The following is a 57671-nucleotide window of genomic DNA, read 5'->3' on the forward strand; positions in this document are numbered from 1 at the left end:
GTCCGCGGTGATCTCCGGGCCGGCGCCGTCCGGGATGAAGTCCCGCAGCACCTCCTCGGCCAGCGACAGCTCGACCGAGGATCGGGTGAGGCTGGCGAAGGCGGTGACCCGGATCAGCGCCCCCTCCAGTTCGCGGATCGAGTTCGACACCCGGGACGCGATGAACTCCAGCACGTCCGGCGGGGCGAACAGCCGCTCCTGCGCCGCCTTCTTCTGCAGGATCGCGATCCGCGTCTCCAGGTCCGGCGGCTGGATGTCGGCGAGCAGACCCCACTCGAACCGCGTACGCAGCCGGTCCTCCAGCGTCGCCAGCTGCTTCGGCGAGCGGTCGGACGTGATCACGATCTGCTTGTTGGCGTTGTGCAGGGTGTTGAAGGTGTGGAAGAACTCCTCCTGCGTCCGCTCCCGGTTCTCCAGGAACTGGATGTCGTCGATCAGGAGGATGTCCACGTCCCGGTAGCGGCGCTGGAACGCGCTCGTCTTGTCGTCGCGCAGCGAGTTGATGAAGTCGTTCGTGAACTCCTCGGTCGAGACGTACCGGACCGAGCGCGCGTTGCCGAGCGTCGTGGCGTAGTGCCCGATGGCGTGCAGCAGGTGGGTCTTGCCCAGCCCGGAGCTGCCGTAGATGAACAGAGGGTTGTACGCCTTCGCCGGCGACTCGGCCACCGCCACGCTCGCGGCGTGCGCGAACCGGTTGGACGAGCCGATGACGAACGTCTCGAACATGTACTTCGGGTTGAGCCGGTTGCCGCCGCTCTCCGTACCGCCGGGGAGCCTGCGATCGGCCTGGCCGCCGCCGCCCGGACGGTGGTGGTCGGCGCCACCCCGGCCGGGGCCGTTGTCGGTGGCGCCGTCGCGCGGCAGGCCGCGCATCGGCGCGGGGTCGGCGGGCGGACTCTCCCGGTATCGGGGCTCGTATCCGCCGGCGTCGGGCACGGGCGGCTCGATGCGGGTGCGCTCGTCGAAGGCGCGGCGCTCGGGCGCGGTGCGTACCGGCTCGGCGAACGCGGCGCTGAAGAGCGTGTCCTGCGCGTCCCGGCCGGCCGGAATGAGGTGCGGGCGGCCGCCGCCGTCGGCGGTCCGCTGGCGCGGCGCCGGCTCGTCGAGCGGCTGCTCCGGGCGCGGTTCGGCGTACCCGGCCTCGGCGTATCCGGGTTCCGGGCGCGGCGACGGGAAGGCGGACGCGGGCGGGCCGGGCTGGTCGAAGCCGGGCAGCGGGGCGGCGGCGTCGTGCTCGGGCAGCGGCTCCGGGCCGCTGCGGTAGACAGTGCCGGCCGGGCGGGCGCCCGGGTCGTCGGAGACCCGCACGGTGACGGCCACCTGGATCGGCCGGCCGAGCCGGCGGCTCAACGCCTCGGTGATGGCCGGGCGGAGCCGGGACTCGATCACGTCCCGGGTGAAGGCGTCCGGCACCGAGAGCAGCGCCGTGTCCTCGACGATCGCGCGCAGCCGGGTGAGCCGGAGGTACGCCCGTTGCTGCGCGGAGATGATCTCGTCGGCGAGTTCGTCGGTGGTCGCCGTCCACACCGCGGCAAGGTCGGTCGCTCCGGTCACCGTCGTGCCACCCCCTCGCCTGCTCCTTCTCACGCCCGCCCGGACGGCTGACCGGTCGTCATCCACAAGTTATCCACAGCCTGTGTACCGACCGATTGTGGCCGCCCACCGGACGCGGGTCGGACCTGCCCCCCTCGATCCAGGGAGGCGTTGAAGCGGGTTCACCGTGCCGAACGATTCAACAGCGTGTCCGGTCTTGCCGATCGGCGACAAACCCCGGACCCCCGACGCCGACCGCAATCGCGCACGCTAACAGCGCGGACCCCACAGCATCAACCGGCGACACCCTGACGACCTTGGCAACATCAGTGAAAACCGCCCCTTCGGTCGCGCTTGCGCGCAGGTCGGACGCCCGAGTGTGACGTTTGACGGTCATTGCGCCCCTGCGTAGGCTGGAGCGGCTGCTCTCTCGCCCTCTGCTAGGGTGATTGATGCTTGCTGTCCGTGGCTGTCACCCCGCATCGCCGGGGAGCGTGTCGCGGCAGCGCCGATCGGAGGTCACCGACAGGTGATCTGGACCAGCACACGACCCCGGGCGATCCGCCGCGCGGGGCGTACGACAACGGAGAGCCTGACGTGAGCAAGCGCACCTACCAGCCGAACAACCGCCGGCGCGCGAAGACCCACGGCTTCCGGCTGCGCATGCGCACCCGTGCCGGCCGCGCCATCATCTCGACCCGTCGCTCCAAGGGCCGCGCCCGCCTGTCGGCCTGACGCCGACAGGTCCGGTCCGGGGACGTGGGCAGTCGTGCTGGCCGCCGCGCAACGACTGCGGCGCAGTAACGACTTCGCCGCAGCGGTTCGCGGTGGCCGACGCGTCGGCCGTGGCGCCGTCGTGGTCCACCTGACCCTCCCCGAGCCGATCGGCACCACCGCGACACTCTCGCCGGAGCCGGCGCGAAGCCTCGGTGCGGAGACCTCCGCACCGAGCCGCGCCGGCTTCGTCGTGTCCAAGGCCGTCGGCGGCGCTGTGGTCCGCAACAAGGTCCGCCGACGGCTCCGGCATCTGGTCCGCGAGCGGCTGGGCGAGCTGCCCGCCGGCACCACCCTCGTGGTACGCGCGCTGCCTGCGGCCGCCGACGCGACGTACGCCCGGCTCGGGGCCGACCTGGACGCCGCCATCGCCGCCGCACGGGCCCCCCGGGGACGGCGGTCGCGGTGACCGGCCCGACGACGACTCCGTCGCCCACAACCGGTGCCCGCATGCTGCTGGCACCCATCATCGCGTACCGTCGGTGGATAAGTCCGGCACTGCCGGCCCGCTGCCGGTTCTACCCGTCGTGCAGTGCCTACGCCGTCGAGGCGGTGTCCCGGCACGGTGCGCTGCGGGGAGCCTGGCTGACGGTCCGTCGGCTGTCGCGCTGCCACCCCTTCCACCCTGGTGGACACGACCCGGTTCCGGAGCCGGGCGACCGCCGCCGTTCCGACGTGACTGGAGCCTGAGTGTTTAGTCTCGACTGGATCTACTACGCGATCTCGTGGATCCTGCTGACCTGGCACTCGGCCTGGGACGCCATCGGAGTTCCGGTCGGGGCCGTGATCGGTACGAACTGGGCCTGGATCCTCGCCATCGTCTTCCTGGTGGTGACGGTCCGGGTGATCCTGTTCCCGGTCTTCGTCAAGCAGATCAAGTCGCAGCGTGCCATGCAGGCGCTCCAGCCGAAGGTCAAGGAGCTCCAGGAGAAGCACAAGGGTGACCGGGAGACGCTCCAGAAGGAGATGATGGAGCTCTATCGGAAGGAAAAGGCCAACCCGCTCATGGGCTGCCTTCCGATGTTCCTCCAGATCCCGGTCTTCCTGGGCCTGTTCCACACGCTGCGCCGCCTCAGCCCCGACAACCAGGGCAAGACCCTGTACGGCTGGACCGTCGACCAGTTCAACAGCGCCTCCAACGCGACGCTGTTCACCGCGCCGATCTCCGGCAAGTTCGGCTCCACCGCTGACGAGCTGAGCCGGCTCGGAGCGAGCACCGGCACGGTCAAGGTGGTCGCCGGCATCCTGGTGATCATCATGATCGCCACCACCTACCTGACCAGCCGTCAGATGATCCTCAAGACCGGGTGGGCCGAGGACCCGCAGCAGCGCATGGTGCAGCGGCTGATGCTCTACGGCATCCCGCTGTCGCTGCTGATCTCGGGTGCGATCTTCCCGATCGGTGTGATCATCTACTGGGTCACCAACAACCTCTTCACGCTCGGCCAGCAGCAGTGGGTGCTGCGGAAGTTCCCGCCGCCGCCGACCGCGAAGAGCACCAGCGCCGCCAAGAGCACCTCCGGCAAGGGCCCCGTGCAGCCGGCCAAGGCCGGTGGCCTGTTCGGCCGCAAGGCGGCCCAGCCGCCGGCGAAGGCTCCGGCCGTCGCGCCGAAGGTGGCCGGCCCGAAGCCTGGCGCCAAGCCGGTCAACCCGAAGAAGGGTGGCAGCAAGCCCGCCAAGCGACAGGGCTGAGCCCACAGGGCCACCGTCGCGACGTCGGCGGTGGCCCGTTCCGGCCGCGTGCTGCCATCCGAGGAGTCGGCGCCGGGCCGGAATCGCCGCGCGGAGCGCGGACACGGGCGAAACTGGCCCGTACAGACGTGCCCGAGGGCACCCGGCGAACCTCCCGCCGGCCCCGGGAGACCAGCGGACCCCCGACGGTCCGGCCGAGCGAGTACGGAGATGAGACCCGTGACCGAGACCAGCATCCCCAGCGCCGACCAGTCCCTGGACGAGGAGACCCCCGTTACCGCCGCCACCGAGACCGAGGACGCCGCTGGCGAGGCCCGGGAGAAGAAGGCCCCGGCCGACAGCGACCTGTTCCGGCAGAGCGAGATCGCCGCCGACTACGTCGAGGGACTGCTGGACATCCTCGACTACGACGGCGACATCGACGAGCTGGTCTCCGGCGGCCGCCCCGTCGTCGAGGTCGTCGGCGGCCGGCTCCAGAACCTGGTCGGCCAGCGCGGCGCGACCCTGGAGGCGCTCCAGGAGCTGACCCGGCTGGCCGTGTTCCGTCAGACCGGCACCCCGAGCCGGCTGCTGCTCGACGTCGGCGGCTACCGGGCCGCCCGGCGCAAGGAACTGGCCGCCGTGGCGAAGAACGCGGTCGAGAAGGTCAAGGAGCACGGCGAGCCGGTGCGCCTGGAGCCGATGTCCGCGTTCGAGCGCAAGTGCGTGCACGACGTGGTGAACGCGATGAGCGGGGTGGAGAGCGAGTCCGAGGGCGTCGAGCCCAACCGCCGCATCGTCGTCCGGCCGGTGGCGGACTGAGGTCTGTGATCTCCGACGAGACGACGGCAGGAGCCGTGACCGGCCCGGGCGGTACGCCGCCCGGGCCGTCGGCTGTGCGCCCCGACAACACAGTCGACCCGGTCTTCTCCGATGACGACGGGCCGGCCGACCCGGCGTACCCGGGAAGGGCCGTGACCGACCCCGGCGAGCCCGCCTTCTCCGGCGAGCCGGCGGTGGTGACCGGGATCGAGCCCGCCGACCCGGCGGTGGACGTGACACCCGCCTTCTCCGGCGAGCAGGCGGCGGACGTGACGCCGGCCGACCCGGCCGCGGTGGCCGACCCGGTCTTCGCGGAGCCGTCGGCGGATGCACCGTCCCTCGTGGACGGTGACGACGTCCCCGACCCGGCGACGGCGACGCTGCCGCCCGAGCTGGCGGAGGCCGCCCGCGCGTTGTTCGGTGACCGGCTCGACCTGGCCGCCGCGTACGCCGAACTACTCGCCACCGACGGCGTGGTCCGCGGCCTGATCGGCCCCCGCGAGACGCCGCGCCTCTGGGAGCGGCACCTGCTCAACTGTGCGGTGGTGGCGGAGCGGATCCCGGAGGGCGCCAGCGTGATCGACGTCGGCTCCGGTGCCGGGCTGCCCGGTCTGGTGCTGGCGATCGCGCGTCCCGACCTCACCGTGACGCTCGTCGAGCCGCTGGCCCGGCGGACCGCCTTCCTGATCGAGGCGGTACAGCGTCTCGGCCTGACCCGGGACGTCCGTGTGTTCCGTGGGCGGGCCGAGGAGGCGGCGGCCGGCTCGCGTGACCGGGAGCCGCTGAGCGCCGACATCGTGACCGCCCGCGCGGTGGCGCCGCTGGACCGGCTCGCCTCCTGGTGCCTGCCGCTCGTGGCCCCCGGCGGACGGCTGGTCGCGCTCAAGGGCGCCTCGGCGGCCGACGAGATCACCGAGCACACCGAGGCCGTGATCCGCCTCGGCGGCGCGACCCCGGAACTGCACCGCTGCGGCGAAGGGGTGATCGACCCCCCGGCGACTGTGGTCGAGGTGGTGCGGGAGCGCGTGGTCAACCCGCGCCGTCCGAAGAAGCCGAAGCGGTCGCGTGGCGGTCGCCGCCGCGGCGACCGCTGAGCCGGTACGCCATTCCGCACGCCCGATCCGGTCGTTGGACCGGTGGGCGTGACGCGATCGATCGCAACCCGACATGGACCCACCGCGCCCGTCGGCCGTAGGCTGACCGACGCGTCGATAGTGTGGAACGGCGGTGCCGGGCGGCACCCGAACCCGATGGTTCCCGCCGAACCGGCGGCGCCGTGCGAGGCGCGGACGCGATTCGACGGGTGCGGACCGACCATCCGGAGCGGGTAGGGATGACAGGTGCATGACGACGGCAGGTACGACGATCCACGGTTGACCGGACCAGGAGGCGAGCCCTCCGCCGACCCCGTTTCACGTGAAACCAACTACCAGGAGTGGACGGTGAACGAGTCCGGCGAACCGTCCTCCCCGTACCCGGCTCAGCCGTCCAAACGACGGGAGCCGTCGGCCGGCGGGCCCGTGCGGCCCGTGTCGTCCGTGCCGGCGAACGTACCGCCGTCCCGCGACCCGCTCGACCCGGCCGACGGTCCGGTGAACGCACCGACTCCTCGCCCGCCCGCGGTGCGGGCGAACGCCGCGGTACCCACCCGCTACGAACCCCAGCCGCCCGTCTCGGCCGTGCCGTTCCAGGCCGTCCCCGAGGTCACGGTGGCGCCGTCCGACACGCCACAAGCGGACGGGTACGGGGACGAGGTAGACGCCAGCACGTACGTTTCACGTGAAACCCCGACGCGCGAAGAGGATGATCCACCGTTGGCTATGGAGGCGATGCGCGCCGTGCAGATCCTGAATCCCAGTGGCGAGGTCACCATGCCGCGCCCCGACCGGACCCGGGTGATGTGCGTCGCCAACCAGAAGGGCGGCGTGGGTAAGACGACCACCACCGTGAACCTCGCAGTGGCGCTCGCGCTGCACGGCAACCGGGTGCTCGTGGTCGACCTTGATCCCCAGGGCAACGCCTCCACCGGTCTTAACGTGCCGCACCACACGGGCGTGCCCGACGTGTACGACTGTCTGATCGACAGTGTGCCGCTGGAGGAGGTGGCCCAGGCGGTCGAGGGCATCCCGAACCTGTGGTGCGTACCGGCCACGATCGACCTGGCCGGCGCCGAGATCGAGCTGGTCTCCGTGGTGGCCCGGGAGTCGCGCCTGGCGCGGGCCATCGCCGCGTACCCCGGCCACTTCGACTACGTCTTCATAGACTGTCCGCCGTCGCTCGGCCTGCTCACGGTTAACGCGCTCGTGGCCGCGCAAGAGGTGCTGATCCCGATCCAGTGCGAGTACTACGCGCTGGAGGGCCTCAACCAGCTGATCAACAACATCAACCTGGTTCGTCAGCACCTCAACCCGAAGCTCGAGGTCTCCACGATCCTGCTCACCATGTACGACAGGCGTACCCGGCTGGCCGACGCGGTGGAGCAGGACGTCCGGAACCACTTCGGCGACAAGGTGCTCCAGGCCGTCATCCCCCGCAACGTGCGCGTCTCCGAGGCACCGAGCTACGGCCAGTCGGTGATGACCTACGATCCCGGTTCGCGGGGGGCCACGAGTTACTTCGAGGCCGCCCAGGAGATCGCGGAGCGAGGCGTCAAGGAGCCGGTGAGCCGGAATGCGTAGTGCGGAGATGTCGCTGGGAGGCGTCGCATGAAGAACCGTCCCCGCGGCGGACTGGGCCGAGGGCTCGGCGCCCTCATCCCCACCGGACCGGTACCGGGCGCCGAACCGGCTGCCACCGAACCGGAATCGTCGGCCACTGCCGCGTCGCCGTCGACTCCGGTCGCCGGCGCGACCGCCGCCATCACCGGCGGCGTCGGGGGTACCCCGCCTCCGGCCGTCGAGCCCGAGCCCCAGCTGAGCCCGGTGCCCGGCGCCCGCTTCGCGGAGATCCCGGTCGACGCGATCGTGCCGAACCCGAAGCAGCCCCGGCACGTCTTCGACGAGGAGGCGCTGGAGGAACTGAAGACCTCGATCCAGGAGGTCGGCTTCCTCCAGCCGATCGTGGTCCGCCAGCTCGACCCCGAGAAGTTCGAACTCGTGATGGGTGAGCGGCGCTGGCGTGCCGCCCAGGCGGTCGGCCGGGAGACCATCCCCGCCATCGTCCGGGACACCAAGGACGACGCGATGCTCCGGGACGCGCTCCTGGAGAACATCCACCGCGCCAACCTCAACCCGCTCGAAGAGGCGGCGGCGTACCAGCAACTCCTTGAGGAGTTCGGTGCCACGCACGAGGAACTGGCCCGGCGGATCGGCCGCAGCCGCCCGCAGATCTCCAACACCATCAGGCTGATGAACCTGCCACCCGCCGTGCAGCGCCGGGTCGCCGCCGGTGTCCTCTCCGCCGGCCACGCCCGGGCACTGCTCAGCCTGGACAACGCCGAGGCGCAGGAGGCACTCGCCGAGCGGATCGTTCGCGAGGGCATCACGGTCCGCGGCGCCGAGGAACTGGTGCACCTGGCGCTCGCCGAGGAGCCGGCGAAGTCGGCCGCCGCCAAGCGCCGGCCGAAGCCGCATGCCCCGGCGCTCACCGATCTCGCAGACCGGCTCTCGGACCGGTTCGACACCCGGGTGAAGGTCGACATCGGCCGCAGCAAGGGCAAGATCACGATCGAGTTCGCCACCGTCGACGACCTGGAGCGGATCGTCGGCATCATCGGCGTGGGCGAGGACGGGCAGCCCGAGGCGTAGCCCTTTTCTCCGGTGTCGATCCGGCCGCATCCCGACGAGGGGATGCGGCCGGATCTGTGTCCGGGTCGGTTCGGTGCCGTTCGTCGGGCATGGCGGTTCGTTGGGTCACGGCTACTCGGTCGACGGGGACCGGCCCCTCCGAAGCCGATGCCGTCTCCGACGAGGGGCCGGGCCGCCTGGTGCCGGTGGTGCTCACCGATGCCCTAGCGTCCTTCCGCGCTGATGCGGTCGAAGCGGGAGCATCCTGGGTCGCATCGGCTGTTGGGCTGTCGTGCCTCGCCCGTCGTTTCACGTGAAACGGGGGCAGGCGACTGGGTGGTGGCGGTGAATCTGCTATCCGCGTTACTGATCGGCGGCAGGCCGCGCGCCCGAGCGCTGAAGGGCTGAGTACGCGAGGGCCGAGTGCGCAAAGGTTCCGAAAGAGCCGCCGTTCGGCGTTGACGAGTCGGTCCGCGCCCACTCCGCTGGTCTGGCAGAAGGGCTGGCGGTGACGGCTCAGACGGAATCCGTTGCTTGGTGATTCGCTCGTTCCGCGTGACGCACTCGTCTAGCCGCCAGCTGGTGCCGCCCACCGATCGCACGCACGCGAACCGGTTCTCCGCCGGAAAGCCATTCGAGCCGCCGGGCTGCCGGGCCGTCGGGCCGTCGGGCCGTCGGGCCGTCGGGCTGCCGAGCCGCCCTGCGCGGGCCAGCGTGCCGGCGTGCCCCGGGCTGGCGTGCCGACTGTCCCGGGCGGCAAGCCCTGAGCTAGGGCAAGGGCGATCGGAGGATGACCATGCTGACGGGTCAGAGGGTTGAGCACGCCCGGCCGTGACGACCGCGCAAGAGCCGTCCTGCCGACCCCTATCCGATCAGCGCCTGTGAGCGATCCAGGCGCATTGAGCCGCGCCCCGCCGAACCGGGGAGCACCTGAGCGAGGGTCGCTGAGCCGAACAGTGCCGACCCGAACACTGCCGAACCGGGGAGTGTCGAACCGGCAAACGGCCGAACCGGGAGCGCCGAACCGGAACTGTCGCGAGGAGCCCGGCCAGCGAGCCGGGCTGTGCGGCCCGGCTCAGCATCCCTGGGCCGGATGATGCTTGCTCGTTCGCGCCGCCGTCGATGACCCGGCATCGCTCTCCGGGGCGGCCGGGTGGTCGCACGACTCCAGGGCGGTGGCGAGCCCGATCAGCGATCGAGCGGCAAACCCGAGGCCCGGCAAACCCGAGGCCCGTGCGCCAGCTCGGGCTCGGCCTGTCGGCTCAGACGCGGCTGCTGTTTCACGTGAAACGCGGCGACGGACCCGACGCTCATCCGATCGAGTCCCGGCTGTGCCGGGTGCAAGCGATGAGGCGCGGTGCCGGTCATAAGTCGAGCGGTGGTCGGCGCGGCTCGGTATCCGCGCGGCCCGGCCCGCTCCCAACGAACAACCGCCGGATGGCTCGCCTCGCGACTCACCTGTCGCCGTCGCCCGGAGGCGCCTCGTTCGATCCGCCGCACCCGCCGAGGACGCAGTCACGGAACAGGGTCAGTCGACGCCAGCGAGCCGAGCGACCGCGCCGAGATGCGGGCCGACGCATCCGCCGTTTCACGTGAAACACGCACGAGAAGAAGCCGTCGGCACCCGGTGCGGATCGGTCACCGGATCGTTGGAAGAACGGGCCCAGACGCACCCCGAGTTATCCACAGCGGTTGTCCACAGGCACTCCCCGTTTCACGTGAAACAAAGCGAGGAAACCCTTGCTGAGCAGTGCATGACGCGCTGTGCTGGTGATCTCGGCAGCCTGTGGACAACGCGGTGGACAACCGGTGGGCGGCCAGTGGAACAGGTAGGGACAGGCGTCGCCAACTCGGTTAGGGTCAGCGTCGTGCCGGACACCCCTCCCTCAGTTCCCGACTTCACCCAGTGGCCGTCCTTCCCCTTCGAGGGCGATCTCCGCGTCAAGCAACTCGACGAGCCCGTACCGTTCGAACCTCCCCGCCGCGGCGAGGCGGACCGGGAGTGCACCGCCTGCAACGCGCCCGACGAGGCGTACATCTGGGTCGGTGAGCGGTGGCGCGTCCGCGCCATGGACCGGCCCACCGGCCTGCCGATGGTCCTGATCCTGGAGTCCCGTTCCCACCTGGATCTGGGCGACCTGCCGAACCTGCTCGCCGCCGAACTGGGCGTGATGACCGTCCGCCTGGAGCGGGCCGTCCGCTCGCTCGACGGAGTGGCCCGCGTCCACGTGAACCGGTGGGGCGACGGCTCGGCGCACCTGCACCTGTGGTTCCTGGCCCGGCCGTACGGGCGACTGCAGCTGCGGGGCACGTTCCTGTCGCTGTGGGACTCGATCCTGCCCCCGATCTCCGAGGAGAAGTGGCGGGAGAACCTCGCCATGGTGGCCGCGTGGCTCGCCGAGTTCGGCGGCCGTCCGTTGGCCGAGCCGCCGCGCATCCACTGGCAGGCGCCGTCGAGCCTCTCCCCGACCTCGCCCGCGAACGCCGCTGAGGAGCCCGAGGACGAGGCCGTGTCGGTGATCGAGGCAGCGGACGAGATCCCCGAGTCCGACGCGGCAGCGGGCCTCTCAGACCCCTCGGCGGGCCCGTCGGAGCCCGACCCGGCCCCGCAGGCCGGCCCTGCACCGGAACACGCAGGGGACAGCGCCCCGGACAGCGAAGACGAGGACGAGGCCGGGCCGGACGACGCCGGGCCGGACGACGCCGCGGACGACCGGCCGGACGCAGCGCGTACCCGGGAGAGCTGAGGTCAGCGGCGGGCGGCGGCCCGGGTCACGAGCGTGCCGAGGACCCGGCCGAAGTCCAGCCCGGCGGCCTGGATCGCCAGCGGGAGGAGCGACGTCTCGGTCATGCCCGGTGAGACGTTGACCTCCAGCACGTGCGGGTCGCCTCCGGCGTCGACGATCAGGTCGACCCGGGACACGTCGCGCAGCCCGAGCGCGGTGTGCGCGGCGAGCGCCACCTCGGTCACCCGGGCGGTCGTCGCGGCGTCGAGCCGGGCCGGCGCGTGCCAGGTGGTACGGCCGGCAGTGTAGCGGGCCGCGTAGTCGTAGACGCCGTTGCGCGGCACGATCTCGACCGGGGGCAGGGCCTGCGGGCCCTTGCCGAGGTCGAGCACGGAGACCGCCACGTCCATCCCGGGGACGTAGCGCTCCACGAGCGCGGTCTGGTCGTACGCGAAACAACCCACCATCGCGGCCGGCAGCGACGCCGCCTCCCGGACCACGGCGGCGCCCAGTCCGGAACCGCCCTGCGCGGGCTTGACCATCAGCGGCAGCCCGAGGCGGTCGACGATCCGGTCCAGGACGGCCACCGCGCCCAGCTCGGAGAAACGGTCGTGCGGCAGCGCCACCCAGTCGGGTGTGGGGATACCCGCCTCGCGCAGCACCGCCTTGGCGGACGGCTTGTCCCAGGCGAGGCGGGACGACCGGGCGTCGCAGCCGACGTAGGGCACGTCCCAGAGGTCGAGTACGCCGCGCAGCGAGCCGTCCTCGCCGGTGGCGCCGTGCAGGGCGATCACCACGGCGTCCGGCGGGTCGGCGGTGAGGGCGGGCAGCAACGCCACGTCGGCGTCGCGCAGTTCCGCGTCGACGCCGACGGCACGCAGCGCGTCGAGCACCCGGCGGCCCGACCGCAGCGAGACGTCCCGTTCGTAGGAGAGGCCGCCCGCGAGCACGAGCACGTGCAGCTCGTCGGCGGTGGATCCGGTCACGGGAGGCGGTGCGGCGGGGCTGTCGGACATGCGGGCATCATGCCAAGTCGGGACCGGGCGCGTCCGAGCCGCCCTGGCGACGGCGGGGTCCGGCGCCGCCGACCGCGCCGAAGACCTTGCGCATGGCGATCTCCTGCTCCATCACCCCGGCGAGCCGGCGGACGCCTTCGCGGATCCGCTCCGGCGTCGGGAAGGAGAAGTTGAGCCGCATGTTCCCGGTGCCGGTGCCGTCGGCGTAGAAGCCGGTCCCCGGCACGTACGCGACGCGGGCGGCCACGGCGCGCGGCATCATCGCCTTGGAGTCGAGCCCGTCGGGCAGCGTCGCCCAGACGAACAGGCCGCCGCGCGGTGTGGTCCAGGTGGTGCCCTCCGGCATCAGGTCGGCCATCGCGTCGAGCAACGCGTCCCGGCGCTCGCGGTAGACCTCGCGGTAGACCTTGAGCTGCTGCCGCCAGGGCATGGTGCCGAGGTACGTCGAGACGGCCGACTGCGCGTAGGCGCTCGGGCAGAGGATCTGCGCCTCGCTGGCGATGACCAGCTTGTCGCGGACCGCGTGCGGGGCCAGGATCCAGCCCACCCGCAGGCCCGGCGCGAACGTCTTGGAGAACGTGCTCAGGTAGAAGACCCCGTCGCGCCGCCGGGCCCGCAGGGGCCTGGGCGCCTCACCCTCGAAACCGAGCTGACCGTACGGGTCGTCCTCCACCACGAGCAGCCCGGCGCGCTCGCAGATGTCGAGCACCCGTTCGCGCCGCTCCTCGCTCAGCGTCACACCGGCGGGGTTCTGGTAGGTGGGGATGGTGTAGAGGAACTTCACCCGCCGGCCGGCTCGGGCCAGGTCGGCGATGGCCGTCTCCAGCGCCTCCGGGATGAGCCCCTCGTCGTCCATCGGCACGTGGGCCACCTGGGCCTGGGCGGCCTGGAACACCCCGAGCGCGCCGACGTACGTCGGGCCCTCGGCGAGCACCACGTCACCCGGATCCAGGAAGAGACGAGCGACCAGGTCGAGGGCCTGCTGGCCGCCGACCGTGACCACCACGTCCTCCGGTGAGGCGCCGCAGGAGGCGTCGATCCCGGACAGGGACATCACCTCGCAGATCCGCTCGCGCAGCTCCGGGGTGCCCTGGCCGATGCCGTACTGGAGGGTGGTGGCGCCGTGCTCGGAGCCGAGCCGGCCGAGCATCTCGCCGACCGCGTCGAGCGGCAGCGCCGCGATGTAGGGGGCCCCACCGGCGAGCGAGACGACCTCCGGCCGGCTGGCCACCGCGAAGAGTGCCCGGATCTCCGAGGCGGTCATTCCGCGGACGCGCCGGGCGTACCGGTCGGTGTAGTCGTCGAGCGTCGTGCCGGTCATGGACATCACCTCGATCGGGTGTCGGCGGGGCTGCCGCCCGGTGTGGTACCCGCGATGCCGACATCCATTGGCGGCGGGGGCCGGTTGGTCGATCGTAGTCCCCGGTGACGGTCGCGGCACCGGCCGTGTGGACACGTCCACATCCCGGACCCGCCGTCGGCCGTCCGGGCGAGGGCTCGCGCGTTCACTCCCGTACCGCCGGACGGGGGCGTACGATCGCTCGTCGGGAGCAGGAGGGCGCGGGACTCACCGGCGCTCCGAGCCTAGTGGTGGGGTGCGCTCATGTCGCGACGTCTGGTCAGCCTGACCCTGGACACGCTGGAGGACCTGCCTCGATCCTGCCGGAGCTGCGTCTACTGGGAGCTGGATCCGGTCTCCGCCGAGCGGGCCTGCGCGGCAGGCGACCCGGGCCTGGAGAAGGAGGCGTGGGTCTCCCAGACGCTGCTGGAGTGGGGCTCCTGCGGCAAGCTCGTCTACGTCGACGGCATGCCGGCCGGTTTCGTCATGTACGCCCCACCGGCGTACGTCCCGCGCTCGATGGCGTTTCCCACCTCACCGGTCTCGGCGGACGCGGCTCTGCTGATGACGGCGCACGTGGTGCCCGCCTTCGCCGACGGCGGCCTGGGCCGGATGCTGGTGCAGGGCGTGGCCCGCGACCTGACCAAGCGCGGCATCAAGGCGATCGAGGCGTTCGGCGACGCCAAGTTCGGCGACGACGCGGACGACCCGGCCCGCGCGTGCGTGGCACCCGCCGACTTCTTCCTCTCGGTGGGCTTCAAGACGGTCCGGCCGCACCCGCGCTACCCCCGGCTGCGGCTGGAGTTGCGGACGGCGCTGAGCTGGAAGTCGGACGTCGAGTACGCGCTGGAGAAGCTGCTCGGCTCGATGAGCCCGGAGACGCTGCTGCGGCCGGTCCGCCCGGCACCCGCCACCCGCTCGACGAGCTGAGCCGCGGGTCAGTCGACGACGGTGCCGGCGGCCACGATCGCCCGCAGTTCGCTCACGTCGATCGAGCCGGTCGGCACGTCCCGCTCGATCGGCAGGTACATCCGCTGCACGCCGGCCACGATGGCCTCGACCACCCGGTCCCGGAAGCGCGGGTCGACGAGCCGCGCCCGGTCGTCCGGTGAGGTGAGGTAGCCGACCTCGACGCGTACCGCGGGCATCCGGGTGAGCCGGAGCAGCTCCCATGCCTTGGCGTGGGTACGGCAGTCGCGCAGCCCGGTGCGGGCCACGATCTCCCGCTGCACGAGCCCGGCCAGGCGCTCGCCGGTCGCCGACGTGACGCCGTTGTCGGTGCCGTAGTGGTAGGTGGCCACACCCTCGGCCTCCGGGTTGGCGTGCCCGTCGGTGTGCAGGGAGATGAACACGTCGGCGCCGAGGGAGTTGGCGAGCTGGGCCCGGTCCGCGTCCGGCAGGCAGTCGCCGGGCGACGGACCCCGGGTGAGCTGCACCCGTACGCCGGCGGCGGCGAGCCGCCCTTCCAGCCGGCTGGCGAGGTCGTGCACGAGGTCCGCCTCGCTCCAGCGCAGCGTGCCGTCGGGCACCACCACGCCCGGGTCGGTGCCCCCGTGCCCCGGGTCGATCACCACGGTCCGCCCGATGAGCGTCGGCCCGGCCTGCCGGATGGCGTCGGACTCGCGCAGCCACTGCGGGCGCCCGCCGACCACCTTGCGGCCGAGGCGGCGCAGCGCGTTGACGGTGTGCGGCCCGCACGAGCCGTCCGGTTTCAGGCCCATCTCCCGCTGGAACTGCGCCACCGCGCGGGAGGTGCGGATGCCGTAGATGGCGTCGGCGCGGCCCACGTCGTACCCCATCTCCAGCAGGCGTTCCTGGAGCGAGCGGACGTCCTCGCCGGTCAGCGGCTCGGGTACGGCGTGGTAGAGCGCGCGGGCCCCGAACCGCCAGCGGGCCGCGTCGAGCGCCCGCCAGGTCTCGGCGCCCACCCGCCCGTCGACGCTGAGGCCGCGGGACTGCTGGAAGGCCCGTACCGCGCGTTCGGTCTGTGCGTCGTAGTCGTCTCCTCCGGCCTCGGCGGGAAGAAGTTCCAGGCCGGCGAGGACGGTACGGATCTCGGCCACCGCCGGTCCCTGGTCACCGGGTCGGATCGGACGCACGACGACCCCCCTCTGCACGGACGTTGGCGGACCGGAACTCCGACGGATGCTTACGGAGCGTACCGTGGGCGATACCCGGCGGGTTCGTGTTCATGCAGGTCAGGAAAGCCGCAACCCCCGCCACCGGGCGTGGTGACGGGGGTTGCGGCGGTGCCGGTACGGCTCAGAGCGCCGACTCGATGAGCTTGACCAGCTCGCCCTTCGGCTTGGCGCCGGCGATCGACTGCACGGGCTGGCCGTTCTTGAAGATGGTCAGCGTCGGCACCGACATCACCCGGTAGGCGCGGGCCGTCTCCGGGTTCTCGTCGATGTTGAGCTTGACGATGGTGACCTGGTCCTTCATCTCGCCCGCGATCTCCTCCAGCAGCGGCGAGACCTTGCGGCAGGGGCCGCACCACTCCGCCCAGAAGTCGACCAGAACCGGCTTGTCGGACTGCAGCACGTCACTGACGAAGCTGGCGTCCGTGACCGCCTTGGTTGCTCCCACTATGAACTCTCCTCCTCCGAACCTTGCTCGTGGAACTCTCAGCCCTGGATGGTGGCGATGAACCGCTCGGCGTCCAGCGCGGCGGCGCAGCCGGTGCCGGCCGCCGTGATGGCCTGCCGGTAGGTGTGGTCGACGACGTCGCCCGCCGCGAACACACCGGGCACGCTGGTACGGGTGCTGGGGGCCTGCACCTTCACGTACCCCTCGTCGTCCAGCTCGACCTGACCGCGGAACAGCTCGCTGCGCGGGTCGTGCCCGATCGCCACGAACACGCCCGTGACGTCGAGCACCTTGCTCTCGCCGGTGTGCACGTTGCGCACCCGTACGCCGTTGACCTTGCCGTCGTCGCCGAGGATCTCCTCGACCACGGAGTTCCACTCGACCTTGATCTTCTCGTTGCCCAGCGCCCGGTCCGCCATGATCTTGCTGGCGCGGAACGAGTCGCGGCGGTGGATGATCGTCACCGACTCGGCGAAGCGGGTGAGGAAGCTGGCCTCCTCCATCGCCGAGTCGCCGCCGCCGACCACCACGATGTGCTGGTTGCGGAAGAAGAAGCCGTCACAGGTGGCGCAGGACGACACACCGTGGCCGAGGTATTCCTGCTCACCCGGCACACCCAGCGGACGCCAGGCCGAACCGGTGGAGAGGATGACGGCGTGCGCGCGGTACGCGGTCTCGCCCACCCACACGGTGCTCACCGCGTCGGAGCCGATCTCGCCGGTGTCCTTCAGCTCGACCCGCGTCACGTCGTCGGTGAGGAACTCGGCGCCGAAGCGCTCGGCCTGCTTGCGCATGTTGTCCATCAGCTCGGGGCCGAGGATGCCGTCCGCGAAGCCGGGGAAGTTCTCCACCTCGGTGGTGGTCATCAGCGCGCCACCCGACTGCACGCCCTCGATCACCAGGGGCTTCAGGTTGGCGCGGGCGGCGTAGACCGCCGCCGTGTAGCCGGCCGGACCGGAGCCGATGATGATCAGGTTGCGGACCTCGTCCACTGCCGTCTCCCGATGTGTGTGTTCGTCACCGGTCGCACCGATGTCGATCCCGAGTGCCGACGGCTCAGGGGCGCCGGCGCCTGACTTGCAGAACGTCATCGTACGAAGCGGGGATTCCCGAGCCGGTCATCCGGTGGGTCAGGTCACGTGGCGGGACAAGCGTCGTGACCGCGTTTTCACCCTACCCGCGTCCGGAACCGCGTGTCCGCGCCGGACCCGGGTACTCCGCACTCCGGCCCGCTCACCCAGCCCCAGCGGGCGCCGCCCGCGTCCGCGAACGTCACCACGAGCGCCGGTGCGCCCTGGAACCGGGCGTAGTCGACCATGTTCACGGTGAGCGGCCCGGCGCCGTGCTCGACCCCGATCGCGGTGAGGCACGCGGCGAGGTTCTCCGGGCGGGTCAGGCGGTCCAGCCCGCCGAGGCCGCTGAGGCGCTGACTGTCCATGGACAGGGGCGTCTCCGCGCCGTCCTTCGCCGCGCCGGACGGACCGGCCATGTCTCCGGGGATCGACTTCGCTCCGGCGGGCGCCCGGGCGCCGGCGAGGCGTTCCGGCGTCCAGTCGGTGCCGCTGCGCACTGCCGGTCCGGTGGTCCGGTACGGCGCGCCGACCATCGGCGCCGCCTCCCGGGCCGCCTGGTCGGCCGTACCGCTGTCGCCCGGGTCGGCCATCCGGCCGACACCGAGCCCCACCGCGGCGACCGAGGCCGCGGCCAGCGCCACCGGCCCGGCGATGCGGGCCCAGCGCCGGGGACGACGACCGGGGCCGCTGTGCCGGTCGGGACGGGGTGCCGTGCCGGGTGGCCGGCTCGCGCCGCCGGACTGCGCCGGCACGAGCGGCGTACCGTCGCGCAGCGCGGGGCCGGCGCCGGCGAGCGCCGCGGTGATCCGGTCGGCCACCGCCTGCGGCATCTCCGGCGCGGGGGCCGCGGCCCAGCCGGCCAGGTCGGCGCCGACCAGGTCGATCGCGTCGGCGAGATTCTCGTACGCGGCACGCCACGTCGGGTCCTGCTCGACCAGCCGTGCCACTGTCGCCTGCTCGGGGGTGCCGTCCAGCGCCCCGCCGAGGTAGTCGGCGAGCAGGTCGTGGTCGACCTCGCTGAACTCCCGGGAAGTCACGGCTCCTCCTGGCTGACGGCCTGACGGGACGCTCCCGACGAGGATCCGACGCCCTCGGGGCGTCTGCGGTTCCCGGAGGTGAGCCGCGGCACGTAGGCGGCCGGTGCGTCGGCGCCGGTACGCAGGTGCCCGAGCAGCACGGCGAGGCGGGCCCGGCCGCGGGCGCACCGGCTCTTGACCGTGCCCTCGGCGACCCCGAGCATGGCGGCGACCTCGGCCACCGGGTAGCCCTGCACGTCGACCAGGACCAGCGCGGCCCGCTGTTCGGCGGGCAGTGCCGCGAGCGCCTGCCGGACCACGAGCGCGGTGTCGTGGTCGTGGGACGGCGCGGCCGGTTCCGGACCGCCGGTGTGCCGGCCCGGTTCGCCGTCGGTGTGCACGCCGTCGGGCAGCGGGACGGTGGCGTGGGTCTGCCGCCGCCGGATCCGGTCCAGGCAGGCGTTCACCACGATGCGGTGCAGCCAGGTGGTGACCGCCGAGTCGCCCCGGAACCGGGCTGCCGCTCGATGCGCCGACAGCATGGCGTCCTGGAGGGCGTCGGCGGCTTCCTCGCGGTCGCCGATCGTCCGCAGCGCGACCGCCCAGAGGCGGTCCCGGTGCCGTCGGAACAGCTCGGTGAAGGCGTCCCGGTCGCCTGCCGCGTGTGCCCGGAGCAGCTCCAGGTCGGAGCGGCCGGGCTGCGCGCCGTCGCGTTCCGCCATCACCACATCCGGCGGAGGTGGCGCGGCGGGGACGGCGGCCGGGTCACGAGCCCTGGACCACGATCTCCTGGACGCCGAGCTTCCAGCTGTTGCCGCTGTCCTTCGCCGGCAGCTTGGTGATCCAGAACAGCAGGTACTGGTACTTCTGGTCCGGCTCGAAGGCGTTGAAGATCATCTTGGTGCCGCCGTCCTCGTTCGCCGGCCCGATCAGCGTCGAGTAGGCGTTGACGAGCTGCTTGTCGCCGGAGGAACTGGACGGGAAGTCGCCGCGGGCGCCGGTACGCAGCTCCACGGTGGCACCGGTGGCCGAGAGCGTCGCCTCCAACTGCTTGACCGTATGCGGGGCGCCCAGGTCGATCCAGACACCCATGCCCTTCTTGAGACCGCCGAACTTGCCGTTGTTGCGGTAGCTGTTGGTCTCCCAGCCCTCGTCGTCGTTCCCGTCGATCACCTTCTCGGCGTTGCGCACCTCGGCGCGGTCGCCGTCCGGGTCGATGATCCGTACGTCCTGGATGGTGAGCTTGCGGACCTGCGCGGCGGGCTCGGCGCCGCCCCCGGTGGCCGGCGCGCTGTTCGACGGCTGGGCGACCGGCTCCTTGTCGCCGTCGTCGCCACCACCGAGCGCGTTGATGCCGATGAGCAGCCCGACCAGGGCGACCGCCAGCAGACCGGCGATGCCGATGGCGACCTTGCGACCGCCGGCCGCAGCCAGCGGTGAGGGTTCCTCGCCGGGCTCGGCGGTGAAACGCAGCGGACCGGCCTGCTCCAGGAACTGCTCGTCGGCGGGGATGTCGAGCCGGCTCAGCTCGGCGGCCAGCACGTCCGACGACGGCGGAGGGATCTCCGCGTCGAGCAGGTCCATGGTGAGGTCGTCGAGGTAGGCCGGCACACCGGCGCGCATCTGCCGTGGCGCGGCGATGGCGCCGCCGGCGTCCCGGACGGCGTCCGGCAGGGCGGCGCGGCCGTGCCCGGCGGTGGCGCCGTGCAGCGGGGCCTCGCCGTGCGGCCAGTGCCCGGTCAGGGCGAAGTAGAGCACCCCGCCGACCGCGCGCAGGTCGTTCTCCTGGCTGTCCGCGCCGTCGGTACGCGCGTCGGCGAGCACCACGCGGCCGTCGTCGCTGATCATGACGGTGCCGGGGTGGAGGTTGCCGTGCACCATGCCGGTGGCGTGCACGGCGGCGAGGGCGCTCGCGACGGCGTTGCCGATCGCGGTGGCCCGGGCCGGGTCCAGCGGCCCGTCGGCGGCGACCAGCTCGCGCAGCGACTGCCCGTCGACCCACTCGCGGACCACGTAGGCCCGGTCGTCCTCGTCGATCGCGTCGTAGACGCCGACCAGGTTGGGGTGGATGACGCGGCTCGCGGCGACCGCGGCCTGAAGCATCTCGGTGGCGGAGTCGCCACCCGGGTAGCGGAGGACCACGGCGACGGGACGGCGGAGCACCACGTCGACACCGCGCCAGACCAGCCGGCCCGCGCTGTCGTTGTTGATGTGCTCGACCAGTTCGTACCGCTCCGCGAGCAGCTCACCGACAGTGGGAGCACCGAAGGTCACGACCGCAGGAGAGGTCTCCTCCGCTTCCTGACCCTCGCCGACCTGGGTCACCCGTCCTCCCTCGGTGATCGCGTCGATCGATGGACCCGTGCTGCTGGGCATGTGGCTTCCCGCTCTGCCTTCGGTGGAACGGCCGGCGGTCTCGACACCCGCGCCGATCCCGGTCGTACCCGTCGAGAGCGACCTTACCCGGGATGCCCGGTTCTCCGACATGTCATCTTCCCGCTGTGACCGGCCGGAAGGCCAGTCGCCACGGGCCCCGGCCGGGTCGCCCGCCCACCCGGCGGGCGAGCCGGACACGCACCGTCAATCTAAAGGTTGGCGGCAACGAGGCGGCACAGGGGCGTACCGGTGCGGAGACGGGGAGGTTTTCCCCGCCCCGGCCTGCGCTCCCTCGTCCGTACGGTTGGTTGTCCACAGGCCGAGAGGCCCATTGGACGGCGGAATTCCAAGTTATCCACAGCCGTATCCCCAGCCTGGTGATCCTCGTTCACCGTCGGTCACCGAGGGGGTCAACGCCCGAGGCGCCGCCGGACCATCCCGACCACCTCGGTGATCTCGCCGATCCGCAGCACCATGGCGAGCCCGAGATAGGTCGCGCCGATCGCCGCGCCGCCGATCACCAACTGGACCGCCGCGGCGAGCCAGCTCAGGCTCGCCGGGTCGCCGGGGAGCACGGCCACCACGAGTACGCCGACGAGCGCGGCGCCGAGCGCCGCCACGACCACCCGGCCGAGCGTCCGCATGATCCCGCCCAGTCCGATCCGGCCCACCCGGGGCCGCAGCAGCATCGCCGAGATGATCGCCGCCGCCAGGTACGACACGGCGTTGCCGAGCATCATCCCGGCGGCCGCGAACGTGTTCGAGAAGAGCAGGAACAGGCCCACCTGGAGCAGGACGCGCAGCGCCACCACCGGGATGTTGATCAGAGCCGGGGTACGGGTGTCCGGCAGCGCGTAGAACGCGAAGGTGAAGAGCTGGCTCACCGCGAACGGCACCAGGCCCAGCGCCGCCACGAGCAGCACCGTCGAGGTGGCCACCGCGTTGTCGCCGGTGAACGCGCCGTACCGGAACACCACCACCGAGATCGGGGCGGCCAGCACCGCGTAGCAGACCGCGATGGGCGCGAGCACCGCGGTGACCATCCGGGTGCCGCGGGACAGGTCGGCGGTGACGTCGTGGAACCGGTTCTCGGACGCCGCCGCGCTCATCCGGGGCATCAGCGCCGTGATGATCGAGACCGCGATGATGCCGTGCGCCATCATCAGCAGCAGGAAGACGTTGTTGTAGATCAGCAGGCCGGCGTTCTCGCCGTCCCCGCCGGTGGCCCGGTTGAGCAGGTTGACCACCACGAAGAGGCCGAGCTGGTTGACCGCGACGTAGCAGAACATCCAGGCGCCGAGCCGGGCCAGCTCGCGCAGCCCCAGCTCGCGGAAGTCGAACCGCGCCTTCCACCGGAAGCCGACCTTGCGCAGCGCGGGCAGCAGGCCGACCGCCTGCACCGCCACGCCCAGCAGCGTGCCGCCGCCGACCAGCAGGATCCGGTCCCAGCCCACCTCCTCGGGCCGGAGGCCGGTCGCGCCGAAGACGACGATGTACAGGCCGAACGTGCCGATCGAGACGAGGTTGTTGAGGATCGGCGCCCACATCGGGGCGGCGAAGTGCCCCCTGGTGTTCAGCACCGCGGCGATCAGCGCGCTGATGCCGGTGAAGAACAGCATCGGCAGCATCAGGTACGACAGCCGGGTGACGAGCTTGGTGTACGCCGGATCGTCGCCGCCGGCCGCATACACGGCGGTCAGCACCGGGGCCAGCAGCACCGCGATCAGCGCGGTCGCGGCGAGCGCCAGTACCGCGAGCGTCAGCAGGCGCTGCGCGTACGCCTCGCCCCGGTCCGCGTCGATCTTGCGGCGGCGCACCAGCACCGGCACCAGGACGCTCGTCAGCACGCCGCCGAGCAGGAACTCGTACACCTGGTTGGGCAGGAACTGGGCGGTGGTGAACGCGTCGCCGACCATCGTGCCGAGCGCGGCGCCGATCATCAGGTTGCGGATGAACCCCGTACCCCGGCTCACCAGGCTGCCGATCGCCATCACCGCGCTGTTCGCCGCGGCGCTGGTCTCGGCGACCACCTCCTGCGGCGGTGCGACGGCCTCGACGCCGGGCTGGTTCAGTGGCTCGGCCGAGATGAAGGTGGCGCCGTCGTCCGGCGGCAGGCCGCCGCCGTGCGCGTTCGCGCTGCGGTAGAGCCCGCCGCTCATCTGCCAGCCTCCAGGGGGTACGTGGCGATCGGGCCCGGCCGGCCCCGCCCAACCGGAACCTTAGTCAACCCGGACCCGTTACCCGCGCCCGGCGCGGTCGATCCACCTCCGGCCCGATAGGCTGGCGATCCCATGTCCGAAGCCTCCGCCTCCCACGCCGCCGACCGCCGCGAACTGACCGCCGCGCAGCGCAACGCCGTCGCCGAACTGCTCCGAGTCTCACCGGTCGCCGACGAGCTGGGCCGGCGCTTCGCCCAGGCCGGTCACGAACTGCACCTGGTGGGCGGATCCGTCCGCGACGCGCTGCTCGGGCGGCTCGGCAACGACCTCGACTTCTGCACCGACGCCCACCCGGACGAGACCATCAAGGTCATCCGCGGCTGGGCCGAGTCGATCTGGGAGACCGGACGCGAGTTCGGCACCATCGCCTGCCAGCGCGACGGCCTCAACCTGGAGATCACCACGTTCCGCGCGGAGGTCTACGACCAGGTCAGCCGCAACCCGGTGGTGCAGTACGGCACCAGCCTGACCGAAGACCTCAAGCGCCGCGACTTCACGGTGAACGCGATGGCGGTCAGTCTTCCGGACCACCGGTTCACCGACCCGTACGGCGGACTGGCCGATCTGGCCGCCAAGATCATTCGTACCCCGGGAACGCCGCAGGAGTCGTTCCGCGACGACCCGCTGCGGATGCTGCGCGCGGCCCGGTTCGCCGCGCAGCTCCGCTTCGCCGTCCACCCGGACGTCCGCGCGGCGATGACCGAGATGGCTGCGGACCTGGACCGGATCACCGCCGAGCGAATCCGGGACGAGTTCACCAAGCTCCTCTGCGGCGCCGACCCGATCACCGGGCTGCGCCTGCTCGTCGACACCGGGCTGGCCGAGCGCTTCCTGCCCGAACTGACCGGGCTGAAGCTCACCATCGACGAGCACGCCCAGCACAAGGACGTCTACGAGCACACGCTCACGGTGGTCAGCAACGCCATGTCGATGGAGTCCGACGGTTGCGACTTCGTGCTGCGGATGGCCGCGCTCATGCACGACATCGGCAAGCCCGCCACCAAGGCGGTCGGCGCGGACGGCCGGGTCAGCTTCCACCACCACGAGGTGGTCGGCGCCCGGCTGACCAAGAACCGGATGAAGGCGCTGCGCTACTCCAAGGAGATCACCTCCCAGGTGGTCAAGCTGGTCGGGCTGCACCTGCGCTTCTACGGGTACGGCCGGGGCGAGTGGACCGACTCGGCGGTCCGCCGGTACGTCACCGACGCCGGTGACCTGCTGTCCCGGCTGCACAAGCTGACCCGCTCCGACTGCACCACCCGCAACCGGCGCAAGGCCGCCCAGCTCGCGGCCGACTACGACGCGCTGGAGGAGCGGATCGCCCGGATCGCCGCCGAGGAGGACCTGGCCCGGGTCCGGCCCGACCTGGACGGCAACGCGATCATGGAGCTGCTCGGCGTACCGCCGGGGCCGGTGGTCGGTCGCGCCTGGCAGTACCTCAAGGAGCTGCGGCTGGAACGCGGGCCGCTGGACCGCGACGAGGCCGAGGCGGAGCTGCTGCGCTGGGCGCGCGACGAGGGCATCACCGGCTGAGGCCGGCGCCGCGGATCTGACGACGATACGCCGGCGTGTCGACCGAACGGTTGACCCGCTCCGGTCGATGTCTCCCGCATGATGAGTCATCGGCAGCCGCCGAATCGACAGATGCGGCTGTTCTGATTCATCCGCCCGTCCGATCCGGACGGTCGCTGGACACGGGGAGACAATTCGTGACACGTCGTGGCGGCTTGCGCCGCTCCGCCCTCGTGGGGCTCGCCCTCACCAGCGCCACCTCCATCCTCTGCGCCACCGTCGCCGGGCCGGCCCTCGCCGACCCGAAGCGACCGTCGGTCCGTGGCGCCGGCACGGCCGAGGCGGTGCCCGGCCGCTACATCGTGGTCCTCAAGAAGGGCAAGACCACCCCGGCCAAGGTGAAGTCCGCTGCGTCCGCGCTGGCCGGCGAGCACGGCGGCACCGTCCGCCGGGTCTTCGGCAAGGCGCTGAACGGCTACTCGGCCACCATGGACGCCCGGCAGGCCGCGCGGCTCGCCGCCGACCCGGACGTCGAGTACGTCCAGCAGGTCCAGCGCTGGAGCACCGCGGGCACCCAGACCACCCCGCCGTGGGGCCTGGACCGCATCGACCAGCTCAAGACCCGGACCGACGGCAGGTACACCTACCCGTCGACCGGCGCCGGCGTGACCGCGTACGTGATCGACACCGGCATCGACATCGACCACCAGGACTTCGGCGGGCGCGCCCGCAACGGCTACGACGCGGTCGAGCAGGACGACGTCGCGCAGGACTGCGACGGGCACGGCACGCACGTGGCGGGCACGATCGGCGGTACGACGTACGGCGTCGCGAAGGCCGTCGACCTGGTCGCCGTCCGGGTCCTCGACTGCTCCGGCCAGGGCGACACCGAGCAGGTGATCGCCGGCATCGAGTGGGTCACCACGAACGCCACCGGGCCGTCCGTGGCGAACATGAGCCTCGGCGTCGACCGCGTCGACCAGGCCGTCAACGACGCGGTCGCCCGCTCGATCGCCTCCGGCATCACCTACGCGGTAGCGGCCGGCAACAGCATGCAGGACGCCTGCGGCTCCTCGCCGGCGAGCGTGCCCGCCGCCATCACCGTCGGGGCCACCGACCGGGTCGACATGCGCGCCTGGTTCTCCAACTACGGGCGCTGCCTGGACCTGTTCGCCCCCGGCACCGGCATCGTCTCGGCCAAGGCCGGCACCAGCGCCGGCTCGGAGTCGATGAACGGCACCTCGATGGCGTCCCCGCACGTGGCGGGCGCCGCCGCGCTGCTGCTGGAGGAGCACCCGGGCTGGTCGCCGCAGCAGGTGCGCGACTCGGTCGTGACCACCGGCATCGGCGGCGCGGTGCACGACATCATGGGCTCCACCGACCGGCTGCTGCACATCGGCTCGGCCGTGACGGCCCGCGGCTCGTACGGGCTCAAGGCCCGGGTCAACGGCCGCTACGTCACCGCGGAGAGCGCGGGGACGAAGCCGCTGATCGCCCGGGGCACCTCGATCGGCGCCTGGGAGAAGTACGACGTGGTCGACGCCGGCGGAGGCCTGTTCGGCCTGCGGGCGCGGGTCACGAACAAGTTCGTCACGGCGGAGAGCGCCGGGGCGAAGCCGCTGATCGCCCGCTCGGCCACCATCGGCGCGTGGGAGAAGTTCCAGATCGTCGACAACACCGACGGCACGATCAGCCTGAAGGCGGCGATCAACGGCAAGTACGTCACCGCGCCGAGCGCCACCTCCCCGCTGATCGCGAGCAAGACCGCGATCGGCACCGCCGAGAAGTTCGACTTCGACGCCCCGGCACCCCTCGTGAGCATCAAGTCGGTGGCCAGTGGCAAGTTCGTGACGGCGGAGAACGCCGGGGCGAAGCCGCTGATCGCCCGCTCGGCGACCGTCGGCGCCTGGGAGAAGTACGAGCTGGTGAACGTGGGTGACGGCTACGGCACCTTCGGTCTGAAGGCCCAGATCAACGGCAAGTTCGTGACGGCGGAGAGCGCCGGGGCGAAGCCGCTGATCGCGCGGGGCGCCTCGATCGGCGCGTGGGAGGGGATGTCGTTCCTCGACTACAACGCCGACGGCTCGGTCTACCTGTACGCGAACATCAACGAGAAGGCGGTCACCGCCGGCAGCGCCGGCACCAGCCAGCTCATCGCGAGCCGGACCATCGACTGGAACAGCCCGACCCTCGGCCTGGGCGCGGGCGAGAAGTTCGTCGTCGCCGTGCTCTGACCCGTACCACCGCACGACGCCCGCCGGCTCCCGAGGGGAACCGGCGGGCGTCCGTCGTCACGGGGTGACCGTGGTGCCGTCCACTGTGGTCTTGCCGTTGTGCTGGGCGCTGCTGCCCAGCCGCGCCAGCAGCCCGGCCAGGTCGATGCCGGTCAGGTCGCTGCCGAGCTGGAGGCCCTGTGCGACGTTGCCGGCCACGGACTTGGTCAGCGAAGACGCGCCGTCGGTGGAGATCACCGTCATCTTGTCGATCGCGCCGATCGGGGCGCTGGCCGCGCCGACCACCTCGGGCAGCACCTTGACCAGCAGGTCCAGCACGGCCGCCTCGCCGTACGCGGCGAACGCCTCGGCCTTGCGGGCCATCGCGTCGGCCTCGGCCTGCCCCTTGGCCAGGATGGCCGCGGCCTCGGCCTGGCCCTCCCGCTCGACCGCCTCGGCGATCGCGGAACGACGGCGCTGCTCGGCCTCGCCCTCCTTGGCGCCCTCGATCGCGTTAGCCTCGGCCAGCGCGGCCCGCCGGGCCCGCTCGCCCTCACCGGTGAGGCGGGCCTGCTCGGCGGAGGCCTGCGCGGCGGCGATGGTGGCCTGCCGCTGCGCGTCGGCGTTGAGCACCGCCGCGTTGCGGGCCGCCTCGGCCTCCTGCTCGACCTTGTACCGGGCCGCGTCGGCCGGCTTGCGCACCTCGGTGTCGAGCTGGCGCTGCTTCAGCTCGGCGTTGCGCTCGGCCACCTTCTGCTGCTCGGAGAGGATCGCCTGGTCCCGCTCGGCCTGCGCGAGCGGCCCGGCCGCCGCCGACTTCGCCTTCGCCGCGTCGATCTCGGCCTGGATGCCGGCCTGCTTGAGCGCCAGGTTCCGGTTCGCCTCGGCGATCGCCTCCTCGGCGAGCAGCCGCTCCTGCTCGGCCTGCTGCCGGGCCCGCGCCTCGGCGATGGCCGCGTCCTTGAGCACCCGGGCCGCCTCCGGCCGGCCCAGGTCCTGGAGGTAGGAGCCCTCGGCCGAGATGTCCTGGAGCTGGAACGTGTCGAGCACCAGGCCCTGGTTGGTCATCGAGTGCTCGGCCTCCTCGGCGACCGCGCTGGCGAACGCCGCCCGGTCCCGGATGATCTCCTCGACGGTGAGCCGCCCGACGATCGAGCGCAGCGCGCCGGCGAGCACCTCGCGGGTGAAGTTGTCGATCTCCTCCTGCTGGTTCAGGAAGCGCTGGGCGGCGGCGCGGATCGCGTCCTCGGTGCCGCCGACCTTCACGATCGCCACGCCGTGCAGCTCGGTGCGGATGCCCTGCTTGCTCACCGCGCCGCGGATGCTGACGTCGATCCGGCGGCTGGACAGGTCGAGCGACTGGAGCTTCTGCACCACCGGCAGCACGAAGACCGAGGCGCCGAGCACGACCTTCTGGCCGGACATGTCGGTGGAGCGGGCTCCGTCGGCGGACTGGGTGGTGCGGCCCTTGCGGCCGGTGACGATGAACGCCTGGTTCGGCCCGGCCACCTTGATCCGGGACAACACGAAGAGGACGAGGACGACGGCGAGGAGGACCGCGCCGCCGATGGCGACGAGCAGGGGCATGGGCGTTCCCGTCTGTGTGGTGGTGTCAGTAGGTCTCGACGTGCACGCTGGTCTCGCTCAGTGCTTCGACCACGAAGATCCGGGTGCCGACCGCGATCGGCCCGTCGGCGCGGGCGTTGAGCTTCACCGGCTGGCCGGCGAGGCGTACCCGCACCTCGCCGTAGCCGCCGCTGGGGATCGGCGTCACCACCAGGCCGATCGCGCCGGCCAGGTGGTCGCGGGTGGGTGTGGCGTCCGTGCGCATGTTGCGGGCCGCGCGGCTCAGCCGCGCCGCCAGCCAGCCGGTGGGCACGGCGGCGAGCGCGCCGCCGGCCACCGCCGCCGCGATCATTCCGGGGGTACGACCCCCGAGCAGCTCGTTGACGATCGCGCCGCCGAAACCGAACGCCCCGGTGAACCCGGCGGCCGCCTCCAGCGACACCGGCCCGTCGACGTCCGGCTGGCCGAGGTGGAGCACTCCCGAGCCGAGCAGGGCGAGGGTCAGCACGCCGACACCGATCCCGCCGATGATCAGGAAGATGAGCGTCCCGGTGGCCATGACCTGCACGGTATCGACGCCGTGCAACATCGACTTCGCTCAGCGGTCGTCCAGCCCGCCCTCAGGGAACCGGCCGGGGAGAATGTCGGCGTGGGCGCGACAATGGGTGGCATGCGCTGGACCGTGCTCGACTCCCCGATCGGCGAGTTCTCCGTCGGCACCGACGACGACGCGGTGCGCGGCGCGCACTTCGGCCGGGTGGACGGGGCGGCCGGCGAACCCGGCGACGCGGTGGCCCGGCTGGCGGTGGCGGAGCTGCGGGCGTACTTCGCCGGTGAGCTGACCGAGTTCACCGTGCCGGTGTCGGCACCCCGGGGCTCCGAGTTCGAGCGCGCCGTGTGGCGGGAGATGACACGCATCCCGTACGGGGAGACGAAGACCTACGGCGAGGTGGCGAAGGCGGTCGGAGACCCCGGAGGCGCCCGGGCGGTCGGGGTGGCCTGCAACCGCAATCCGGTGCCGGTGATCGTGCCCTGTCACCGGATCGTCGGCGCAGGCGGCAAGCTGGTCGGCTTCGGTGGCGGGCTGCCGCGCAAGGTGACGCTGCTGGAGCTGGAGGCGTCGGTGGCCCTGCGGCGAGCCTGGTCCTGACGTACGCGAAGAAAGAAGGCCGGGTCCGCGCGGACCCGGCCTTCCTTCTTGTGCGTGTCAGAGCGTCAGCGCTCGATCTCGCCGGCGATGAACGCCTCGACGGCGGCGTGCGCGTCGTGGTCGGCGTACTGCTCCGGCGGGGACTTCATGAAGTACGAGGAGGCGGAGAGGATCGGGCCACCGATCTTCCGGTCCAGCGCGATCTTCGCGGCGCGGACGGCGTCGATGATGACACCGGCCGAGTTCGGCGAGTCCCACACCTCGAGCTTCAGCTCCGCGTTGAGCGGGGTGTCACCGAAGGAGCGGCCCTCCAGGCGGATGTACGCCCACTTGCGGTCGTCGAGCCACGGCACGTGGTCGGACGGGCCGATGTGCACGTCGCTCTTGCTCATCTCGTGCGGGATCTGGGAGGTCACCGACTGGGTCTTCGAGATCTTCTTCGAGACCAGGCGGTTGCGCTCCAGCATGTTCATGAAGTCCATGTTGCCGCCGAAGTTGAGCTGGTACGTGCGCAGCAGCTCGACCCCGCGGTCCTCGAAGAGCTTCGCCAGGGCGCGGTGCACGATGGTGGCACCGACCTGGCTCTTGATGTCGTCGCCGACGATCGGCAGGCCGGCGTCGGTGAACTTCTTCGCCCACTCCGGGTCGGAGGCGATGAAGACCGGCAGGGCGTTCACGAACGCGCAGCCGGCGTCGATCGCGGCCTGGGCGTAGAACTTGTCGGCCTCCTCGGAGCCCACCGGGAGGTAGGAGACGACCACGTCGACCTGCGCGTCGCGCAGCGCCTGCGCCACGTCGACCGGCTTGGCGTCCGACTCCTCGACGATCTCGCGGTAGTACTGGCCGAGACCGTCGAAGGTCGGGCCGCGCTGCACGGTGACGCCGGTCGGCGGCACGTCGCACAGCTTGATCGTGTTGTTCTCGCTGGCGACGATCGCCTCCGCGAGGTCCATGCCCACCTTCTTGGCGTCCACGTCGAACGCCGCGACGAACTTCACGTCCGAGACGTGGTAGTCGCCGAAGGTGACGTGCATGAGACCCGGGACGCGGTCGTTCGGGTCGGCGTTCCGGTAGTACTCCACGCCCTGTACGAGGGACGAGGCGCAGTTACCCACACCGACGATGGCGACGCGGACGGAGCCCATAGCGTCTGCCTCCTTCTTCTTCATCACGGCCGCTCTTTCCTGGACGTTCCAGGCGTGGGCGGGCTGTCGTTGTCTCCTCGGCCACCGGCCGTCCCGGGTCGCGGGTCGGCGGGGGCCCGGCCGGAGCGCTCGTTGGCGATGAGCTCCTCCAGCCAGCGGACCTCGCGCTCACAGGCGTCGAGCCCGTGGCGCTGCAGTTCCAGGGTGTACGCGTCGAGGCGCTCGGCTGCCCGGCCGAGCACGTCACGAAGACCTTCGCGACGTTCCTCGATCTTGCGGCGACGACCTTCCAGGATCCGGAGCCGGGTGGCCTGGTCGGTCCGGGCGAAGAACGCGAAGTGCACGCCGAAGCCCGTGTCGTCGTACGTCTCGGGTCCAGCCTGCGCTATGAGCTGGGCGAAGCGTTCCTTGCCCTCCGCGGTAATGGTGTAGACCACCCGACCGCGTCGGCTGGTCAGCGCGGGAACCTCCTCGGCGGTCGCGGGTGTCTCGGCGGCTTCGGCGATCCATCCCGCCGCCTGCAGCCGACGCAGGGTCGGGTAGAGCGAGCCGTAGCTGATCGCCGCCCGGATGGCACCGAGCTTGGCGGTCAGCTCCTTGCGCAGCTCGTAGCCGTGCATCGACGCCTCCTGCAGGAGGCCGAGGATGGCGAGCTCGAGCACGGGCCATCCCCTCTTTTCCCCCTGCGCGGAGCGCTAACCACCGCGATGTATCGAACCGATACATCGCACGTTAGCGGAGAGGTGAGGGTGGGGCAAACCCCTGCTTACGCGACGCGATCATCACGCATCGTGACCATGGTCGCTTGGGTTCGCGGGAGCGCGTACCCTTTGCCGCATGCGTACGCAGCGCCAGGTCGTCGACTACTCGCTTCAGAAGCGAGCTGTGCTGCGTGAACTGCTCGCCGGGCGGATCGGCACGTACGACGTCTGCGACGCCTCGCCGTACCTGAAGAACGCTGCTCGCTTCCACGGCGAGCCGACCGACCACCGCTGCCCGATCTGCCGCAGCGAGAACCTGATCCACGTCCACTACATTTACGGTGACGAACTCAAGCAGTCGGCCGGCCAGGCGCGTACCCGGGCCGAGTTGCCCGTCCTGGCCATGACGCTGCGTGAGTTCCAGGTGTTCGTGGTGGAGGTCTGCCCCGGCTGCGACTGGAACCATCTCGTCGAGCAGTTCCTGCTCGGTCGGGACGGTCTCGCTGGCGAGGCGGAGGACGCGGACGAGTCGGTCGCGGCCAACGGCTCCACCCCTCGGCGAAGGCGAGAGGCGCAACGGTGAACGCGGCTGTCCCGATCGCTGCCGGCCCATTCCCCGGGCGGCAGGATCGACAGCCTTTACGCGTAATTGGTCCGAATAGATCGGATTTGACGGGCGATCGCTGGCACGGCCGGCGGGTAACGTCCCGTGTTCCAGCTCACGGCAACCCGGTGGCGGCGCCCCCGCGCCCCACCGCGACCGGCAGGGTGTGAGGAATGAACTACGGCGATCCCAGTTCTTCGCGCGGGCGGGCCCAGATCCCGGGCCCGAACGGCGACCCCGGTTCCGAAGGGAGCCGGGGCGGGAACGGTTGGTCCGGCGCGGCTGAGGGCGGCGCCTCGGCGCGCGCCTCCGCGACACCGTACGGCGCGGGCGGCCGGGCCTCGGTCGGTGGCGCTCCGGCGCCGCGCGGGGCGGCAGGCTCGGCCTCGGTCGGCCGGGCCGGCGCGGGCGGCCGGGCCTCGGTGCCCGTCTCGCCGGCACCCGGCGTCTCCGGACGCGCGGGCGCCGGCCGGGCGTCGGTGCCCGTCTCCCCGGCCGCTCCGGCCGGACGCGCCTCGGTGGGCGCGGCGAGCGTCGGCGCGGCCGGCGTCGGCGGGCGTGCGAGCGTGGGCGGACGCGCGAGCGTCGGCGCGGCGGCCGTCGGTGGCCGCGCCCGGGTGCCCGGCGCCGCCGGCGGCGGTCCCGGTGGTCCCGGCGGTCCGGCCGGCCCCGGCCGGCGTGGCCGCGGCGAGGACCCGGCGCGCGCGAAGAAGCGCCGCCGGATCAACATCCTGATCGCCGGCTTCGCCGTGTTCATCATGCTCGCCGGCATCGGTGTGGTGAGCTTCACCTGGTACTCCACCAAGGTGGTGCTCCCGGAGGACACCATCCCGCCGCTGTCCACCACCATCTACGACTCGAGCGGCCAGGCGATCGCCCGGATCGGCGACCAGAACCGCCAGCTGGTCACCATCGACCAGATTCCGGAGCACGTCCAGCACGCGGTCGCCGCGGCGGAGGACCGGAACTTCTACAAGCACTCCGGTGTGGACTACAAGGGCATCGCCCGGGCCGCGTGGAACAACCTCACCGGCGGCGACAAGCAGGGCGCCTCGACCATCACCCAGCAGTACGCGCGCAACGCGTTCGAGAACCTGAACCAGGACACGTACGGCCGCAAGGTGAAGGAGGCGATCCTCGCCTCCAAGCTGAACGACAAGTACGACAAGCGCGTGATCATGCAGCACTACCTGAACGTCATCTACTTCGGCCGTGGCGCGTACGGCATCCAGGCGGCGGCGCGGACCTACTTCGGCAAGGACGTCAAGAGCCTGACCGTGGCCGAGGCCGCGGTGCTTGCCGCACTGATCAAACAGCCGGAGCCGAGCGCGACCCACCAGGGCTACGACCCGGCGATCAACCCGACCGCCGCACTGGACCGGTGGAACTACGTGATCAACGGCATGATCACGGAGAAGTGGCTGGACGCGCCGAACACGCCGCAGCACCCCACCGAGTACCCGAAGAACATCGCGAAGCCGTCGAAGAACAGCGGCGGCGGCTTCGGCATCGACACCCCGTACGGCAACATCGTCAACTACGTCTCGCAGGAGATCCGCGAGATGAACCTCTGCACCGACAACGAGGCCGAGGCGACCGAGAAGAAGCCGCTCTGCGCCAAGGCGCTGAGCCGGGGTGGTTACAAGATCACCACCACGATCAACCGGAAGATGCAGGAGGCGGCGCTCGCCGCGGCCCAGCGGGCCAAGAAGGGCTCCGAACTCGCCGGCCAGCCGCCGAACCTGATGGCCGCCGTGGTGGCGATCGACCCGAAGACCGGGCGGGTGCTCGCCTACTACGGCGGCGACAACGGCACCGGCACCGACTACGCCGGGAAGAACGTCGACAACGGCGTGGTCAGCGGCGGTCACTCGCCGGGCTCAAGCTTCAAGATCTACACGCTCGCCGCCGCCCTGAAGGAAGGCATCTCGCTCAAGTCCCGGTGGAAGGGATCGGCGTTCACGCCGAAGGGCACCAAGTTCAAGGTCAGCAACGCCGGCGCGGACAAGGTCTCCTGCGGTGACTCCTGCACGCTCGAACTGTCGACGCTGAAGTCGCTGAACGTGCCGTTCTACTACATCACCGAGAAGATCGGCCCGGACAAGGTGCTCGACATGGCCAAGCAGGCCGGCGTCACCACCATGTGGCAGACCGACACCAACCCGGCCAAGGCGCACGACCTGACCAAGGCCGACCCGAAGGACCTGGCTCCGTCGCCGTTCTTCCACGTCCTCGGCTACGGCCAGTACCCGATCACGGTGCTCGACCACGCCAACGGCGTCGCCACGTTCGCCAACCAGGGCGTCTACCACAAGGCGCACTTCGTGAAGCTGGTGCAGAAGCAGAACCCGGACACCGGCAAGTGGGACACGGTCGGCGGGGAGAAGCTCAAGGGGCAGCAGCGGATCGACAAGGACATCGTCGCCGACGTGACGTCCGTGCTGAAGCAGTACCCGGGCCAGATCAACAAGAAGCTCGAGGAGGGCCGGCAGGTCGCCGAGAAGACCGGCACCTGGGAACTCGGTGACAAGACCACCCGCAACGGCGATGCCTGGATGATCGGCTACACGCCGCAGCTCGCCACCGCCGTCTGGGTCGGAAACGTCAAGGACCGCAAGGCGATCAAGTACAAGGACGGCCGGGACATCAGCGGCGCCCGGATGCCGGGTGACATCTTCCAGCGCTTCATGAACGACGCTCTCAAGGGCAAGGACAAGGAAGAGTTCCCGCCCGCCGCGAACGTCGGCGACGACGAGGCCGGCAACGGCGAGGTGCCGCCGCCGACGAACGAGCCCGGCCAGCCGGGCGGCCCGAACTGCGACCCGCTGGGTCTGTTCTGCCCCGGCGGCACGCCCGGTGGCGGCAACCCCGGCGGCGGCGACCAGGGTGGCAACAACCCCGGCGGGGGTGGGCTCCCCGGAGGCGGCGGACGCCCCGGTGGTGGCGGTGGCGGCGGTGGGCTGCTGCCGAGCACACCACCGACACGGCAGAACTGACGCGTACCACCTGACGGCGGCGGCCGGACCCGAGCGGTCCGGCCGCCGCCGCGTTTCGCGTACCGGAATTTCTCCGCGCGCGACGGGACGGCGACCCCCGGTGTACGGCAGGATGCCTCTCCATGAGCACCCAGTCGCCCGCAGGCATCGATGAGCCCGGCGCGTCCGAGGCGGCGCCACGATCCGCAGAGACGGTGGACCACCCGTCCCGCTCGGACTGGTTCGTCCGGGGCGCCTCCGGTCTGATCGGCGGGCCGCTCGGCGACCACGCCGCCGCCCTGGACCGGCCCGCCGGCCGGGAGAGCCGGTTCTGGACCGCCGGCCGGATCGTGCTGGCGCTGGTGTGCCTGACGCTGGCCCTGCACTGGGTGCAGAAGTCGCCCTGCCAGGACGGCGCCTGGCAGAACAACGTCCAGTACACCCGGATGTGCTACACCGACGTGCTGGCGCTCTACTACGCCGAAGGGCTCAACGAGGGCAAGGTGCCCTACGCCGACCACCCGGTGGAGTACCCGGTGCTGACCGGGTACTTCATGGGCGCGCTCGGCCTGCCGGTGCACGCCCTCGGCGCCGACAACCCCGCCATCAACCAGGGCCAGTGGTTCTACAACCTGAACGCGCTGGTGCTCGGCGCGCTCGCGGTCGCCACCGTCGCCGTGATCCTCAGCCTGCGCCGACGACGACCCTGGGACGCCGCGTTGTTCGCGCTCTCCCCGGCGCTGGTGCTCACCGCCACCGTCAACTGGGATCTGCTCGCCATCGGCCTGGCCGCGTTCGGCCTGCTGGCCTGGGCGCGCGCCCGGCCCGACCGGTACGCGCTGCTGCTGCCCGGAGTAGCAGGCGTCCTCATCGGACTGGGCGGCGCGGCCAAGATGTGGCCGCTGTTCATCCTCGGCCCGATCCTGGTCCTCGCGTTGCGCGCCGGGAAAATGCTGGCCGGGCTCGTCGCCACGGCGACCGCGCTGGTGACGCTCGTGGCCGTGAACCTGCCGGTGGCGATCCCGTACCGGGAGAACTGGGAACGCTTCTTCGACCTGAACACCACGCGCCCCATCGACTGGGGCACGCTCTGGTACATCGGCCGCTACCTGGACGGCCGGATCAGCCCGTCCTCACCCGGCCAGCTCGGGCCCTTCGAGTGGCTCAACGCGAACATCCCCACCCTCAACTGGCTGTCGTACCTGCTCTTCGGCCTGGCCTGCCTCGGCGTGGCCGGGCTGGCGCTGCTGGCGCCGCGCCGCCCCCGGCTGGCCCAGCTCGCCTTCCTGGTGGTCGCCGCGTTCCTCATCTTCAGCAAGGTGTGGTCCCAGCAGTTCGTGCTCTGGCTGCTGCCGCTCGCGGTGCTCGCCCGGCCGCGCTGGGGCGCGTTCCTGGCCTGGCAGGTCGCCGAGGTCGGCTACTTCGCCGCGTTCTACGGCGAACTGCTCGGCACGGCCATGTCCCGGCCGGTCTTCCCCGAGGGCGTCTTCGTGCTGGCGTCGAGCCTGCGCCTGATCACCGTGGCGGTGCTCTGCGGATTCGTCATCCGGGACATCATGCGGCCCGAACTGGACGTCGTCCGGCACACCTACGCCGACGACCCGGACGGCGGGGTGCTCGACGGCGCGCCCGACGCGCCCTGGCATCAGCGCTGGCGGGCGCGCGCCGCCGAACGGCCCGCCGAACCCGTTCCGGTGTGACCGAGACGGTCGTGTTCCGGTCTACAGCCGGAACACGACCGCCTCGCCGACCTGCTCCCGGGTCACGCCCAGCGCGTCGACCGGCCGGTCGAGCATCCCCTCCCACGGGGTGCCCTCCAGCTCGTCGCGCAACACGACCACGTTCTTCACGCCGATCTGCCGCAGGTAGTCGACGCTCGCGTAGTCCGGGAAGCTGACTGTCGCCTCGCGGATCTGAGCCTGCGAACGCGGCGTGAAACCGCTGCCGCCGTTGACCATCGGCTGGAACCGGTCGGTGGACCACAACATCACCGGCTGATCCAGGTTCTGGCTGCTCGGCAGCACCAGCATCGGGCCGTCCACAGTCCGCATCGCCGCCGGCTGCCGCGGCACCACCGGCTGCGGCGTGGCGTTCAGCCCTTCCACGAGCACCAGCGCCAGCGGCAGCAGCGTGGCCAGGCGCAGCCACGGGCCCGGCCACGGCGGCACCCGCTCGGCGGCCAGCTCGCGTACCCGCATGCAGAACGCGGTGACCGCGCCGGCCGCGAGCAGACCCAGCAGCAGCGTGGCCCAGAGCATCATCCGGCCCGGCGTGCGCAGCCCGCTCCAGCCCGGCACGTAGTCGAACAACGGCACGTAGGTGAACCGGCCGCCGAAGAACCGGGTGCCCATCGCCAGCGCCATCGTCACCAGCACGCCGGCGAGCAGGAAGATCCGGTGCCGGACCCGCCAGACCGAGAAGAACAGACCACCGGCGGCGAGCGCGTAGAGCACGAAGCCCGGCAGCAGCGTCATCTCCGGATGCCAGGGCAGCACGGCACGGGCGCCCTCGTGCAGCCCGCCCCAGACCCGGGACTCGGCCGGCGCGGTGAAGAACCCGCTCGCCGGCGGCGAGTAGAGCCCGATGTCGCCGAGCGTCCGTTCCGCGTTCGGGTGCAGCTCGGCCACCCTGAAGTACGGCACCGCCAGCGCCGCGCCCACCGCGGCGAAGGCGAGCCCGCCGAACACGTCGGCCAGGAACAGCCGCCGCCCGAACGGACGCTTCACCCGGCGCCGTCGCACGAACCACAGCACCACCGCGACCAGAACGGTCCCGGCCAGCATGTACGCGAACGGCAGCCCGATACCGAACCCCAGGCTGAGCTGCCACGCGGCCACCAGCCACCCGGCGAACGCCCAGCCCGCGTGCCGGCGGCGCGGCCGGTAGCCGTACCGCAGCGACCAGCCGTGACCCCGCGCCAGCATGGCCAGCGCCAGCGGGATGCCGCCGTTGGAGAGGATGTGCAGGTGCCCCGCCTGGGCCAGCAGCCACGGCGCGTAGGCGAAGCTCGCCCCGGCCACCGCGCCGCCGATGCGGCCCGCGCCGAGCTGCCGGGCCAGCACGTACGCGCCGAACGCGGCGAGCGCGTGCGCCAGCACGAACATGATGTTGTAGCGCAGCACGGCGTGCTCCGGGCCGACCCCGATCAGGCCGGCCGGGGCGTACCCGAGGAGCGTGTCGGAGAACGCGAAGCTCCAGTTCTCCGGATAGAACGTGTTCGCGTGCCACAGCATCGCCGGGTCGGTCCGCAGGATGTGGCCGGACCACGCCATCTGCCACGCCTGCAGGCTCGGATCCCAGTAGTCCTGCGGCAGCGTGTGCCGCGGATAGCGCAACGTGGGCCAGGTCATCGCCGCGGCCAGCGCCAGTGCGGCGACGGCGGCGAGCGTCCACTCGTGCACCAGGAACCGGCCGACCGCGCGGACGGCCCGGCGGGCCCGGCCGAGCACCGGCTCCGGCGCGGGCCCGAACGCGGACCAGGGATCGGCGGCCTTGTCGTCGGCCGTACCCGTTGTGTTCTCGTCTCCGGCGTCGGCCTTGTCGGCGGCGGTTCCGCCGTCGCCGCCGTTCGTCCGGGCGTCGTGGGCATCGCCCTCGGCGGCGGCCTCGTCCCGGGCCTCGGCCTTCTTCCCGGCGGTGTCGTCCGTGCCGGATCCGCCCCCGGCGGTCCCACCCTCGCCGGGCGGGGCCGTCCCGGTCGCGTCGTCCGGCCGGTCCGGTGCGGTCGGGTCGCCGTCGCCGTCCGGACGGGGCTCGGCGCCGGACCGGCGGCCGGTCGTGCCGGACTGCTCGGTCGTCACGCCGCCGCGCCCAACTGCCCGCGCAGGAACGCGATGTCGGCGGCCTGGCCCTCGACGCCGCCGGGGGTCTCCACGATCACCGGCGCGCCGGCCGCGCGGATCACCGCCACCAGCAGCTCCGGGTCGATGGTGCCGCCGGTCAGGTTGTCGTGCCGGTCCTGGCCGGAGTTGAACGCGCCCTTGGAGTTGTTCGCGTGGATCAGGTCGATCCGGCCGGTGATCGCCTTCACCCGGTCGACCAGGCCCAGCAGTTCCTCGCCGCCCGCGTACGCGTGGCAGGTGTCCAGGCAGAAGCCGACCTCGTGGTCGCCGAGCGCGTCCCAGAGCCGGGCCAGCGAGTCGAGGTGCCGGGCGCAGGCGTTGTCACCGCCGGCGGTGTTCTCGATCAGCACCGGCAGCGGGAAGCCGCCGGAGTCCGCCGCGTACGCGAAGGTCTTGCGCCAGTTGTCGAAGCCGACCGCGACGTCGTGGCCGGCGTTGACGTGGCCGCCGTGCACGATCAGCCCTCTGGCCCCGACGTCCGCCGCGGCGGACGCGTGGGCGAGCAGCAGCTTGCGGCTGGGGATGCGGATCCGGTTGTTGAGCGTGGCCACGTTGATCACGTACGGCGCGTGCACGTAGAGGTCGACGTCGGCGGAACGCAGGCGCTCGGCGTCCTCGCGCGGCTTCGGGGCCTTCCAGCCCTGCGGGTCGGCCAGGAAGAACTGGACCGCCTCGGCCTGCCGGGCGGCCGCCTCGGCCAGCGGGTCGGTCGGGTCGACGTGGGCTCCGATTCGCATGCAGGGCAGCCTACGTCGCGCCTGCGACGGTCGGCGCGCTCGCGGGAGGCGCCCGGCGGGTCGGCCGCGTCACCACCCGGCCCGGCGGTCGTTGTCCGAGGTGGGATCGATGGTCGACGCTCCGCCCGCACGTGGTCCACAGCACGGACGGGCGAGGGTGGACCCCCGGAAACGGGACGCCCCGCCGTGCGGCCCGGCACTGCGGGGCGGGATCCGCTCGTCATCCCGGTACGGGAGGCCAGCAGTAGGACCAATTCCTCCATTTACCCCAAGTGGTGACGAGAGCCATTGTATGGTCAGACCAGGTGACAACACGATAAAGCTCCGCGGGGCGTCTTCGATCCAACCTCATCGGTGTGGTCGTTCCTCCCCAGGTCCCACCCAAGGAATGCGGACGGGACGCCCCGCGGTCCCGTGGACAGGGGTCCACCTGCCGGCTCGCCGGAGGTGGGCCCCTGTCGCCGCACCCGGCACACCGGGACCACCGGCCCGGCCATGATCGTCCGGACCGGCTATCCTGGTCCGGTTGTCCGTGTGTCCGGCCGGGTTCCCCCGGCACCGGCGCGGGCAACGACGCACGACCTCCTGCCACGGAAGGACCGTGGCCGCTTAGCCCACAGGAGGTGAGCACGTCTTGCGTCATTACGAAGTCATGGTGATCCTCGACCCCAGCCTCGAGGAGCGCACCGTCGCCCCGTCGCTCGACACGTACCTGAACGTGATCCGGACCGCGGGTGGCTCGGTGGAGAAGACCGACGTGTGGGGCCGCCGGCGCCTCGCGTACGAGATCAACAAGAAGGCCGAGGGCATCTACGCCGTCATCGACCTCCAGGCGACGCCGGAGGCCGTTGGCGAGCTGGACCGTCAGCTCCGACTCAACGAGTCGGTGCTGCGCACCAAGGTCATCCGCCCGGAGATGCGCTGAGCATCTAGACCCGGCACGTCCGGATCACAAGCCTCATCCACGCTGTCGTACGGCTCTGAGAGCCTGACGGCACAAAGATGAGTGCGCGAGGAGATGGTCATGGCAGGAGACACCACCATCACGGTCATCGGCAACCTGACCGATGACCCCGAGTTGCGATTCACCCCCTCCGGCGCGGCGGTCGCCAAGTTCCGGGTCGCTTCGACGCCCCGCTTCATGGACAAGGCCTCCGGCGAGTGGAAGGACGGCGAGCCGCTGTTCCTCTCGTGCACGGTCTGGCGCCAGGCCGCCGAGAACGTCGCCGAGTCGCTGCAGCGCGGCGCTCGCGTGATCGTGTCCGGCCGACTGCGCCAGCGGTCGTACGAGACCCGCGAGGGTGAGAAGCGCACCGTCATCGAGCTGGAGGTCGACGAGATCGGCCCGTCGCTGCGCTACGCCACGGCGAAGGTGCAGAAGATGTCCCGCTCCGGTGGCGGTGGCGGCGGCTTCGGTGGTGGTGGCGGCCAGGGCGGCGGCGGAGGCAACTTCGACGACCCCTGGGCCTCTGCTGCCCCCGCCCCCTCCCGCGGTGGTTCGGGCGGCAACTTCGACGAGGAGCCTCCGTTCTGATGGCGCCGAGCGCCCGCGATCGCAAACCAGGAGCACGAGCAATGGCTAAGGCTGCGGCCCTTCGCAAGCCGAAGAAGAAGGTGAACCCGCTCGACAAGGACGGGATCACCTACATCGATTACAAGGACACCGCGCTGCTGCGCAAGTTCATCTCCGACCGCGGCAAGATCCGCGCTCGACGGGTGACCGGCGTGACCTCGCAGCAGCAGCGGCAGATCGCCCGTGCGGTCAAGAACGCCCGCGAGATGGCGCTCCTGCCGTACACGGCCACGACCCGCTGAGAGGAGGCACGGACATGAAGATCATCCTCACTCAGGAGGTGTCCGGCCTCGGCTCTCCGGGCGACATCGTCGAGGTGAAGGACGGCTTCGGCCGTAACTACCTGCTGCCGCAGGGCTTCGCGATCGCCTGGACCAAGGGCGCGGAGAAGCAGGTCACGGTCATCAAGCGGGCCCGCTCGGCCCGCGAGATCCGCGACCTGGGCCACGCCACCGAGGTCAAGACCCAGATCGAGGGTCTGAAGGTCAACCTGAAGGCCCGCGCCGGCGACGGCGGGCGGCTCTTCGGCTCGGTCACCCCGGCCGAGATCGTCGACGCCGTCAAGGCCGCCGGCGGCCCGACCCTGGACCGCCGCCGGCTGGAGCTGCCCGGCCACATCAAGGCGCTCGGCTCCTACCCGGTCAGCATCCGGCTGCACCCCGAGGTGACCGCCAAGTTCGACCTGAACGTGGTCAAGGGCTGACACCCGAAGCACGACGCGAAAGGCCCGCACCGGTCGCCGGTGCGGGCCTTTCCGCATCTTCGCCGCTCAGCCGAGCGGATTGCCGGTCACCGCGCTGATCACCACGGTGGACAGCCCACCACCCACCACCGCGGCCGCCAGCGCCACTGTCGCCGACCGCCACGTCGTCCCGACCTGCCGCAGCAGCACCGCCACCACCAGACTGCTCACCATCGCCAGCCCGAACCGCGGCGCCGCCGACACCAACGACTCCAGCGCGTGCGCACGCGGCGAGTCACAACCACCGCCGGTGATGTCCGTGACGCACCCCGCCGGAGGCTGCCCGCTCAGGAACAGCAGGCCGACCACGAGCAGCACCGCCGGAACCAGATAGCAGGCCGCCGTGTAGACCAGCGGTCGCAACGGACCACCCGGATCCGGGTCCAGCAGGTCGTCCTCCAGCCGGCGACCCCACGAACCGCCGCCGATCGTCTCCACCCGCCGCCGCAACGTCGACGCCGCCGGCTCCACCGGGCGACGACGAGGCGCGGTACGCGGCCGCGGCGCCGAGTACGCCACCGCGGGCGAACGCGGAGCCGTCGACGGTGTCTCCATCCACCGGGGGTCGTCACCGGAGAGCCGGGTGCCCGACCAGAACGCCTCGGCCCGCGCCGGCGACGCCCAGCCCTCCCGCACCGGCGGCGCCGAACGGTCCCACGGATCGGCCTCCGCGTACCGGTCGTCGGTGTCCCGCACCGGCTCCAGGAAACCGGTGTCGGTGAACCGGTCCCACTCACCCGTGTGCTCCGTACGATCCCACCGGCTCTCCGCCCGCTCCCAGCGGCTCGCGGGCACCGGCCGGTCCCAGGCGTGCACGCCCGACGCGTCCCACGGATCGACGGCGGGCGGCTCCACCGGCTCACGCTCGACGCTCCGGCGGCGCTGCCACGGATCCGCCGCCGGCCGCGACCGCGCCGACTCCGATGGCGTCGCCCGCGACCAGGCCGGCTCCGACTCGGACGCCGTCGCCCGTCCCCAGGCCGGCTCCGACTCCGCTGCCGGCGACGTCGGCCGGCCCGCGTCCGACGCCGCCGCCGGCCACTCGGCATCCGTCCCCGAGCGGGACCACGCGCCGTCCGAGGCCGCCGGCCGCGACCATGCGGAGTCCGACCCCGCCGGCGGCGGCCAGGAGGAACCCGACGCCGACCGGCGACGCCGACCCGCCGGCCGTTCACCGTCCGATCCGGCCGGCCCCTCGCTCGTACCCGCCGACTCCGGCAGCCCGGACCAGGTCACCTGCGGCCGGCGCGTCGCCGCCCGGCGCGGGCGACTCCGGGGCGCCGCCCCCGACACCGGCTCGTCGTCCTCGTCCGCCCGCCGGTTGCCCACGTACCCCCGCTCCTGCGGGGCGTCCATCGTCCACTCGGCGGTGTGGTCCGACAACGGACCCGCACCGATCGCGCGCAGATCCCGCCGGCCGGCACCTGAGGCCGGCGCCTCCACCTCGTCGTCGTCGGGCGCGGCATGCCGCCCGCCGCCGTCCGCGCGACTCACCCCGGACTCCAGCGCCCAACGGGGAAGGTACGTCTCCACCGGCTCGTCCTGGCCGCGCTCGATCGCCCGCCGCCGGCTCGCCGTGCGGTAGCCCTCCGGCGCGTACGAGTCGACCCGGCGCGGCCCGGCGGGCTCGTCCCAGGAACCGCTCGGCCGTCGCTCGCGCGGGCTGTCCTCCCCGCTTCCCCAGTCCCGGTGTCTCACGGCCGGAGCGTGACCTCTCTCAACCCGAAAGTAAACCCGCTGTCCCAGGTGTCGCCGTTTCGCAGCGATAGTACGGGACGAACGACGACAAAGCTCGGCCGGAAATCTTCCGTCCACAGGGTGGGGATAGAAAAAGCCCAGGTCAGAGGCGATAAGCCCGGAATTCCCCATCACTTTTCCACACCCCTGTGCACACCCTGCGCACATGCCTGTCCCCAGGCGTCCACAGGTTGTCCCGAGGCTCATCCACCGGCCTTGTTGAGCGGTTGACCTCGGGTTCCGTATCGTGGTCCACCGACCGCCGGGCGATGACCCCCGATCGACCGGAGGGTCGGCGGAGAGTTGTCATACCCCGGCGATACAGCTGGACTCGATCCGACGCAGCGAGGGGGGAACCCGTGTCGGTCACCGACGAGACGCGTGCGGAACGGACCGGGGGATCATCGCCCGAGCCGCCGCCGCGCGAATCTGCGTTCGAGAAGACACCACCCCAGGACGTCGCCGCCGAGCAGTGCGTACTCGGCGGCATGCTGCTGTCCAAGGACGCCATCGCGGACGTCGTGGAGATCCTGAAGACAAACGACTTCTACCGTCCGGTCCACGCCACCATCTTCGACGCGATCCTGGACATCTACGGTCGCGGCGAACCCGCCGACCCGATCACCGTGGCGGCCGCGCTCGCCGACTCCGGTGACCTCGCCCGGATCGGCGGCGCCCCCTACCTGCACACGCTGATCGCCAGCGTGCCCACCGCCGCGAACGCCGCGTACTACGCCCGGATCGTCGGCGAACGGGCGGTGCTGCGCCGGCTGGTCGAGGCCGGCACCCGGATCGTGCAGCTCGGCTACGGCACCGGCCCGAGCGGCAGCCGCGACGTCGACGACATCGTCGACCTCGCCCAGCAGGCCGTCTACGAGATCACCGAGAAGCGCGTCAGCGAGGACTTCGCCGTCCTGGCCGACATGCTCCAGCCGACGCTGGACGAGATCGAGGCGGTCGGCGCCCAGGGCGGGGTGATGACCGGTGTGCCGACCGGGTTCACCGACCTCGACCGCCTGCTGAACGGCCTGCACGCCGGCCAGCTCATCATCGTGGCCGGCCGGCCTGGTCTCGGTAAGGCGCTCGCACTCGACACCCCGCTGCCCACCCCACAGGGCTGGACCACCATGGGTGAGGTGCGCGTCGGCGAGCAGCTCCTCGCCGCGGACGGCATCCCGACGACGATCACCAACGTCTTCGACGTGATGTACGACCGCCCCTGCTACGAGGTCGAGTTCTCCGACGGAAGCGTCATCGTGGCGGACGCCGAGCACCTGTGGAAGACCACCACCCGGGCCAGCCGACGCCAGCCGGAGGCACGTCGGCGGCACCACTGGGCCGAGCCGGCGTTGGCGAAGGTACGGGCGGCCGAGATGGCTGCATCCGCCGAACCGCACCGCCTGGTCACTCTCGCCGAAACCCTGGAACAGGTCGGCCCGGAATTCCGCAACGTGCTTCACACGGTGGCGCAGACAGTGGGTTCCAACGGCCGGGTCGCCCGCCCGGTGACCTGGGCCGGCAAGACACGCAACTGGACGGCTCCGGGCTACCCGGTGGGCGCGTTGATTTCCGGCCTCCGTGCACGCGCGGAACGACCGGTGAACGCCGGCAGCCGCGCCGAGCATGACGGGATCGTCACGACGGCGCAGATCGCGGCCACGCTACGTACCGAGACGGCCGACCGCCGTCTCAACCACGCCGTGCGGAACTGCGCGCCGCTCCGACTTCCGGAACGCGACCTGACCGTCCCGCCGTACACCCTCGGGGTGTGGCTCGGCGACGGGCACACCGGGGCCAGCCGCTTCACCACCGCGGACGCGGAGATGCTCGACCTCGTGGCCCAGGACGGCTTCCTGGTGCGCCCGAGTGGGCCCATGGTCTACAGCGTGCATCTGCCCACGCCGGCCAGGACGGCGGACCGCACCTGCGTCGACTGCGGCGGCTCCACCCGTGCCCTGTGGGAGAACCCCGCAACCCGCCGCTGCGCCGAGTGCCACGAGCGGAACGGCTCCTTCCTGGCCCTGCTCCGCCGGGTCGGGGTGGCCTACGACAAGCACATTCCGGACGACTATCTACGCGCCTCCGAAACCCAGCGCCGGGCGTTGCTCGCCGGTCTCATGGACACCGACGGCACGGTGGCGCCGACCGGGAACCTGCAGTACACGTCCACCTCGCGGCGCTTGATCGACGGCGTACGGGAACTCGTCGTCAGCCTGGGCTATCGGTGCACCATGACCGAGCGCAAGGTGCGCGGCCGTACCGAGGAATCGTCGATCGCGTACACGCTGAACTTCTCCACCCCGGACACGGTCTTCCGGCTGGACCGGAAGCGGACCGCCCATGCGGCCCGGCGCCGGACGTCCTCGGACGTCCGCTCCCACTCGCGGTTCATCGTGGACGTCCGTCCGGTGCCGAGCGTTCCGGTGCGCTGTGTGACCGTCGACAATCCCGACCATCTGTATCTGGCGGGCCGCTCGATGATCCCGACGCACAACAGCACGGCAAGTATGGACTTCGCCCGAAATGCAGCTATCCGCGCCAACCAGGCGTCGGCGATCTTCTCGCTGGAAATGAGCAAGGTCGAGATCGTCATGCGACTCCTCTCGGCCGAGGCGCGCGTGCCGCTGCACGTCCTGCGCAGTGGCCAGCTCTCCGACGACGACTGGACCAAGCTGGCCCGCTGCATGGGTGAGATCAGCGAGGCGCCGCTCTTCGTCGACGACACGCCGAGCATGAACCTCATGGAGATCCGGGCGAAGGCGCGGCGGCTCAAGCAGAAGCACGACCTGAAGCTGATCGTCGTCGACTATCTCCAGCTGATGACCTCGCCGAAGCGCACCGAGAGCCGGCAGCAGGAGGTCGCGGACCTGTCGCGTGGCCTGAAGCTGCTGGCCAAGGAGGTCGAATGCCCGGTGATCGCGGTGAGTCAGCTGAACCGTGGCCCCGAGCAGCGCACCGACAAGCGACCACAATTGTCCGACTTGCGGGAATCTGGATCTATTGAACAGGATGCAGACGTAGTAATCCTTCTGCACCGCGACGACTACTACGACAAGGAGTCGCCGCGAGCGGGCGAAGCAGACTTTATTGTTGCAAAGCACAGAAATGGTCCTACCGACACGGTCACCGTAGCGGCCCAGCTGCACCTGTCGCGCTTCGTCGACATGGCCATCGTCTGAGCGACGTCAGCCGAGCAGCGGGAACCAGCCGGCGGCCTCGCCCAGCTCCAGCCGGTCCCGGTCGGTGAGCGGCACCCGCCCGGCGGCCTTCAGCAGGTAGTCGTGGTCGTCCCAGCCGGCCGGCCGTACCGCGTCGTCGCTGAGCAGGCCGTCCATCGTGGTCACCGCGACCCGCGTCGGGTCCGCCGCCGGCCGCGGCGCGTCCGGCAGGTCCACCACCAGGTCCAGGTGATGGATGACCGCCTCGGTGGTCAGGGTGGCGAGCAGATGGGGTACGCGCAGCACGTGCCCCTGTGTCGTCACGTACCCGTCGAGGTCGGCCGCGGTGGCCGCGCGGACGGCGGCGGGCGCGGTGTCGGCCCAGAGGCGGACCACGCCTGTGGGCCGGTCGAAGGCGGCGGCGGAGCGGCGTGCCCACCAGGCGTGCCCGGCGCTCACGTCGTCGTCGCCGGGGGTGAACGCGCGCCAGTAGCTGACGTCGTCCACGTCGGCCGGTCCGGGTGCGGGGCTGGCCAGGGCGACGAGTGCGCGCTGGGCGTCGCAGAGCACGTGGAAGAGCAGGTCGGCGACGACCCAGCCACGGCACCGGGTGGGCCGTTGCAGGCCGGCGTCGTCGAGCGGGGTGACGACGGCGGTGATGCCGTCGTACGCCTGGGCCAGCGCCTCGTGCTGCCGGATCGGGCTCATGCCGAGCAGCCTGCCACGGTGCGGCAGGCGCGGCACGCCGACGAGCGCGCCGGGTCGATGCGGTGCGGTGCATCGGCCCGGCGTGCGCGTTGCCGGCGGTCAGTCGAACAGTTCGCCGAGGAAGCCGTGCTTCTTCTTGCGCCGGTAGTGGCCGTGGTAGCCGTGGTGCTGCTGACCGTGGCCGTACGCGGGCTGCGCGTAGCCGTGGCCGGGCGGCGGCGGAGGGGGCGGGGGGACGGCGCCGTAGCCGGGCTGGTGCGGCGCGGCGGCGGGCGGGGGCGGCGGAGGTGGCGGGTAGCCGGCACCGGACGGCGCGGGCTGCTGCGGGGCGCCGCCGTGCTGCCGGTTCCAGTTGGCCTCGGCATCGAACAGCTTTTCCAGCTCGCCGCGGTCGAGGAAGATGCCCCGGCATTCGCCGCACTGGTCGATGACTACTCCGCTGCGCTCGTACTGGCGCATTTCTCCGCGGCACTTGGGACAGGTCATCTGCATGACAACGACGGTACCGGGTGTTTTCACGCAGTGGCGGTCAGCGCCTGCGTGACCTCGTCGTCGGAGACCTCGTGGAAGTCCTCGTAGTACGCCCCTACGGCGGCGAAGTCGGGCGGGAGTTGGCAGCTCACGACCGTGTCGGCGTCGGCGGCGAGCATGTCGTACGCCTGCTCGGAACCGACCGGGACGGCGACCAGGACGCGGACGGCGCCGAGGTGGCGGGCGACCTGGACGGCGGCGCGGGCGGTGGCGCCCGTGGCGAGTCCGTCGTCCACGATGACGGCGGTGCGCCCGGTGAGGTCGAGCGGTGGGCGGCCGCCGCGGTAGCGCTGTTCGCGGCGTTCCAGTTCGGCCTGTTCGCGGCGGCGGACCTGGGCCCTGTCGTTCTCGCTGATCCGGCCGGCGACCATCTCGTTGAGGACCTGCACGCCGCCGGGGCCGAGCGCGCCGTACGCGACCTCGGGTGCCCAGGGCACGCCGAGCTTGCGGACGACGAGGACGTCCAGTGGTGCGCCGAGCCGGTCGGCGACCACCCGGGCGACGGGTACACCGCCGCGTACCAGGCCGAGCACGATGACGTCGGGCCGGCCGGCGAGGTCGGTGAGTCGTTCGGCGAGTTCGCGTCCCGCCTCGGCCCGGTCGCGGTAGGTGGTCATCCCTCAGGTGTACGCCTTCCGGCCGGATCGCGCGGGGCGGTTGCCGGGAATGCCGCCCTGTCGTCCGGTCGGGTGAGCGCCAGCGCGGGGGCGAGGACGAGCAGGGCTGCCGGGTAGAGCAGGTACCCGAAGCGGGTGGAGGGCATCAGCAGGATCGCGGCGAGCAGTCCGTACCCGCAGATGATGGCCGTGGCGGCGGCGGTGCGGGGCGGACGGCGCAGCAGCCGGACGGCGATGGCTCCTCCGGCGGCGACGAGCAGCGCGGCGGCGACGGCGCGGCCGGCCGGGAGTGTCTCGGCGATGAGGTGCCCGGGGAACGGCGACTGGGCGGGGCTGGTGACGAGGCCGTGGCCGAGCGGGAAGCGCAGCACGTTCTCGACGAGGGCGTCGCGGTCGACGAGGAGTACCGGGGTCAGGGCGAGGACGGGCAGGCCGATGGCGCCGAGGGCGGTGCGGGTCGCGGACCGGCGGGTGGCGGCCCAGCAGATCAGCACGACGGCGACCGGCCAGGCGAAGAGCTTCAGGGCACCGGCGGCGCCGACCGCGAGGCCGGCCCGGCCGGGTCGGCCGGCGGCGGCGAGCGCGAGGGCGAGCAGGCAGAGCGCGAGTACGGGGAGGTCGTCGCCGCCGGTGGCGAGGGTGAGCGCGCAGACGGGCAGGACTGTGGCGGCCTGGACGGCGCGCAGGACGGCGGCGTCGCGGCGGGGTGCGCCCGGGCCGCCGCTTGCGCGCAGCGTGGCGACGAGGGCGACGAGGGTGAGCGCGGTGACCACGGCGAACCAGACGCGGGAGTCGGTCCACCAGGCGTCGACGGCGGCACGGGGCAGCCCGAACAGCGCCATACCGGGCTGGTAGGGGGTGTAGCCGAGGAGTTGCTCGCCGGGGGGCAGGGCGGCGATGGCGTCGGGTCCGAGGTAGGGGGTGCCGTGCTCGGCGAGGCGGGCTCCGGCGTGTTCGACCACGATCACCTCCTCCTGGGCGCGGTCGGTACGTCCGCCGGCGCGTTCGACGCTCTGCGTGACGATCGGCAGCAGCGCGGTGGCGGCCCAGGTGAGACCGGCGACGGTCCAGCGTGCGGGCAGGCCGGCCAGGGGGGTGCCGGGGTCGCGGCGGCGGGCGAGCAGCTGGGTGGTAGCGGCGAGCGCGGCGAGCGCGTACCCGATGGTGGCGACGGCGCCCCAGGCGCGGTGCGGCGGGAGGGTGGAGGTGGCGGCGGTGATCGCGGCGAAGACGGTGGCGGCGGCGTAGAGGCCCAGGTCGAGGGCGAGGCCGCCGGCGGCGGTGTCGAGTGCCGACCAGCGGCGGGAGACGGGGGTTGCCGGGTCGGCTTGGGCGGTCACGCGGGCCAGTGTGGCAGACCGGCGGGGTGGCCCGGCCGGGTCAGGGTTGCCGGGCGTCGGTGGCGGCGGGGGATGACGGGCGGGTGCGGCCGGTGCGGCGGCCGGGGAGGCGGATGACGGCGCCGGCGTCGTGCAGCGCGGGTGCGAGCGCGCCGGTCCGGCCGCCGTGGCCGCGCTGAAGGGCGGCGAGGAGCGCGGCTGCGGGCAGTGGCCGGGCGAACAGGTGGCCCTGCCCGGCGGCGCAGCCGAGTTCCCAGAGCGCGCGGCGTTGCGGTTCGCTCTCCACGCCTTCGGCGACCACGGTGAGGTCGAGGCTGCGGCCGAGGTCGAGGGTGGAGCGGATCACGGCGGCGGCTTCGGGCGCGGTCTCCATGGCGCCGACGAAACTGCGGTCGATCTTCAATTCGTGTACGGGGATGCGGGAGAGCAGGGAGAGCGACGAGTATCCGGTGCCGAAGTCGTCGAGTGCGAGCCGGACGCCGGAGTCACGCAGGCGGCTGAGGACGCGGTCGACGACGTCGAGCTGGCTGAGGGTGAGCGTCTCGGTCAGTTCCAGGACGAGCCGGTCCGGCGGGAGGTCGTGGGCGCGTAGCCGAGCCAGCACGGCGCCGGGGAAGCGGGCGTCGAGCAGGCTGCGCGGGGACACGTTCACCGAGACGGGCAGGTCGAAGCCGGCGTCGCGCCAGGAGCCGGCGGCGATGAGCGCCTGGTCGAGGATCGCCTCGGCGAACGCGGGGAGCAGCCCGGAGCGTTCCACCGCTTCGAGGAAGCGCAGCGGGTCGATGAGCCCGTGGGTGGGGTGGTGCCAGCGGGCGAGTGCCTCCGCGCCGATCACCTCGCCGCTGCCCAGGTCGACGATGGGCTGGAAGTTGACGGTGAACTCGTGGTCGGCGACGGCGCGGGGCAGTTCGCCGCCGAGGGTGAGCCGGCTCAGGTCGGCGGTGTCGCGGGCCGGCGCGTAGGTGGCGACCCGTTGGCCGGCGCGTTTGGCCTGGTACATGGCCACGTCGGCGCGGCGCAGCAGTTCGGCCATGCCGCCGGTGGCGGGGGCGACGGCGATGCCGCCGCTGGCCTCCACGCTGATCCGCATGCCGTCGAGGTCGAGCGGGTCGTGCAGCGCCGCGAGCAGGGCCTCGGCGCGGTGGGCGGCGACGGCCGGTGCGGGCAGGCCGCGCAGGAGTACGGCGAACTCGTCGCCGCCGAGCCGGGCGACCAGGTCGTCGGGGCGGGCCGCGCCGCGGAGTCGTTCGGCGACCTGGATCAGCACCTGGTCGCCGGCGCCGTGCCCGAGGGTGTCGTTGACTTCCTTGAAGTGGTTGAGGTCGATCAGCACCAGGGCGGTGACGCCGTCGGCGTGCCGGCTGGTGAGCTGGGCGCTGCCCTCGTCGAGCAGGTGCCGCCGGTTGGACAGGCCGGTGAGGGCGTCGTGGGTGGCGGCGTAGGCGTGGTCCTCGGCGATGCGGGCGAGTTCGGCGTACGCCTGGGCGTTGCGGACCGCGGTGCAGAGGGCGGAGGCGAAGGTACGCAGGGTGTACTGCTCGCGTTCGGAGAGTTCGACCGGGCCGGCGAACCGCAGCCGCAGCACGCCTACGTCGTCGGTGCGGTCGTGGCCCTCCAGCGGGACCGGCATGACCTGACCGTCGACGGCGCTGGGCCGGGGGGCTGTTCCGTCGTACGCGATGTCCGTGCCGTTGCCCCGGACGGTGCGTTCGCCGTCGCGCAGCTCGATCTCGACCTCGTCGGCGGAGAAGAGTTCGCTGGCCTCGGTGACCGCTGTGGTGAGCACCTGGTCGAGGTCGACCACGTTGAGGGCGTCGGTGGCGCGGGCCAGGCGCTGCCATGCCTGCTGCTCGGTGCGGGTGCGGATGCGGCTGGAGTAGGCCAGGTGCAGGCTGAGCACCAGCGCCGGTACGGCGAGCAGCAGGCGGGGGTCGACCCGCAGGATGAGCACGGTGCTGGCGGCCACCAGGAAACGCAGGCCGAAACCGGCGATCCGCAGGTCGAGGTCGTCGCGGAACTGCTGGAGGATCGGTGTGCGGGAGGCGAGCGCGATGACCGGGATCGCGAGGACGTCATCGAGGACCGCGGCCACCAGGTAGACGAACCCCAGCAGGACGACGATGCCGAGTGGCTCCCGAGGTGGCCAGGCGCTTCCCAGCAGCAGGGTGGCGACAGTGGCTCCGCCGGCCACCAGTGTGTGCTTCGCGATGGCGAATGCCACCTTGATGGGGGCCAGGCGGGTGACTGATCCGCACGCCACGCCGATCCCGGTGGCCAGGACGACCCACGAGGGCGGAGCGACGGCGAGGCCGATGACGATCGCGGTCTCGACCCAGGCGAAGTAAAAGGTGGTGGAGCGGATCCGCAGACGGGTCTTGATGACGGTGGCCAGGGTCACCGTCACGACGAGGGCTGTGACGGTGACGAAGTCACGTACGGAGTCAGGGTGTTGTGTACGGGCGGAGTAGATCGCGGTGAGGGCGACGATCGTCGCCCCCGCGACCAACGTGTAGACGATCCCGCGCAGGTGTGGGTCGACAGCCGTTCGGCTTTCCGTGGTTCGGCTCAACCCGAGTCACCCGCCGCTCACCGTCGGTATGCGATGAGCGGCAGCCTACCGCTTCACCCGGGTCCGGGAAACTCATCCCCATTCGGTGCTGCGCATTGTGCTGCCCTCCTCGGATATCGCTTCGGGGCGGAATGGTCACGGACTGAAGTCGTTACTTCGATCCGCTGCCGCTCATTGCCGCCGGCGCCCTGTGCCTTCTTTGCGCGTATCCGCGCCTTGCTGACTGAAGGCAGATTAGGGGATATTCGAGTTGGTCTGAAAGAATTAATGTCGGTATGCGCAATATAAGTAACTATTGCGGGTTAAATGACGTTCTGTCCATGGCCTGCTTGCGGAGCGAAGCCGACTGTCTCCTTTAGGTACCCGGGCCGTCGCTGAGCGCATCGAATAGCGCGATACCACTCGGTCCGTGTGTAGCGTCGCTGTGGCGGCGAAACATTACAACCGTGCTTCGGGTGACTTCGGCAGACGTGTCGGACGACGGCGGCGACCAGCGCCTGAGCCCGGGGCGACGCCTCTGTGACGAATCGATTACGCTGTCGCTTCGTGGTGGGCGGGTGCCCACTGAGGCTGGAACAGCAGCATGGAAATCCGGGTTCTCGGGGGCTTGGCGGCGCGACTCGGCGCCGTGGACCTACCGCTTGGAACGCCCAAGCAGCAGTTGGTGTTCGCGCTACTCGTCGCGCGGGCCAACCGGCTGGTCACGGTTCATGACCTGGTGGACGAGCTGTGGCCGGACGCTCCACCACGGTCGGCGATCGCAAACGTCCGGACCTACGCCGCCAATCTGCGGCGGAGTCTCGGCTCGGGTGCGGACGACGAAGCGAGGATCGTCCGTGAACCGGGCGGCTATCGACTTCTCATCGACGAGAAGCTGATCGATCTGCATCGACTGAACGTGCGCTCGCGCCGCGCCCGGGAGTTGATGCGGGCGGGGCGGTCGGCGCAGGCCGTCCCGGTGCTCGTCGAGGTGGTCGGCGCGGCGGCCCCACTGCTCGCAGGGTTGGCGCTGGGGCCGGCACTCACCGCTCAGCGCGAGGCCGTGAGTCAGGAACGGCAGGCGGCGCTGGAACTGTTGACAGAGGCATATCTCAACCTCGGGCGCCCCGAATCAGCGGTGTCGTTACTGCGTGACCACGTCTCGCATCAGCCGCTGCGCGAGCGGGCGCAGTGTCTCCTGATGCGCGCGCTCATCCAGACCGGCGACGCAGGGGGCGCCCTGGCCGTCTACCGCGCCACTCGCGAGGCGTTGTCCGATCAGCTCGGGGTGCCACCCAGCGCGGAGATGGAACGACTTCGTGTGGCGGCCACCCGGGCGCGACGCCGGATTCCGGAATCGGCGCGCGAGGTGGAGACGATCCGGAGTGGTGCTCATAAGCGCAATTGGTTGCCGCGGACGGTGATGGATTTCGTCGGCCGGGAGGAAATGGTCGATCGATTGTTGTGCGAAGTGCGGGAGGCATCCGGGCAGGGTCCGGCGATCCGGGTGATCGACGGCATGGCGGGCTGCGGCAAGACGACCCTCGCCCTGCACGTGGCCTCCCGGTCGGCCGAGCGCTTCCCCGACGGGCAACTTTTCGTCGACCTGCGGGGACACAGCACGCGAACACGGATGCGGCCCGCGGTGGCCCTGGACACGCTGCTTCACCAACTGGGTGTGCCGGCCGGCCGGATACCGCTGGAACTGCCCGACCGGCAGGAGATGTGGCGGCGCGAACTGGCCGCGCGTTCGGTGCTGGTGGTGCTCGACAACGCCGCCGACAGCCGGCAGGTCGAGCCGCTGCTACCCGTCTCCGGATCGGCCGTCGTCCTCGTCACCAGCCGGCGGCGCCTGCTGGCACTCACCGAACGACCGCCGGTGTCCCTCGCCGTCCTCGCCGAGGCCGAGGCGCTCGAACTGCTCGCCACCCTCATCGGGAGCGGCCGGGTGGCGGCCGAGCCGGAGGCCGCGCGACAACTGGTCGACATCTGCGGCTGCCTCCCTCTCGCTGTCGGACTGGCCGGCACCCGGCTGGCACATCGGCCCGACTGGCGGATCGCCGACCTCGTCGACAGGTTGAGCCACAGGTCGATCTTCCTCCCCGGTCTCCGTGCCGAGGCGCGAAGCGTGGTGGAGGCGTTCGCCGAGTCGTACGAGCCGCTCGACGAGGCGTGCCGGAAAGCCTTCCGATCCTTCGGGCTGGCGGCCGGGAACCACCTCGACACCGCCATGGTCGCCGCCCTCACCGACCTGCCCCTGCGGGACGCGGCGGACGTCCTCGACGAACTGGTGGACCGCCACCTCGTGCAGGAGACCTCGGCCGGCCGGTACCGCCTGCACGACCTGATGAGGCGTTACGCCGCCGAACTGGCCCGGCAGGAGGACGAGCCGACGACCGGGCGACCGGCGATCCGGAACCTGCTGGATCACGTGTTGCACTCGGTGGTGCGGGCGTCCGCGTCGATCGAGGACGGCCGGGTGCTCGCGCAGCACCTGCGGCTCGGAGAACCGCTTCGACCGGATCTGCTCGCCGGACGCGTCGACCGCGACCTGGACTGGCTGGAGGAACAGCGGTCGAACCTGGACGCCTTCGTCCGTCAGGCGGCTGACCAGGGCCATGAACCGATGGCGTGGCGTCTGGCTCGCGCCGGTTGGCGGTTCTTCTACATACGCGGCTACTTCGACGACATATCGGCCACGCACGCGGTGGGTCTCGCCGCCGCCCAGCGGTGCGGGGACCGGCACGCCGTGGCCCTCATGCACAACTATCTCGCCTCGGCGTGCGTACGCACCGGCGCCTACCAGGACGCCTCGGCACACCTGCACGAGGTCGTGTCGATCCTCACCGGGCTCGGTGACGAATCGGGCGCCCAGCGGGCACGGTTCAACCTCGGCGCCGTGCACTGGCTGACCGGGCGGCTCCACCAGTCGCTCGAAGCCAACCGCATGACGCTGCGCAGCTGTGCGCTGGACACCCTTCCGGTCCTGCCGAACCTCGGCCTGACACTGCGCTACCTCGGTCGTTACGACGAGTCGACGGCGGTTCATCGGCTGCACCTCTTCGCCGCCCGGATCAAGCAGGATCCGTTCCACATGTCGAACGCACTGGGGCATCTCGGTGGCCTCAGATACCGCCTGGGACAGAACGCGGCGGCGGAGCGCCTGCTCCGAGCCTCGCTCGCGCTCCGGGATCGCACCGGCAACGGCTTCGGCCGTGCCGAGACGCTCAGCGACCTCGCCGGCACCTACCGGCAACTCGGCCGCTACGACGACGCGCTGCGGCACCACGAGGCCGCCATCGAGGCCGCCGCCGCATCCGGCGAGCGGCACGTCCAGGCCCAGGCACGCAACGAGCTGGCCGTCACCCTGGGAGCTACGGGGCGAGCCGACGAAGCGGTGGCCGTCTTCGAGGAGGCACTCGCCATCGCCACCCGGATCGGCCATCCGTACGAGCAGGCCCGCGCCCTGGACGGCCTGGCCGGACATCTTGCGGAGAAGGAGCCGGCGCAGGCGCGACGGTACCGGCAGCGCGCGCTGGCGATCTTCGAGCGGATGGGTGCGCCCGAGCGCCACGACCTGCGCCGGCAGCTCGCCGAGACGCCGGCCTGAACCGGCTTATCGATTTCTTATCGCGGCGTTCGTTAGCGTCCCCGGCATCGGCCACGGGGAGGGTTCAGCGCCAGAGCGGACCCGGCCGAACGAGGCCCCCACCGTCAGTTCCCCCCAGCGAATCGGCGGTGGGCAGGTGAGGGAGGGGCGTCGTGCACCGGCACCCGACACGACGCCCCTCCCCGCCGCAGGCCGCGGCACCCGGGCAGGCCGGAGCACCCGCGTCGTCGTACCCGGCGGATAGGGTCGGGCCGTGACCGAACCCGCGCAGCTCACCCACGTCGACCCGGCCGGTGCGGCCCGGATGGTCGACGTCTCCGCCAAGCCGGTCTCGGGCCGGTTCGCGGTCGCCGCCGGCCGCCTCCGCACCACCGCCGAGGTGGTGGAGTTGCTGCGCCGCGACGGCCTGCCCAAGGGCGACGCGCTCGCCGTCGGCCGGCTCGCCGGCATCATGGGCGCCAAGCGCACGCCCGACCTGATCCCGCTCTGCCACCCGATCGCGTTGCACGGCGTCACAGTCGACCTCGACCTCACCGCCGACACGGTGGAGATCACCGCCACCGCGAAGACCGCCGACCGCACGGGCGTGGAGATGGAGGCGCTGACCGCCGTGGCGGTCGCCGGGCTCGCCCTGGTCGACATGGTGAAGGCGGTCGACCCGGCCGCCTCGGTGGACGCCGTCCGGGTGCTCCGCAAGGAGGGCGGCAAGACCGGCGAGTGGGTCCGGCCGGAGGACCGGCCGTGATCCGGGCCCGGGTGATCGTGGCGTCCAACCGGGCTGCCGCCGGGGTGTACGAGGACACCAGCGGCCCGCTGCTCGTGACCGGGCTGCGCGAGCTGGGCTGCGAGGTCGACGCTCCGGTGGTGGTGCCCGACGGCGAACCGGTCGGCGACGCCCTGCGTGCCGCCCGCGCAGACGGCGTCGACGTGGTGCTGACCAGCGGTGGCACCGGCATCACCCCGACCGACCGCACGCCCGACGTGACGCGCGCGCTGCTCGACTACGAGATCCCCGGCATCGCCGAGGCGATTCGCGCGCACAGCCGCGACACCGTGCCGACGGCTGCGTTGTCCCGCGGGCTGGCCGGGGTGACCGGCCGGACGCTCGTGGTCAACCTGCCCGGCTCACGCGGTGGCGCCCGGGACGGTCTGGCGGTGCTCGGCCCGATCCTGCGGCACGCCGTCGACCAGCTTCGCGGCGGCGACCACTGACCCCGCGCGGCACGTGCCCCGGCGTTAGGCTCGCCGGATGAGCACGGAAACCGAAGCCGCCGCGGCCGAGGCCGGCACGCCACCACCGGCAGGGTGGGAGGAGGCCCGCTCCCGGGTGTACGCGGTGGGCCTGTCCGCCGCGCTCCCCGCGGTGGCCCGTCCGCTGGCCGAGGCCGACGGGCACACCCTGGCCGAGCCGCTGACCACGCGCACCGACCTGCCGGCGTTCCCCACCTCCAGCGTGGACGGCTGGGCGGTGCGCGGCGCGGGGCCGTGGCGGGTGGTCGGGCGGGTGCTCGCCGGGCAGACCGCGCCTCCGCTGGAGGCCGACTGCAGCACGGTGGAGATCGCCACCGGCGCGATGGTTCCCGAGGGCACGACGGCGATCCTGCGGATCGAGGAGTCGACGCGTACGTCGGACGGCCTGGTGTCCGGCACGCCCCGCCCGGCGCCGGAGTGGCGGGAGCCGGGCGAGGAGGCGCACCTCGGGGAGGTACTGCTGCCCGCCGGCACGCCCGTGGACCCGGCGGTGATCGGCCTGGCCGCCTCCTGCGGGCACGACACGCTGCGGGTC

General features: G+C 71.9%; 47 protein-coding genes (2 of these 47 running past the window's edge). 25 read left to right on the top strand and 22 right to left on the bottom strand.

Annotated elements, in window-relative coordinates; all coding sequences use genetic code 11:
• A protein-coding gene (gene dnaA, locus FHX31_RS30280; RefSeq protein ID WP_091330517.1) for a chromosomal replication initiator protein DnaA crosses the window boundary here: on the bottom strand, positions 1–1554 show its 5' portion. The gene continues 279 nt to the left of window position 1, outside the view; 1554 of the gene's 1833 nt are visible here — the first part of the coding sequence; it begins with the start codon at positions 1552–1554; the stop codon falls past the left edge of the window.
• A 576-nt stretch (positions 1555–2130) separates the two neighbouring features.
• Between dnaA and rpmH the strand changes: the two genes are divergently transcribed.
• The 9 genes from rpmH (at position 2131) to FHX31_RS30325 (ending at position 11272) form a co-directional block, all read left to right on the top strand.
• Positions 2131–2268 carry a 50S ribosomal protein L34 gene (gene rpmH, locus FHX31_RS30285; RefSeq protein WP_013289388.1) on the top strand — a complete coding sequence of 46 codons (138 nt, stop codon included), beginning with the start codon at positions 2131–2133 and terminating at the stop codon, positions 2266–2268.
• A gap of 34 nt (positions 2269–2302) precedes the next feature.
• The gene (gene rnpA / locus FHX31_RS30290; protein ID WP_030269559.1) at positions 2303–2716 is read left to right on the top strand and encodes a ribonuclease P protein component; all 414 of its coding nucleotides are present in this window, start codon (positions 2303–2305) and stop codon (positions 2714–2716) included.
• 41 nt (positions 2717–2757) lie between these two features.
• Positions 2758–2997 carry a membrane protein insertion efficiency factor YidD gene (gene yidD / locus FHX31_RS30295; RefSeq protein ID WP_013477538.1) on the top strand — a complete coding sequence of 80 codons (240 nt, stop codon included), beginning with the start codon at positions 2758–2760 and terminating at the stop codon, positions 2995–2997.
• Positions 2998–3999, top strand: coding sequence for a membrane protein insertase YidC (gene yidC / locus FHX31_RS30300; RefSeq protein ID WP_013289386.1), 1002 nt, complete (start codon positions 2998–3000; stop codon positions 3997–3999).
• Positions 4000–4209: 210 nt separating this feature from the next.
• On the top strand, positions 4210–4800 hold the full coding sequence (locus FHX31_RS30305) for a Jag family protein (RefSeq protein WP_013289385.1): 591 nt from the start codon (positions 4210–4212) through the stop codon (positions 4798–4800).
• Between the two features lie 341 nt (positions 4801–5141).
• Positions 5142–5894 (top strand): 16S rRNA (guanine(527)-N(7))-methyltransferase RsmG, encoded by a 753-nt coding sequence (rsmG, locus tag FHX31_RS30310; RefSeq protein WP_402881879.1) that lies wholly within the window; start codon positions 5142–5144, stop codon positions 5892–5894.
• A 246-nt stretch (positions 5895–6140) separates the two neighbouring features.
• Positions 6141–7478: a ParA family protein gene (locus FHX31_RS32920; RefSeq protein ID WP_402881872.1), complete on the top strand. Its 1338-nt coding sequence runs from the start codon at positions 6141–6143 to the stop codon at positions 7476–7478.
• Positions 7479–7505: 27 nt separating this feature from the next.
• Positions 7506–8546, top strand: a complete 1041-nt coding sequence (locus FHX31_RS30320; protein WP_013477534.1) for a ParB/RepB/Spo0J family partition protein — start codon at positions 7506–7508, stop codon at positions 8544–8546.
• A gap of 1847 nt (positions 8547–10393) precedes the next feature.
• The gene (locus tag FHX31_RS30325) at positions 10394–11272 is read left to right on the top strand and encodes a hypothetical protein (RefSeq protein WP_071097343.1); all 879 of its coding nucleotides are present in this window, start codon (positions 10394–10396) and stop codon (positions 11270–11272) included.
• 2 nt (positions 11273–11274) lie between these two features.
• Here FHX31_RS30325 and FHX31_RS30330 read toward each other — a convergent pair whose 3' ends face one another.
• Both FHX31_RS30330 and FHX31_RS30335 read right to left on the bottom strand, forming a co-directional pair.
• The gene (locus FHX31_RS30330; protein ID WP_184977608.1) at positions 11275–12267 is read right to left on the bottom strand and encodes a D-alanine--D-alanine ligase family protein; all 993 of its coding nucleotides are present in this window, start codon (positions 12265–12267) and stop codon (positions 11275–11277) included.
• A 7-nt stretch (positions 12268–12274) separates the two neighbouring features.
• Positions 12275–13588: an aminotransferase-like domain-containing protein gene (locus FHX31_RS30335; RefSeq protein WP_013477530.1), complete on the bottom strand. Its 1314-nt coding sequence runs from the start codon at positions 13586–13588 to the stop codon at positions 12275–12277.
• A gap of 282 nt (positions 13589–13870) precedes the next feature.
• On the opposite strand from FHX31_RS30335, the gene FHX31_RS30340 reads away from it, so the two are divergent.
• The gene (locus FHX31_RS30340) at positions 13871–14536 is read left to right on the top strand and encodes a GNAT family N-acetyltransferase (RefSeq protein ID WP_013289377.1); all 666 of its coding nucleotides are present in this window, start codon (positions 13871–13873) and stop codon (positions 14534–14536) included.
• A gap of 8 nt (positions 14537–14544) precedes the next feature.
• Here FHX31_RS30340 and FHX31_RS30345 read toward each other — a convergent pair whose 3' ends face one another.
• From FHX31_RS30345 to murJ, 7 genes are all read right to left on the bottom strand, one after another.
• Positions 14545–15705, bottom strand: coding sequence for an N-acetylmuramoyl-L-alanine amidase (locus FHX31_RS30345; RefSeq protein ID WP_013477529.1), 1161 nt, complete (start codon positions 15703–15705; stop codon positions 14545–14547).
• 163 nt (positions 15706–15868) lie between these two features.
• A complete protein-coding gene (gene trxA / locus FHX31_RS30350; RefSeq protein WP_013289375.1) occupies positions 15869–16192 on the bottom strand; it encodes a thioredoxin in 324 nt (107 codons plus the stop codon).
• Between the two features lie 38 nt (positions 16193–16230).
• Positions 16231–17184 carry a thioredoxin-disulfide reductase gene (gene trxB / locus FHX31_RS30355; protein ID WP_114921163.1) on the bottom strand — a complete coding sequence of 318 codons (954 nt, stop codon included), beginning with the start codon at positions 17182–17184 and terminating at the stop codon, positions 16231–16233.
• A gap of 176 nt (positions 17185–17360) precedes the next feature.
• The gene (locus tag FHX31_RS30360; protein ID WP_184977609.1) at positions 17361–18302 is read right to left on the bottom strand and encodes a hypothetical protein; all 942 of its coding nucleotides are present in this window, start codon (positions 18300–18302) and stop codon (positions 17361–17363) included.
• On the bottom strand, positions 18299–19003 hold the full coding sequence (sigM, locus tag FHX31_RS30365) for an RNA polymerase sigma factor SigM (protein ID WP_184977610.1): 705 nt from the start codon (positions 19001–19003) through the stop codon (positions 18299–18301). The genes FHX31_RS30360 and sigM overlap by 4 nt, the downstream gene beginning before the upstream one ends.
• A 43-nt stretch (positions 19004–19046) precedes the next feature.
• A complete protein-coding gene (locus FHX31_RS30370; RefSeq protein WP_030269537.1) occupies positions 19047–20657 on the bottom strand; it encodes a protein kinase family protein in 1611 nt (536 codons plus the stop codon).
• A 410-nt stretch (positions 20658–21067) separates the two neighbouring features.
• Entirely contained in the window at positions 21068–22816 is a 1749-nt protein-coding gene (murJ, locus tag FHX31_RS30375) for a murein biosynthesis integral membrane protein MurJ (protein ID WP_013477524.1), read from the bottom strand.
• A 132-nt stretch (positions 22817–22948) separates the two neighbouring features.
• Between murJ and FHX31_RS30380 the strand changes: the two genes are divergently transcribed.
• Together FHX31_RS30380 and FHX31_RS30385 are read left to right on the top strand one after the other, a co-directional pair.
• Positions 22949–24409 (top strand): CCA tRNA nucleotidyltransferase, encoded by a 1461-nt coding sequence (locus tag FHX31_RS30380; RefSeq protein ID WP_013289369.1) that lies wholly within the window; start codon positions 22949–22951, stop codon positions 24407–24409.
• Between the two features lie 176 nt (positions 24410–24585).
• Positions 24586–26622: a S8 family serine peptidase gene (locus FHX31_RS30385; protein WP_114919171.1), complete on the top strand. Its 2037-nt coding sequence runs from the start codon at positions 24586–24588 to the stop codon at positions 26620–26622.
• 57 nt (positions 26623–26679) lie between these two features.
• Here the strand turns inward: FHX31_RS30385 and FHX31_RS30390 are convergent, their stop codons facing one another.
• Together FHX31_RS30390 and FHX31_RS30395 are read right to left on the bottom strand one after the other, a co-directional pair.
• Complete coding sequence (locus FHX31_RS30390; RefSeq protein ID WP_013289367.1) at positions 26680–28188, bottom strand: flotillin family protein; 1509 nt, start codon at positions 28186–28188, stop codon at positions 26680–26682.
• A 25-nt stretch (positions 28189–28213) separates the two neighbouring features.
• Positions 28214–28756, bottom strand: a complete 543-nt coding sequence (locus tag FHX31_RS30395) for an NfeD family protein (protein ID WP_013289366.1) — start codon at positions 28754–28756, stop codon at positions 28214–28216.
• Positions 28757–28837: 81 nt separating this feature from the next.
• Between FHX31_RS30395 and FHX31_RS30400 the strand changes: the two genes are divergently transcribed.
• Positions 28838–29317 (top strand): methylated-DNA--[protein]-cysteine S-methyltransferase, encoded by a 480-nt coding sequence (locus FHX31_RS30400; protein WP_091330524.1) that lies wholly within the window; start codon positions 28838–28840, stop codon positions 29315–29317.
• 65 nt (positions 29318–29382) lie between these two features.
• Here the strand turns inward: FHX31_RS30400 and FHX31_RS30405 are convergent, their stop codons facing one another.
• Both FHX31_RS30405 and FHX31_RS30410 read right to left on the bottom strand, forming a co-directional pair.
• Complete coding sequence (locus FHX31_RS30405) at positions 29383–30462, bottom strand: inositol-3-phosphate synthase (RefSeq protein ID WP_013289364.1); 1080 nt, start codon at positions 30460–30462, stop codon at positions 29383–29385.
• Between the two features lie 23 nt (positions 30463–30485).
• Positions 30486–31124 carry a PadR family transcriptional regulator gene (locus tag FHX31_RS30410; protein ID WP_013289363.1) on the bottom strand — a complete coding sequence of 213 codons (639 nt, stop codon included), beginning with the start codon at positions 31122–31124 and terminating at the stop codon, positions 30486–30488.
• Positions 31125–31299: 175 nt separating this feature from the next.
• Here FHX31_RS30410 and FHX31_RS30415 point away from each other — a divergent pair, with 175 nt between their 5' ends.
• The 3 genes from FHX31_RS30415 to FHX31_RS30425 all read left to right on the top strand — a co-directional run bounded on the left by FHX31_RS30415 (position 31300) and on the right by FHX31_RS30425 (position 36442).
• Positions 31300–31746, top strand: a complete 447-nt coding sequence (locus FHX31_RS30415; RefSeq protein ID WP_013289362.1) for a DUF5318 domain-containing protein — start codon at positions 31300–31302, stop codon at positions 31744–31746.
• A gap of 194 nt (positions 31747–31940) precedes the next feature.
• Positions 31941–34763 (top strand): transglycosylase domain-containing protein, encoded by a 2823-nt coding sequence (locus tag FHX31_RS30420; RefSeq protein WP_013289361.1) that lies wholly within the window; start codon positions 31941–31943, stop codon positions 34761–34763.
• A 122-nt stretch (positions 34764–34885) separates the two neighbouring features.
• The gene (locus FHX31_RS30425) at positions 34886–36442 is read left to right on the top strand and encodes a glycosyltransferase family 87 protein (RefSeq protein ID WP_071097350.1); all 1557 of its coding nucleotides are present in this window, start codon (positions 34886–34888) and stop codon (positions 36440–36442) included.
• Positions 36443–36463: 21 nt separating this feature from the next.
• Here FHX31_RS30425 and FHX31_RS30430 read toward each other — a convergent pair whose 3' ends face one another.
• Complete coding sequence (locus FHX31_RS30430; RefSeq protein ID WP_091330526.1) at positions 36464–38542, bottom strand: hypothetical protein; 2079 nt, start codon at positions 38540–38542, stop codon at positions 36464–36466.
• Entirely contained in the window at positions 38539–39321 is a 783-nt protein-coding gene (locus FHX31_RS30435; RefSeq protein WP_013289358.1) for a deoxyribonuclease IV, read from the bottom strand. The genes FHX31_RS30430 and FHX31_RS30435 overlap by 4 nt, the downstream gene beginning before the upstream one ends.
• Before the next feature lie 634 nt (positions 39322–39955).
• On the opposite strand from FHX31_RS30435, the gene rpsF reads away from it, so the two are divergent.
• The 4 genes from rpsF to rplI all read left to right on the top strand — a co-directional run bounded on the left by rpsF (position 39956) and on the right by rplI (position 41597).
• Positions 39956–40246, top strand: coding sequence for a 30S ribosomal protein S6 (gene rpsF / locus FHX31_RS30440; protein ID WP_013289357.1), 291 nt, complete (start codon positions 39956–39958; stop codon positions 40244–40246).
• Positions 40247–40327: 81 nt separating this feature from the next.
• Positions 40328–40855: a single-stranded DNA-binding protein gene (locus tag FHX31_RS30445; protein ID WP_018788497.1), complete on the top strand. Its 528-nt coding sequence runs from the start codon at positions 40328–40330 to the stop codon at positions 40853–40855.
• A gap of 41 nt (positions 40856–40896) precedes the next feature.
• Positions 40897–41136, top strand: coding sequence for a 30S ribosomal protein S18 (gene rpsR, locus FHX31_RS30450; RefSeq protein WP_013289355.1), 240 nt, complete (start codon positions 40897–40899; stop codon positions 41134–41136).
• Between the two features lie 14 nt (positions 41137–41150).
• The gene (rplI, locus tag FHX31_RS30455; protein WP_013289354.1) at positions 41151–41597 is read left to right on the top strand and encodes a 50S ribosomal protein L9; all 447 of its coding nucleotides are present in this window, start codon (positions 41151–41153) and stop codon (positions 41595–41597) included.
• Between the two features lie 66 nt (positions 41598–41663).
• On the opposite strand, the gene FHX31_RS30460 is transcribed toward rplI, so the two are convergent.
• Positions 41664–43334, bottom strand: a complete 1671-nt coding sequence (locus tag FHX31_RS30460; protein ID WP_091330527.1) for a hypothetical protein — start codon at positions 43332–43334, stop codon at positions 41664–41666.
• Positions 43335–43732: 398 nt separating this feature from the next.
• Between FHX31_RS30460 and dnaB the strand changes: the two genes are divergently transcribed.
• On the top strand, positions 43733–46552 hold the full coding sequence (dnaB, locus tag FHX31_RS30465; protein ID WP_184977611.1) for a replicative DNA helicase: 2820 nt from the start codon (positions 43733–43735) through the stop codon (positions 46550–46552).
• 6 nt (positions 46553–46558) lie between these two features.
• Here the strand turns inward: dnaB and FHX31_RS30470 are convergent, their stop codons facing one another.
• The 5 genes from FHX31_RS30470 to FHX31_RS30490 all read right to left on the bottom strand — a co-directional run bounded on the left by FHX31_RS30470 (position 46559) and on the right by FHX31_RS30490 (position 52296).
• A complete protein-coding gene (locus tag FHX31_RS30470) occupies positions 46559–47239 on the bottom strand; it encodes a maleylpyruvate isomerase N-terminal domain-containing protein (protein ID WP_184977612.1) in 681 nt (226 codons plus the stop codon).
• Positions 47240–47338: 99 nt separating this feature from the next.
• Complete coding sequence (locus FHX31_RS30475) at positions 47339–47731, bottom strand: TFIIB-type zinc ribbon-containing protein (RefSeq protein ID WP_013289350.1); 393 nt, start codon at positions 47729–47731, stop codon at positions 47339–47341.
• A gap of 23 nt (positions 47732–47754) precedes the next feature.
• The gene (locus FHX31_RS30480) at positions 47755–48387 is read right to left on the bottom strand and encodes a phosphoribosyltransferase (RefSeq protein ID WP_013289349.1); all 633 of its coding nucleotides are present in this window, start codon (positions 48385–48387) and stop codon (positions 47755–47757) included.
• Positions 48384–49727 carry a glycosyltransferase 87 family protein gene (locus tag FHX31_RS30485; RefSeq protein WP_184977613.1) on the bottom strand — a complete coding sequence of 448 codons (1344 nt, stop codon included), beginning with the start codon at positions 49725–49727 and terminating at the stop codon, positions 48384–48386. The genes FHX31_RS30480 and FHX31_RS30485 overlap by 4 nt, the downstream gene beginning before the upstream one ends.
• A gap of 40 nt (positions 49728–49767) precedes the next feature.
• Positions 49768–52296, bottom strand: a complete 2529-nt coding sequence (locus tag FHX31_RS30490; protein ID WP_387032651.1) for a putative bifunctional diguanylate cyclase/phosphodiesterase — start codon at positions 52294–52296, stop codon at positions 49768–49770.
• 583 nt (positions 52297–52879) lie between these two features.
• On the opposite strand from FHX31_RS30490, the gene FHX31_RS30495 reads away from it, so the two are divergent.
• The 4 genes from FHX31_RS30495 to FHX31_RS30510 all read left to right on the top strand — a co-directional run.
• On the top strand, positions 52880–55885 hold the full coding sequence (locus FHX31_RS30495; RefSeq protein WP_184977614.1) for an AfsR/SARP family transcriptional regulator: 3006 nt from the start codon (positions 52880–52882) through the stop codon (positions 55883–55885).
• Positions 55886–56138: 253 nt separating this feature from the next.
• Positions 56139–56630, top strand: coding sequence for a cyclic pyranopterin monophosphate synthase MoaC (gene moaC, locus FHX31_RS30500; RefSeq protein ID WP_184977615.1), 492 nt, complete (start codon positions 56139–56141; stop codon positions 56628–56630).
• Entirely contained in the window at positions 56627–57097 is a 471-nt protein-coding gene (locus tag FHX31_RS30505; protein WP_013477514.1) for a MogA/MoaB family molybdenum cofactor biosynthesis protein, read from the top strand. Before moaC ends, FHX31_RS30505 begins: the two co-directional genes overlap by 4 nt.
• Before the next feature lie 37 nt (positions 57098–57134).
• On the top strand, positions 57135–57671 hold the 5' end (the start) of the coding sequence (locus tag FHX31_RS30510) for a molybdopterin molybdotransferase MoeA (protein ID WP_013477513.1). 723 nt of this gene lie beyond the right edge of the window; only the first 537 of its 1260 coding nucleotides appear in the window; it begins with the start codon at positions 57135–57137; its stop codon lies off the right edge, out of view.

It is taken from the genome of Micromonospora sp. CNZ286, assembly GCF_014207755.1.

Coding starts and splice junctions, on each gene's coding strand:
- FHX31_RS30370 (WP_030269537.1), bottom strand. CDS start 20,657: ATGCCCAGCAGCACGGGTCCATCGATCGACGCGATCACCGAGGGAGGA.
- FHX31_RS30405 (WP_013289364.1), bottom strand. CDS start 30,462: ATGGGCTCCGTCCGCGTCGCCATCGTCGGTGTGGGTAACTGCGCCTCG.
- FHX31_RS30330 (WP_184977608.1), bottom strand. CDS start 12,267: ATGTCCGACAGCCCCGCCGCACCGCCTCCCGTGACCGGATCCACCGCC.
- FHX31_RS30340 (WP_013289377.1), top strand. CDS start 13,871: ATGTCGCGACGTCTGGTCAGCCTGACCCTGGACACGCTGGAGGACCTG.
- FHX31_RS30470 (WP_184977612.1), bottom strand. CDS start 47,239: ATGAGCCCGATCCGGCAGCACGAGGCGCTGGCCCAGGCGTACGACGGC.
- FHX31_RS30420 (WP_013289361.1), top strand. CDS start 31,941: ATGAACTACGGCGATCCCAGTTCTTCGCGCGGGCGGGCCCAGATCCCG.
- FHX31_RS30380 (WP_013289369.1), top strand. CDS start 22,949: ATGTCCGAAGCCTCCGCCTCCCACGCCGCCGACCGCCGCGAACTGACC.
- FHX31_RS30335 (WP_013477530.1), bottom strand. CDS start 13,588: ATGACCGGCACGACGCTCGACGACTACACCGACCGGTACGCCCGGCGC.
- FHX31_RS30475 (WP_013289350.1), bottom strand. CDS start 47,731: ATGCAGATGACCTGTCCCAAGTGCCGCGGAGAAATGCGCCAGTACGAG.
- FHX31_RS30305 (WP_013289385.1), top strand. CDS start 4,210: ATGAGACCCGTGACCGAGACCAGCATCCCCAGCGCCGACCAGTCCCTG.
- FHX31_RS30390 (WP_013289367.1), bottom strand. CDS start 28,188: ATGCCCCTGCTCGTCGCCATCGGCGGCGCGGTCCTCCTCGCCGTCGTC.
- rpsR (WP_013289355.1), top strand. CDS start 40,897: ATGGCTAAGGCTGCGGCCCTTCGCAAGCCGAAGAAGAAGGTGAACCCG.
- FHX31_RS30495 (WP_184977614.1), top strand. CDS start 52,880: ATGGAAATCCGGGTTCTCGGGGGCTTGGCGGCGCGACTCGGCGCCGTG.
- FHX31_RS30395 (WP_013289366.1), bottom strand. CDS start 28,756: ATGTTGCACGGCGTCGATACCGTGCAGGTCATGGCCACCGGGACGCTC.
- sigM (WP_184977610.1), bottom strand. CDS start 19,003: ATGGCGGAACGCGACGGCGCGCAGCCCGGCCGCTCCGACCTGGAGCTG.
- yidD (WP_013477538.1), top strand. CDS start 2,758: ATGCTGCTGGCACCCATCATCGCGTACCGTCGGTGGATAAGTCCGGCA.
- FHX31_RS30480 (WP_013289349.1), bottom strand. CDS start 48,387: ATGACCACCTACCGCGACCGGGCCGAGGCGGGACGCGAACTCGCCGAA.
- FHX31_RS30320 (WP_013477534.1), top strand. CDS start 7,506: ATGAAGAACCGTCCCCGCGGCGGACTGGGCCGAGGGCTCGGCGCCCTC.
- FHX31_RS30435 (WP_013289358.1), bottom strand. CDS start 39,321: ATGCGAATCGGAGCCCACGTCGACCCGACCGACCCGCTGGCCGAGGCG.
- FHX31_RS30425 (WP_071097350.1), top strand. CDS start 34,886: ATGAGCACCCAGTCGCCCGCAGGCATCGATGAGCCCGGCGCGTCCGAG.
- FHX31_RS30400 (WP_091330524.1), top strand. CDS start 28,838: ATGCGCTGGACCGTGCTCGACTCCCCGATCGGCGAGTTCTCCGTCGGC.
- FHX31_RS30415 (WP_013289362.1), top strand. CDS start 31,300: ATGCGTACGCAGCGCCAGGTCGTCGACTACTCGCTTCAGAAGCGAGCT.
- rplI (WP_013289354.1), top strand. CDS start 41,151: ATGAAGATCATCCTCACTCAGGAGGTGTCCGGCCTCGGCTCTCCGGGC.
- murJ (WP_013477524.1), bottom strand. CDS start 22,816: ATGAGCGGCGGGCTCTACCGCAGCGCGAACGCGCACGGCGGCGGCCTG.